Raw genomic sequence first — 57,671 nt, 5'->3', positions numbered from 1 at the left:
GGGGGCAAAGTGGAAACCCGCGCGCTGCCTGTTGTTGCGCCGGGAGATTATCTGGTGCTGCACGATACGGGGGCATATGGTGCGTCGATGTCGTCCAACTACAACAGCCGTCCGTTGCTGCCAGAAGTGCTATTCGATAACGGTGTGGCGCGGCTGATTCGCCGTCGCCAGACCATTGAAGAGCTGCTCGCGCTCGAACTATTTTGAGGTGTAAAACGGCCCTGTCGTGACCGAATCGCGCAACATGAGCGTACCGGTAAACGGCGGGATCGTCTCGATCGGCTGGTGGTTTGCCAGCCGAACCGCCTGATCGATAGCCGTGACGATCATATTATCGATTGGCAGATAGACGGTGGAGAGGGCGGGTTCCAGCCATTTGGCGCTCGGCGCGTCGTCAAAACCAAACAGCGAAATGTCCTGCGGAATATGCAGCCCGGCCTGATGCAGTGCTTTAGACGAGCCGAGCGCCATATCATCGTTACAGGCAAACAGAGCGGTAAAGGGGACTTTCTCGCTGAGCAGCTCGTTGCACAGCTCATATCCCCGCGTCATGCCCGCATCCCCATACTTCACCCGACGATCGTCCCAGGCAATGCCGTGTTTTTCCAGCGCCTGACGATAGCCCATCAGACGTGCTTTACCCGTTGGGGTATGAATGGGCACTGTAATGCAGGCGATCTCCCGATGGCCCTGGCTAATCAGATAATCGACCGCTTTAAACGCCGCTTCCTGTTGCTCGAAAAACACGCATCGATCGCGCGCCAGACTGACGTCGCGGTTAATCACCACCAGCGGCATTTTCACGCTGTTGATAAGCTTCATGATCGCTTTTTCGCTCATATAGCGCGTGTACAGCACAATGGCGTCGCACTGGCGGTCTGCCAGCATTTGCACCGCCTGCTCTTCACGCTCAGGCGCGTCGTGGCCGTCGGTGACGATCAGCTGCTTGCCGTGCGTTTCCGTCTGGCGCGACGCCTGCTGCAGCAGACGACCAAAGTAAAAACCGTCAAAGGTAGAGACCACCAGACCAATGCTGTTGCTGGTCTGGTTCGCCAGCGACTGCGCGAGGAAATTTGGGCGATAGCCCAGCTCTTCCATCGCGTTAAATACCTGCTGACGCGTACTCTCTTTGACCTGACCTGTGCCATTCAGCACGCGCGAGACCGTGGCTTTCGACACACCCGCGCGTAGTGAGACATCCAGCATTGTTGCCATTAGACATTCCTGCATTCACGTAATCGTCCGCAGTTTATCACAGACCCTCAGGCGCATAAGCGAGACGGCGAGGGGAAAATCCCTATCGCGATCACGGTTCAGCATAAAACGGGGTAACTGGCATACCAAAGTGGTGAAAAATCATGATTTGGAATACCTCTGGCCGCATTGAGAGTTGAATCACAGAACCCTGAGCGACCTGAAGCTATTTTTGGTATGCCAATAGTATCCGGCTGTACACCTTATTCTCTATCCAGGCGGCTTCATGTGGCAGGACGGCGGCACCCGTACCCATCCCGATGCACTTACGTTAGGCAGCGGTTCGGGTGAGTGAGTGCAGCCATAACCCTGCAACGTGAAAGGCGACGGGTATAAAAGCCCTTTTACTGAGGTATTACCTTATGGCAGTGCAGGAAAAACTGATCGACGCTCTGGGCAGTTTCGCCACTAAATTCAACAGCTATCGCTATATCATGGCGATAAAATCCTCGTTCATTACCTTAATGCCAGTCATCATTGTGGGCGCCTTCTCGGTGCTGATTTCCAACATGGTGCTGGACCCTAAAAACGGCCTCGCGAGCTTCCAGTCCCTCTCGTTTCTGGCGGCGCTTAAGCCGATCACCAGCGCGATAAACTACGCCACGCTGAATTTTCTCAACATTGGCGCGGTGTTTTTAATTGGTATTGAGCTTGGGCGTATCAACGGTATCAAATCACTGTTTCCGGGCCTGCTGGCAGTGATCTGCTTTATCTGTGTCACGCCGACCACCGTCGAAATGCTGGTCGACGGGCAGATGCACGTGGTGAAAGACGTGCTGCTACGCCAGTTCTCGGATACCCGCAGCCTGTTCCTCGGCATGTTTATTGCCATTCTCTCCGTCGAGGTTTACTGCTGGCTGGAAAACCGTCCAGGGCTGAAAATCAAAATGCCTGATACGGTCCCGCCGAACGTTTCAGCGTCGTTCTCGGCGCTGATCCCGGCGATTATCACCACCACCGCCATTGCGACCTTCGGTTTTATCTTCCATCAACTGACCGGCATGTACCTGTATGACGCGGTCTATCAGGTGGTGCAGCAACCGCTTGAGCGCGTGGTGCAGAGCCTGCCGGGTATTCTGTTGCTGATGTTCGTCGCGCAGCTTTTCTGGGTGATCGGCATCCACGGTAATCAGATGATCAAACCGATCCGCGAGCCGCTGCTGCTGGGGGCGATCACCGTCAACATGAGCGCCTTCGAGCAGGGCAAAGAGATCCCCAACATCATCACTATGCCGTTCTGGGATGTGTACATGAGCATCGGCGGATCGGGTTTGACCATCGGCCTGCTGATCGCGGTGATGATTGGCACGAAGCGCAAAGAGATGCGTGAGATCGCCAAGCTCTCTATCGGGCCGGGGATTTTTAACATCAACGAACCGGTGATCTTCGGTATGCCAATCATGCTCAACCCCATCCTCGCGATCCCGTTCATCATCACTCCGCTGGTGACCGGCTCGATTGGCTATTTCGCCACCGTCACCGGTTTCGCCGGAAAAGCCGTGGTGATGGTGCCGTGGACTACGCCTCCTCTGATCAACGCCTGGCTGTCGACGGCGGGATCGATGGGAGCGGTGATCACCCAGCTAATCTGTATCGTCACCGCCGTGCTGATCTATCTGCCGTTCGTGAAAATTGCCTCACGCCGCGCGGAGCAGGCGGCCCTGCAGGCGCAAAGCCAGCAAGCGACAAATAACGTATGAGGATCTCATGAGCACAAAACACATCTCGATCCCGCAGGATTTTATTCTGGGTGCCGCCGCGTCGGCCTGGCAAACGGAAGGCTGGAGCGGCAAAAAAGAGGGGCAGGATTCGTGGATCGATCTCTGGTACAAAAACGATCGTCACGTCTGGCATAACGGCTACGGCCCGGCGGTGGCGACCGATTTTATCAACCGCTTCCGCGAAGACGTGGCATTGATGAAGCAGGCCGGACTGACGCACTATCGCACCTCTATTAACTGGTCGCGGTTTTTGACCGATTACGAAAACGTGACCGTCGATGAAGAGTACGCGGCGTATTACGACGCTCTGTTCGACGAAATGCACCTTCAGGGCATCGAGCCGATGATCTGCCTGGAGCACTACGAGCTACCGGGCGCGCTGCTGGAAACGTACGGCGGCTGGGCCTCAAAGCAGGTGGTGGAACTCTTTGTGCGTTACGCCGAAAAAGTGTTTGCACGTTATCACGGGAAAGTGACGCGCTGGTTCACCTTCAACGAGCCGATTGTGGTGCAGACGCGCGTTTATCTCGACGCGCTGCGCTGGCCCTACGAGCAGAACACAGGCACCTGGATGCAGTGGAACCATCACAAAGTGCTGGCGACGGCGAAAGTGGTGAAGCTGTTCCATGAGAAAGGCTACCGGGGAACCGTGGGCTGTATCCTGAATCCGGAAGTGACCTATCCGCGCTCGAAAGCGCCCCATGACGTGCGCGCGGCAGAGATCTACGATCTGTTCTATAACCGCGTCTTTCTCGACCCGCTGGTACATGGGCGCTATCCACAGGCGCTGTTTACCTTACTTGAGCAGCACCATGTGCAGTGGGAGTACAGCGCGGATGAGCTGGCAATCATTGCCGAAAACACCGTCGATGAGCTGGGGATCAACCTTTATTATCCGCACCGGGTCAAAGCCCCGTCACGGGCCTGGCATCCGGAAACGCCCTTCCATCCGGCCTACTACTACGAACCGTTCGAGCTGCCGGGGCGCAAAATGAACGCCTCGCGCGGCTGGGAAATTTATCCACGAATCATCTACGACATGGCGATGCGTATCAAAAACGACTATCGCAACATCCCGTGGTTTGTGGCGGAAAGCGGAATGGGGGTGGAAAACGAAGGGCAGTTCCGGGGCAGCGACGGGGTTATTGCCGACGATTATCGTATCGCGTTTATCAGCGAGCACCTCTATTACACGCTGCTGGCGCGCGAAGAGGGGGCAAACTGCCACGGCTACATGCTGTGGGCGTTCACCGATAACGTCTCGCCGATGAACGCGTTCAAAAACCGCTATGGCCTGATTGAAATCGATCTGGCCGATAACCGCGCCCGCCGGGCGAAAAAGTCGGCGGCGTGGTTCCGAAAGCTGCGCGATGAACGCACGCTGACGCTGACTGTCGATGATGAATGGAAATAGGCTAATCACGACGCAGGTTCTGGTAAAATAGCCGCCAACTGGCCGGGAGGATGCCCGGCCCGAGCGTCAACTCAACTGTCAGTACAGGTGAAATCGTGGAGAAGGCCGTCGTTCCGCCAGAAAAAAAACAGTACCAGGAGATTGGCGATGATCTGCGCACGCAAATCATCGACGGTCACTATCCTGTGGGGTCCCGTCTGCCGCCTGAGCGCAATATCGCCGAGACGTACGGCGTCAGCCGCACCATCGTGCGCGAAGCCTTACTCATGCTGGAGTTGCAGGGTACCGTCGATATCCGTCAGGGTTCCGGCGTTTACGTGATGCGCATCCCCGAAGAGCACGAAAACGAGGAAGAGCGCTTTTTAAATAGCGACGTCGGCCCGTTTGAGATTTTGCAGGCGCGCCAGCTGCTCGAAAGCAATATTGCCGCCTTTGCCGCGAAAATGGCGACCCGCGCGGATATTGATAATCTGCGTCGCATCATCGAGCAGGAGCAGCGCGCGATTGCCGCCGACGATCACAGCCAGGATAACAACAAGATGTTCCACCTGGTGCTGGCAGGCGCAACGCAAAACCAGATGCTGCTGGCGACTGTCGAGAGCGTCTGGCACCACATGGACAGCAGCCCGCTGTGGCAGCAGTTCAACGTTCACATCGCCAGCCGCGCATATCGCCTGAAGTGGCTTGGCGATCGCCAGACCATTCTCGCGGCCCTGCGTCGTCGCGACGTGATGGGGGCGTGGCAGGCCATGTTCCAGCACCTGGAAAACGTCAAAAAAAGCCTGCTGGAGCTGTCGGATGAAGACGCGCCGGATTTTGACGGCTATCTTTTTGAATCTGTCCCGCTTTTCCAGGGGAAACTGGTGTGAAGATCATTCCCCTTTATGCCGCTGCGCACCATGCCCAGCGCGTAACCGACTGGTTATGGCAGGCGTTTGGTGACGGTTTACCGCGTGAATTCTTTGCCAGCATCATCGAACACAGCCAGACGCCGGGCGCACTGCCGCTCACGTTTGTGGCGGTCGAGGGCGAAACACTGCTGGGCACCGTCGGATTGTGGCGCTGTGATTTGATGACGCGCCAGGATCTCTTTCCATGGCTGGCGGCGCTGTACGTTGACGACGCCGCGCGCGGGAAAGGGCTGGCAGGGCAGTTGCAGGAGCATGTGATGGGCTATGCCGCAAAGGCCGGGTATTCCGAGCTGCATCTCTGGTCAGCCTGCCGGGACTTTTATGAGCGCTACGGCTGGCAGTACATCGGCGATGCGCTGGAATACCCGAATAAAAACGTCCATCTCTATCGCTATTCGCTGACCGGATCTGCGGGGGCAACCACGGAGTGACGGCGAACCAGCGTCGGGCTGAACAGGTGAGTGATATCTGGCGGCGGGCGTTTTTCGGCCAGCGCCAGCGCCAGTTCAGCGGCCTGCGTTGCCATGGTCACAATCGGATAGCGCACGGTAGTTAAGCGCGGGCGCACGTAGCGCGCGACCAGCACATCATCGAAACCAATCAGCGAAATTTCTGCCGGTACGTCGATACCGTTATCGTTCAGCACCCCCATCGCTCCCGCGGCCATCGAGTCGTTATAGCTGGCCACGGCGGTGAAATTCCGCCCACGACCTAACAGTTCTGTCATCGCCTGCTCACCGCCGCTCTCGTCCGGTTCGCCATAGGTGACCAGACGATCGTTGCACGGCAATCCGCTTTCGCGCAGGGCATCGTAATAGCCTCGCAGACGATCTTCGGCATCGGAAATCTGGTGGTTTGAACAGAGATAACCAATGCGCGTATGACCCTGCTGGATCAGATGGCGTGTGGCAAGCCAGGCGCCGTAGCGATCGTCCAGCGCCACGCAGCGTTTCTCATAGCCGGGGATAATGCGGTTAATCAGAACCATGCCGGGGATCTGTTTCATCAGATGCAGCAGTTCGGCGTCGGGGAGGACTTTGGCGTGAACCACCAGGGCGGCGCAGCGATGGCGTATCAGCTGCTCAATGGCCTGGCGCTCTTTTTGTTCGTTATGGTAGCCGTTGCCGATCAGCAGGAAATTGCCGGTCTGGTACGCCACCTGTTCAACCGCTTTGACCATCGCGCCGAAAAAGGGATCCGACACGTCGCCGACCACCAGACCCACGGTTTCCGTCGACTGCTGCGCAAGGGCGCGCGCGTTGGCGTTGGGATGATAGTTCAGGGTTTCCATGGCGCTTTGCACGGCCTGACGGGACGCATCGCTGGCTTTCGGTGAATTGTTGATGACGCGAGAGACGGTCGCCACAGAAACACCCGACAGACGAGCCACATCCTTAATTGTCGCCATTAAATACCTTCTTTAGTGGGGTAAGCGTTTACACACTCAATAGTGTTGCGGAAAACCGAGGCGCATTCAAGGGCTGGCCCGCAATGCACCTCGCAAACGTGACGCAGAACATGGGAAAACAGTGTAATCGTTACACGGGGAAGCGTGTCAGAATAATGTCAAAGCGAACCTTTGCTTACACTTTGCGGCAGGCTGTTGCGATTGTCTGCTGGTGGAGAATGTGAACAGATTGCTAAAGTCGAGATCCCAGAGGTATTGATAGGTGAAATCGACTCCGGTTGATTAACACGAATTACACCAACCTGCGTCCATACGCAGGTTTTTTTTGTCTGTAACTTCAACATGTAACAGCAATCGATATTTTTCACACCTGGTTGCACTTAGGCTCATTCCCTTGCGTTTTCGCGCTGGCGAAGCGCATTGCCAGCAGCCACAATCAAGATCCCAGAGGTATTGATTGGTGAGAATTCTTGGTACGGTTTCGTACTCATCTCTTGCACCAGCCTGCGCGGATGCGCAGGTTTTTTTTCGCCTGAAATACGCTACCTCTCCTCCCGCCTGCACTTCTCGTGTAATCTGCCACAATTTAGCGTAACCCTAAAATTTAACAGGCAAAGGGAGTTGAAATGCTATTTGGGTTCTTCCGTACCTTGTTTCGTATCCTCTTTCGCGTCCGCCTGACGGGGGACACTCAGTCATTGCGCGGCGAGCGCGTGCTCATCACCCCAAACCACGTCTCCTTTATCGATGGTGTTTTGCTGGCACTTTTCCTGCCTGGCCGTCCGGTCTTCGCGGTCTACAGCTCCATCAGCCAGAAGTGGTTTATGCGCTGGCTGGCGCCGCTGATTGATTTTGTTCCCCTCGATCCGACCAAACCGATGATGATTAAACATTTGGTGCGCCTGATCGAGCAGGGCCGTCCAGTGGTGATCTTCCCGGAAGGGCGTCTTACCGTGACCGGCTCGCTGATGAAAATCTACGACGGCGCGGGGTTTGTCGCGGCGAAATCCAAAGCCACCGTGGTGCCGCTACGCATCGAAGGGGCAGAGCTGACCTATTTCAGTCGTCTGAAAGGGCTGGTGAAGCAGCGCCTGTTCCCGCCAATCACCCTCCACATTTTGCCTCCGACCACGCTGCCGATGCCTGAAGCACCGCGCGCACGGGATCGCCGCAAGATCGCAGGCGAAATGCTCCATCAAATTATGATGGAAGCGCGCATGGCCGTGCGCCCGCGCGAAACCTTATATGAATCGCTTCTCTCCGCGCAGGACCGTTTTGGCGCGAAGAAAAACTGCGTTGAAGATATCAATTTCAAGCCCGATACCTATCGCAAGCTGCTGACCAAGACCCTGTTTGTGGGCCGTATTCTGGAAAAATACAGCCAGCACGGGGAAAAAATTGGTCTTATGCTGCCTAACGCCGGGATCAGCGCGGCGGTGATTTTCGGTGCGGTGTCACGCGGACGCATTCCGGCGATGATGAACTACACGGCGGGTGTGAAAGGGCTGACCAGCGCGATAACGGCTGCGGAGATTAAAACTGTTTTCACTTCGCGCCAGTTCCTCGACAAAGGCAAACTCTGGCATCTCCCGGAGCAGCTCAAGCAGGTGCGCTGGGTGTTCCTCGAAGATTTAAAAGCTGACGTTACCCTTGCCGATAAGCTGTGGATCTTTGCTCATCTGCTGGCGCCACGTCTGGCGCAGGTTAAACAGCAGCCGGAAGATGCAGCCATTATTCTGTTTACCTCCGGTTCTGAAGGCAATCCGAAGGGGGTTGTCCACTCCCATAAAAGTATTCTGGCGAACGTCGAGCAGATCAAAACCATTGCCGACTTCACCGCGAACGATCGTTTTATGTCGGCGCTGCCGCTTTTCCACTCCTTTGGCCTGACGGTCGGTCTGTTTACCCCGCTGTTCACGGGCGCCGAGGTGTTCCTTTATCCTAGCCCGTTGCATTACCGAGTTGTACCGGAACTGGTGTATGACCGTAACTGTACGGTGCTGTTTGGCACCTCAACGTTTCTTGGCAACTATGCGCGTTTCGCCAATCCGTATGATTTCTTCCGTGTGCGCTACGTGGTGGCGGGAGCAGAGAAACTGCAGGACAGCACCCGTCAAATCTGGCAGGACAAGTTTGGTCTGCGCATTCTTGAGGGTTACGGCGTGACAGAGTGTGCCCCGGTGGTCTCGATCAACGTGCCGATGGCGGCGAAGCCTGGCACGGTCGGGCGCATTCTGCCGGGCATGGACGCACGTCTGTTAGCGGTGCCGGGCATTGAAGATGGCGGTCGCCTGCAGCTGAAAGGGCCAAACGTGATGAATGGCTATCTGCGCGTGGAAAACCCAGGCGTGCTTGAAGCGCCGACGGCGGAAAACGCGCAGGGCGAGGTCGAAACCGGCTGGTATGACACGGGCGATATTGTGCGCTTTGATGAGCAGGGCTTCGTGCAAATCAAAGGCCGCGCCAAACGCTTTGCCAAAATTGCCGGGGAGATGGTTTCGCTTGAGATGGTAGAACAGCTGGCGACAGCGGTTTCTGCCGACAAAATGCATGCCACGGCGATTAAGAGCGACGCCAGCAAAGGTGAAGCGCTGGTGCTCTTTACCACCGACAGCGAACTGAAACGCGAGCACCTTCTGCACTACGCCCGCGAGCATGGCGTGCCTGAGCTGGCCGTGCCGCGCGATATTCGTTATCTGAAACAGTTACCGGTGCTCGGCAGCGGTAAACCCGATTTTGTCGCGCTGAAAGGCATGGTTGATGAGGCGGAACAGCATAATGCGTGAGTCAGTACACACTAACACCTCCCTGTGGTCAAAGGGCATGATGGCGGTGACCAGCGCTCAGTTCCTTTCGGCCTTTGGCGACAATGCGCTGCTATTTGCCACGCTGGCGCTGCTGAAAGCCGAGTTTTATCCGGACTGGAGCCAGCCCATCCTGCAGATGGTGTTTGTGGGTGCTTACATCATTTTTGCGCCGTTTGTCGGGCAGGTGGCTGACAGTTTCCCTAAAGGGCGCGTGATGATGTTCGCCAACAGTCTCAAACTGCTGGGCGCGGCGAGTATCTGCTTCGGCTTTAACCCCTTTATCGGCTACACGCTGGTGGGGATTGGCGCGGCGGCGTATTCACCGGCGAAATACGGGATTCTGGGGGAGCTGACCACCGGCGACAAACTGGTTAAAGCCAACGGGCTGATGGAGTCCTCGACAATTGCCGCCATTCTGCTCGGCTCCGTCGCCGGCGGCGTGCTGGCGGACTGGCATGTGCTGGCCGCGCTGGGTGTGTGTGCGCTGGTGTATGCGGGCGCAGTCGTGGCGAACCTGTTTATCCCGACGCTGCCCGTGGCGCGTCCGGGGCAATCCTGGCGCTTTACGCCGATGACGGCCAGTTTCTTCAATGCCTGCCGCGTGCTGTGGCGTAACGGCGAAACGCGCTTCTCCCTCCTGGGCACCAGCATGTTCTGGGGCGCGGGCGTGACGCTGCGCTTCCTGCTGGTATTGTGGGTGCCGACGGCGCTCGGGATCACCGATAACGCCACGCCCACCTATCTCAACGCGATGGTAGCCGTGGGGATTGTGGTCGGGGCCGGTGTGGCAGCGAAGCTGGTCACCCTGGAAACCGTATCGCGCTGTATGCCTGCGGGGATTTTGATTGGTGTCGGCGTGCTGTTTTTCTCCCTGCAACATGCGCTGCTGCCGGCTTACGTGCTGCTGATCCTGATTGGTATGCTCGGTGGTTTCTTTGTTGTACCGCTGAACGCACTCCTGCAGGAGCGTGGTAAACAGACCGTCGGGGCGGGTAACGCGATTGCGGTGCAAAATCTCGGTGAAAACACCGCGATGCTGCTGATGCTGGGGCTGTATTCGCTGGCGGTTAAAGTGGGATTACCGGTCGTGGGCATCGGCATCGGGTTCGGTGGGTTGTTTGCGCTGGCAATTGCGGGGCTGTGGCTCTGGCAGCGTCGTCGGTAACGGATTGCCGGGCGGCGACTTCGCCTTACCCGGCATACCAGATCAAAACGCGTTACGGTGCCGGATAGGTGTAAACCTGATGCACCGCCTCAATCTCCGCCAGCACCTCTTCGCTCAACTCCAGATGGAAACTGTCGATGTTCGTTTTCAACTGTTCCATTGTAGTGGCACCCAGCAGGGTGCTTGCCACGAACGGCTGACGACGCACAAAGGCTAATGCCATTTGTGCAGGGTCCAGACCGTGACGTTTCGCGATATCAACATACGCCGCAACGGCTTTCTGCGTTTGCTCACCGCTGTAGCGGGTAAAACGGCTGAACAGGGTATTACGTGCCCCGGCAGGTTTTGCGCCGTTGAGGTATTTACCGGTCAACGTCCCGAAGCCGAGGCAGGAATAAGCCAGCAGCTCAACGCCTTCATACTGCGTCACTTCCGCCAGACCCACTTCATAACTGCGGTTAACCAGGCTGTAAGGGTTCTGAATGGTCACAATGCGCGGCAAATCGTGCTTATCGGCCAGATGCAGATAGCGCATCACGCCGAACGCCGTTTCGTTCGAGACGCCAATGTAGCGGATCTTACCGGCGCGCTGACACTCGGTCAGAGCTTCCAGGGTTTCGAGCAGGGTCACCACCGGCGCGCTGTCGCTCCAGGTATAGCCCAGCTTGCCGAAGCAGTTGGTCGGGCGCTGAGGCCAGTGAACCTGGTATAAATCGAGATAGTCGGTCTGCAAGCGCTTCAGGCTGGCATCCAGCGCGGCGCGGATATTTTTGCGATCCAGAATCTGATTCGGACGAATGCCCGCGTCGTTATTGCGCGACGGGCCGCTGACTTTCGACGCCAGCACCAGCTTTTCGCGATTGCCGTTTTTCGCCAGCCAGTTGCCAACGTAGGTTTCGGTCAATCCCTGGGTTTCCGGGCGCGGAGGCACCGGGTACATTTCGGCCACATCAATCAGGTTGATCCCCTGGCTGACGGCGTAATCGAGTTGCGCATGGGCATCGGCTTCGCTGTTTTGTTCACCGAATGTCATCGTGCCCAACCCCAGTTGGCTGATCTCCAGAGTGCTGTGGGGGATACGGTGATAATGCATAGCCGGCTTCCTATACTGTGTAAATTGACGGCGTCAGGAATCTCCCCGACGAAGGACTATAAACATGGCAGAGGGGGAGCAAAAGGGGAAGAAAAAAATCAAAAAGGCCAGTAAGCAACTGACCTTTAACTGTTTATCTTTCGATGATTTGCGAAACTTCGTCGCGATTGATCTGCATCTTATTGCCCTGCTGATCGTTGTAGCTTACAAGGCCGGTATCGTCGTCGACTTCGGGTTTGCCGTCAGTCAGTATCATTCGACCGTCTTTTGTCGCCATAACGTAATCACTACTACAACCTGAAACCGCAAACGCTAAACCCACCGCTGAGATTATCACTGCCCATTTTTTCATCGTTATCATCCTCACCTGGCTCGTATCACATCATAGTGTAGTAATAACCTGAGAAAGCGTCAGGAGGAAGCAGTAAAATCTTAAACATCAGGTGAATGTGTTTGATTCAGTTCAAACTTCGGCTAAAAACCGCGTTTAAGCGAAAAAGTGACGAGCCAGCAGAGCACCGGTGAAGTTCTTCTTTAAATAGAAGCCGCGCGGCAGCGTCAGGATCGGTTCTCCCTGAGCGCCAATCGCCTCGGTCAGCGCCTTGCTGTTAGCGGCTTTCGGGCGTAACTGCATCACCTCGCCATGACGCGCGGTAATCCGCTCGACCTGACCCAGCACGATCATATCCATTAGTTCCTCCCAGTCCTGCGAAAGCTGCCGCTCTTCCTCTTCGTTTGGGCTCCACAGCAGTGGCGCACCCACGCGGCGATCCGCAAGGGGAATAGCTCTGTCGCCTTCGATGGGCACCCATAGCACGCGCTTGAGCTTATGGCGTACGTGGCTCATTTCCCAGGTCACACCCGTATTCCCGGTGAGCGGCGCAACGCAGACAAAGGTGGTTTCCAGTGGTTTTCCCTGGCGATCAATGGGGATGGTTTTAAGCTCCACCCCCAGTGCGGCAAAATCCTGCTCGGGTTTACTGCCCGCGCTTGCGCCAAGCCAGCGCTCCAGCAACACACCGATCCAGCCTTTATCCCGTTTCAGATCCGCAGGAATCGGCAAGCCCGCCATGGCCGCCAGCTCGCCGAGCGAGTAGCCCGCGACGCGTTGTGCCTGCTGCAATAACTGCGCTTCAGTAGCCGGAGGGGAGGTGAGTGGAAGGAGCGGAAGCATAACGTTAAACCTTTGATTAAAAAATGAACCGTAAAAGCAGACCTTGTGGATAGAGTTTAACTATTTCTTTAGCGATATGGCAGGTTGATGATTTATCAGCATTTTTAAGACAAATCCACTGCCGGATAAAAAGGGTAAAATCGGGTTGTTCAAAACTGGTCACTGACAATGAACAGGATCTTACACCATGTTATCCACAGAAAAGTGGGATAAGTGGGAATAACCCTCACTACTGTTTCAATTTACAGCCTTGACGTGCGACGAAAATCGAATTTTCACACAAATAGTGTCTAAGTTATTGGCACAATCTGTGGATAAAACCGACGCTGTTCGATCTTTCATCAGCACGCGGATCTCTCATGTGATGATCGTCACGTTATGGCGTCTTATTCACAGAAGTTACCCATTAAGACAATGAAATATAGCTATTTATTTCTCGATGAGATTGCGGGGTGATTTCCTTCCTGCAATGTTGTCCAGCGGTAATTCCATACTTCTTCACAACTATATCCACAGAAAAAGTGAATAAAATGGCCCTTTGCGTCCGTCATCTGTTTATAACTTGAGTGAAAATTGTGAGTTATTCAAATGTTATTCGTTCGCAGCCCTGTAAGAGAGTGGTTTACCGCCTCACAGGAGTATGAAACAATCGATCATATATAAGGTTTAGTTTGAGGTAGTCCGGTGATTGATGACGATGGCTACCGCCCGAATGTAGGTATCGTAATTTGTAATCGTCAGGGCCAGGTTATGTGGGCAAGACGGTATGGTCAGCACTCCTGGCAATTCCCGCAAGGCGGGATCAATCCAGGAGAGTCCCCAGAACAAGCGATGTATCGGGAGCTGTTCGAAGAAGTCGGCTTAAGCCGAAAAGATGTTCGCATCCTGGCTTCGACCCGCAACTGGTTGCGTTACAAGTTACCGAAACGTTTGGTGCGTTGGGACACAAAGCCGGTTTGTATCGGCCAGAAACAAAAGTGGTTTCTTCTGCAATTGGTGAGCAACGACTCGGAAATCAATATGCAAACCAGCAGTACGCCAGAGTTCGATGGCTGGCGTTGGGTGAGCTACTGGTATCCCGTTCGTCAGGTCGTGTCCTTTAAGCGCGACGTTTACCGCAGGGTGATGAAAGAGTTTGCAAGTGTGGTGATTGCGTTTCAGGAGGCCCCTCCTAAACCGCAAAGCCCACCTGCCTGGCGACGTAAAAGAGGTTAAGCAACGCACATCATGCTCACCCGCTTGCGAGAAATAGTCGAAAAGGTTGCCAGTGCTCCGCGCCTCAATGAGGCGCTGGACATTCTGGTGACCGACATCTGTCTTGCGATGGAAACCGAAGTCTGTTCGGTGTATCTGGCCGACCACGATCGACGCTGTTATTACCTGATGGCGACACGTGGGTTGAAAAAACCGCGTGGTCGCACCGTTGCGCTCGCCTTTGATGAAGGGATCGTTGGCCTCGTTGGACGGCTGGCGGAACCTATCAACCTCGCCGATGCGCAAAAACACCCCAGCTTTAAATATATCCCTTCCGTCAAGGAAGAGCGTTTTCGCGCGTTTTTAGGTGTCCCTATCATTCAGCGCCGCCAGCTTCTTGGGATACTGGTGGTGCAGCAGCGTGAGCTTCGCCAGTTTGACGAAAGCGAGGAGTCATTCCTCGTGACGCTGGCCACGCAAATGGCCGCAATCCTCTCCCAGTCTCAGTTAGCTGCGCTGTTTGGCCAGTATCGCCAGACGCGTATCCGTGCGCTGCCCGCATCGCCGGGCGTGGCCATCGCTGAAGGATGGATGGACGCCACGCTGCCGCTCATGGAGCAGGTGTACGAAGCCTCTACGCTGGACGCTGCCCTTGAACGCGAACGCCTGACAGGTGCGCTGGAAGAGGCCTCCAACGAATTCCGACGCTACAGTAAGCGTTTTGCCGCGGGGGCGCAGAAAGAGACGGCAGCGATTTTTGATCTTTATTCTCACCTGCTGTCCGATGCGCGCTTGCGCCGCGAACTCTTCGCCGAAGTGGACAAAGGATCGGTGGCGGAATGGGCGGTGAAAAAGGTCATCGAACGGTTCGCCGAGCAGTTTGCCTCCCTGACAGACGGTTATCTGAAAGAGCGTGCGGGCGATCTGCGGAGTCTGGGCCAGCGTCTGCTGTTCCATCTCGACGATACCATTCAGGGCGAAAACGCCTGGCCGAAACGCTTTGTGCTGGTCGCCGATGAACTGTCGGCTACCACTCTCGCCGAACTGCCGCATGACCGACTGGCAGGCGTCGTGGTGCGTGATGGCGCAGCCAACTCCCACGCGGCCATTATGGTGCGTGCGCTGGGTATTCCCACCGTTATGGGCGCGGATATTCAGCCTTCGGTGCTGCAACGCCGCACCCTGGTGGTCGACGGTTATCGCGGTGAGCTGCTGGTTGATCCTGAGCCGGTACTGCTGCAGGAATATCAGCGATTAATCAGTGAAGAAAACGAATTAAGCCGCCTGGCGGAAGATGACGTCGATCTGCCCGCGCAGTTGAAAAGCGGCGAGCGGGTTAAGGTGATGCTCAACGCGGGCCTTAGTCCGGCGCACGAAGAGAAGCTCGGCAGCCGCATCGACGGCATTGGCCTGTACCGCACTGAAATTCCGTTCATGTTGCAAAGCGGCTTCCCTTCCGAAGAGGAGCAGGTGGCGCAGTATCAGGGAATGTTGCAGATGTTTAACGACAAGCCCGTCACCCTGCGAACGCTGGATGTTGGCGCGGATAAACAGCTGCCGTACATGCCCATCAGTGAAGAAAACCCGTGCCTTGGCTGGCGTGGGATCCGCATTACGCTCGATCAGCCGGAGATTTTCCTGGTGCAGGTACGCGCCATGCTGCGTGCTAACGCCGCCACGGGGAATCTCAGCATTCTTCTGCCGATGGTGACCAGTCTGGATGAAGTCGACGAAGCGCGTCGCTTGATCGAACGTGCTGGGCGCGAAGTGGAAGAGATGATCGGTTATGCGATTCCCAAACCGCGCCTCGGCGTGATGCTTGAAGTCCCATCGATGGTCTTTATGCTGCCACAGCTGGCCAACCGCGTGGATTTCATCTCGGTCGGTACGAACGATCTGACCCAGTACATTTTGGCGGTGGATCGTAACAATACGCGCGTCGCGAGCATTTACGACAGCCTGCACCCGGCGATGCTGCGTGCGCTGGCGATGATTGCGCGTGACGCCGAATTGTACGGAATCGACCTGCGCCTGTGCGGTGAAATGGCAGGGGATTCCATGTGTGTGGCGATCCTGATCGGTCTTGGCTTCCGTCATCTGTCGATGAACGGTCGCTCGGTGGCGCGTGTGAAATATCTGCTGCGCCACATCGAAATCGAAGATGCTCAGGAGCTGGCAAAACGCAGCCTTGAGGCACAGCTGGCGACGGAAGTCCGTCACCAGGTCGCGGCCTTTATGGAGCGTCGCGGCATGGGCGGTTTGATCCGCGGTGGCCGCTAAACTTTCCCATTCCCTACACGAATGGAGCGACACTCTGCTCCATTCCCTATACACATCTTTTACATCTCAGGCGCATCCTCCGCGCCTGCCTTGTGCTATGATTCGCAACTTTGGAGCGTGGGTTAACCCTGCGCGCGCTTATTTTTCGCTGTCCACTTTCAGCGGAATAACAACATCTTGTGGTGACAGATGAACAGTGGTTATCTGCATTTTCCGGAATTTGATCCGGTCATTTTCTCAATCGGTCCCGTTGCGCTTCACTGGTACGGTCTTATGTACCTGGTCGGCTTCATCTTTGCCATGTGGCTTGCTGGTCGTCGCGCCAGTCGTCCGGGCAGCGGATGGACGAAAAACGAAGTTGAAAACCTGCTCTATGCCGGGTTCCTCGGGGTATTCCTCGGTGGGCGTATCGGCTATGTGCTGTTCTACAACTTCCCGATTTTCCTGAACGATCCGCTTTACCTGTTCCGCGTCTGGGACGGAGGCATGTCCTTCCACGGCGGTCTGATAGGTGTGATTCTGGTGATGGTCATCTTCGCCAAACGCACCAAACGCAACTTCTTCCAGGTGGCTGATTTTATTGCCCCACTGATCCCGTTTGGTCTGGGCGCGGGTCGTCTCGGTAACTTCATTAACGGGGAACTGTGGGGTCGTGTCGATCCGAGTGTCTCCTTTACGATGCTGTTCCCGAACTCACGTGCGGAAGACCTTGCGCTGCTGCCTTCCCACCCAGAGTGGCAGTCTATCTTCGACACCTACGGCTCACTGCCGCGCCACATGTCGCAGCTGTATGAGCTGGCGCTTGAGGGTGTGGTGCTGTTTATCATTCTGAATCTCTTTATCCGCAAACCGCGTCCAATGGGTGCCGTCTCCGGGCTGTTCCTGATTGGTTATGGTGCGTTCCGAATCATCGTTGAATTCTTCCGCCAGCCGGATCAGCAATTCACCGGGGAATGGGTACAGTACATCAGCATGGGGCAGATTCTCTCCATCCCGATGATTGTCGCGGGTATCATAATGATGATTTGGGCGTATCGCCGTCGTCCACAGCAACAGCTTTCCTGAGGAACCATGAAACAGTATCTTGAATTGATGAAAAAAGTGCTCGACGAGGGCACGCCAAAAAACGATCGCACCGGCACCGGAACGCTCTCTATTTTTGGCCACCAGATGCGCTTTAACCTGCAGGAAGGTTTTCCGCTGGTGACGACCAAGCGCTGCCATTTGCGCTCGATCATTCATGAACTGCTCTGGTTCCTGCAAGGCGATACCAACGTGGCCTATCTGCACGAAAACAACGTCTCGATTTGGGACGAATGGGCAGATGAGAACGGCGACCTCGGCCCGGTCTACGGCAAACAGTGGCGCGCGTGGCCAACGCCAGATGGTCGCCACATTGACCAGATTACGACCGTGCTAAACCAGCTGAAAAACGATCCCGATTCACGTCGCATTATCGTCTCAGCCTGGAACGTCGGCGAGCTGGACAAAATGGCGCTGGCGCCTTGTCACGCCTTCTTCCAGTTCTATGTCGCTGACGGCAAACTGTCCTGCCAGCTCTATCAGCGCTCTTGCGACGTGTTCCTCGGTCTGCCGTTCAACATCGCCAGCTATGCATTACTGGTTCATATGATGGCGCAGCAGTGCGACCTTGAAGTCGGTGATTTTGTCTGGACCGGTGGCGATACGCACCTGTACAGCAATCACATGGAACAAACGCACCTGCAGCTGACTCGCGAACCGCGCGCACTGCCGAAGCTGGTTATCAAGCGTAAGCCGGAATCCATCTTTGACTATCGCTTCGACGATTTCGAGATTGAAGGCTACGATCCCCACCCTGGTATCAAAGCCCCTGTCGCTATCTGATAGATCAAATCCTGACACAACCGGTGCTCTTTAGCGCCGGTTTTTTTTGCCCAGATTTCACCTTTACGAGCTGCTTTCCAGCGTTTTTGTAACGTAATGCAACGGATGATTTTCACAGGAAAGCGCCTCTTAATCTTCACTTTCTGCTGTCGTTTTTCTGGGCGCTTCCCGCCACACTGCGGGCATGAAAAAACAACGCGGCTTTACGCTTATCGAAACCATGGTGGCAATTTCCCTTGTCGTCATTCTCAGCGCCACAGGGCTGTCGGGCTGGCAGAGTTGGCAGCAACAGCAACGCCTGTGGCAAACCGCCCATCAGGTACGTGACTACCTGGTACAGCTTCGTAACGATGCGAACGGCTATAACCGGGATCATCTCATCGTGGTGAATAAGGACGGCGAAAAGGCGTGTCTTGCGACGACGAAAAGTGCGGACTGCCAGACTCAGAGCGGGTTGGTCCTCAATTTGCCATGGCCGGAAGTCGCGATTGCAGAACTGACGAAATCCCTGGCGTTTTATGGATTACGGGATACCGCCTGGCCTGGAAGAATACGCATCAAAAGCCCAGCGGGAGAATGGCTAATTATCGTGTCGAACACCGGGCGTATCAGGATGTGCAACAGCACAGGGAAGGGAACATGTTGAAAAACCAGTGCGGCTTCTCGCTGACCGAGGTACTCATCGCAATGGCAATTAGCAGTATTTTGCTGCTGAGTACCGCGCGTTTTATGCCGGCGTTACAGCGAGCCATTCTCAAGCAAGAGCAACAGCAGGAGCTAGAAGAAGAGGTCTGGCTCAGAGCCACTGCTATCGGCAAGCAGCTGCAAAGGGCCGGATACTGCAACGGCTCTTGTCAGGGGCCCGCGTTGACGATGGGTAGGGCAGGGCGCTGTGTCATTGTGCAATGGGATGCCAACAGCAATGGCCGCTGGGAGAATGCCCCCTCGACAGAGGCGGAGCAAACAGGGTTTCGCCTGGAAGCTGGCGCACTAGAAACCCAGCGGGGAGCCACAAGCTGCGAAGGAAAAGGCTGGGAGAAGTTGACCGAACCTGAACGTGTGTTGGTGACTCACTTCCTGGTGAGCAAAATTGAACACACTGGCTTTGCGCCTGAGCTAAGTATCGAGCTGGCTGTTTCCACAACACATCCACACGCCGAGCCAATACAGGTCACACATCGTGTCACAGGATTTAATCTATGAAACGTCAGCGGGGGATGTCATCGCTTGCGCTGGTCCTGTTGCTCCTTGTGATCGGCAACCTGACCCTGACCGGCCTTAATCTGCAGCTCGATGCTTTTACGCGGATGGTGAGCCGTGAGCGGCAGCTGATTTTACAGCAGGCCAACGTCCAGTCGGCGCTGGAGTGGGGCAAAAGTCAGCTCTGGCCGGTGGGGCCAGGTATTCAATGCAAAAAAGGGCTGCCAGGGCGAGTCTGTCTGCGCGTTACTGAAGACAACCGCGTCCTGCTTATTGCGGGGAGTGGTGAGCTGCTGCTGTGGCGCGGCGGGATAATCCAGGACGGGCGAGTGGTGTTCTCCCGCCATGGCTGGAGCGATTTTTGTCCACTGAAGGAGAGCGCACTGTGTCAGCTACCTTAGCCCGGCAAAAGGGATTTAGTATGGTGGAAGTTTTGTTAGCGATGATGCTACTGGTTATCGTCATTACTGCGCTGTCTGGCTATCATCGGGCGCTGGCAGCGCGATTTACGGTATTCAATCAGTATCGCCAGCTCTGGCACTCTGCCTGGAGCCAGACCCAGCTGTCACAGGGGACGTTACCGGATGGCTGGCGGATAAACAGGGGGCAGACAATGCAGGCTGGATGTGTCAGCATCTCGGTCACTATAATTTCGCCTTTGGGGCGGCAGGGTCAGATGACACGCCTGCATTGCCCGCTTAGTCAGTAGTCGGGAGCGTCTATGTTACGGGTCTACCACTCAAATCGTCTGGATGTGCTGGAAGCATTGATGGAATTTATCGTCGAGCGCGAGCATCCTGCCGATCCCTTTGAGCCAGAAATGGTGCTGGTGCAAAGCACCGGTATGGCTCAGTGGCTGCAAATGTCCCTGGCGCAAAAATTCGGTATTGCGGCAAATATTGAGTTCCCGCTCCCGGCGAGTTTCATCTGGGAGATGTTTGTTCGCGTCCTGCCGGACATCCCCAAAAAAAGCGAATTCAATAAGCAAAGCATGAGCTGGAAGCTAATGTCGCTGCTGCCGGATATGCTGGCGAGCGATGCGTTCGCCATGCTGCGCCACTACCTGAGCGATGATACCGACAAACGTAAACTGTTCCAGCTGGCCTCGCGGACGGCGGATCTGTATGACCAGTATCTGGTCTATCGCCCGGAATGGCTGACGTCCTGGGAAAAGGGTGAGCTGATTGACGGCCTGCCTGAGGCGCAAATCTGGCAGGCCCCGCTGTGGAAAGCGCTGGTGGAACACACCGAAAAACTGGGCCAGCCGCAGTGGCACCGTGCCAACCTTTACGAGCGGTTTATCTCAACCCTCGAAAAGGCCTCTGAACCGCCTGCCGGGTTACCGTCGCGCGTCTTTATATGCGGGATTTCCGCTCTGCCACCTGTTTATCTGAGCGCGCTAAAAGCCCTGGGCAAGCATGTCGATATCCACATTCTGTTCACCAACCCGTGTCGCCATTACTGGGGGGATATTCAGGACCCTAAATGGCTCGCCCGTCTTGTCGCTCGCCAACGGCGGCGGATCTTTGAAGAGCGCGCGATCCCGCTCTTCAAAGACAGCGACAATGCTGCGCAGCTCTTTGATGACGAAGGCATTCAAAACTTGCCGAATCCGCTGCTGGCATCCTGGGGAAAACTGGGGCGTGACTACATTCACATGCTGTCCGATATCACCTCGTCCGGCGAAGGCGATGTGGATGCCTTTGCGGAGATCACTCCTGATAGTCTGCTGCATAACGTGCAACTGGATATTCTCGATCTGGAGAACCGCGCCATCGCGGGGATCACAGCAGAAGAGTTTGCCCGCAGCGATAAGAAGCGAAAACTGGATCCAGAGGATCGCAGCGTTACCGTACATGTGTGTCATAGCCCGCAGCGCGAAGTTGAAGTGCTTCATGACAAGCTGCTGGCGATGTTGCAGGACGATCCTGAACTGACGCCGCGCGATATTGTGGTCATGGTGGCGGATATCGACAGCTACAGCCCGTTTATTCAGGCGGTGTTTGGTAGCGCCACCGGCGAGCGATATCTGCCTTATGCCGTTTCCGACCGCCGGGCGCGCCAGTCGCATCCGGCTTTGCAAGCGTTTATCAGCCTGCTTGCTCTGCCCGATAGCCGCTTTATTTCGGAAGACGTACTGGCGCTGCTGGATGTTCCGGTGCTGGCTGCTCGCTTCGACATCGACGAAGAGGGGCTGCGCTATCTGCGCCAGTGGGTCAATGAATCGGGCGTTCGCTGGGGGATTGACGATGATAACGTCCAGGAGTTCGAGCTCCCGCCGACGGGGCAACACACCTGGCAGTTCGGCCTGACGCGTATGCTACTGGGCTATGCAATGGAGAGCCATCAGGGGGAGTGGAATGAAGTCCTGCCTTACGATGAATCTTCAGGGCTGATTGCCGAACTGGTCGGCCATCTGGCTTCACTGTTGATGCAGCTTAATCGCTGGCGGCGCGAGCTGATGCAGTCCCGCACGCTTGAGGAATGGCAGCCACTGTGCCGGGAAATGTTGAATGATTTCTTCCTGCCCGACACGGACACCGAAGCGGCGATGGCGCTTATCGAACAACAGTGGCAGGCCATTATCGACGAAGGTATTTCATCTCATTATGGCGAGGCTATTCCGCTCTCCTTGCTTCGCGATGAACTGACGCAGCGCCTGGATCAGGAACGTATTAGCCAGCGCTTCCTTGCCGGTCCCGTCAATATTTGTACCCTGATGCCAATGCGTTCGATTCCGTTTAAGGTCGTTTGCCTGCTCGGAATGAACGATGGTATCTATCCGCGTGCTTTGGCGCCGCTGGGCTTTGATCTGATGAGCCAGCAGCCGAAGCGTGGTGACCGTAGCCGACGTGACGATGACCGTTACCTCTTCCTCGAGGCGTTGATTTCGGCCCAGCAAAAGCTCTATATCAGCTATATAGGGCATTCCATTCAGGATAACAGCGAGCGCTTCCCGTCAGTGCTGGTGCAGGAACTGGTCGATTACATTGGGCAAAGCCACTATCTGCCGGGTGATGAGGCGCGTAACTGCGACGAAAGCGAACAGCGGGTAAAAGCTCACATCACCTGTCTCCACACCCGCATGCCGTTCGATCCGGCTAACTACGTCGATAACGAACAGCAAAGCTATGCCCGCGAATGGCTGCCCGCTGCGAGGAAAGAGGGGCAAGCCCATACGGATTTCATTCAGCAACTTGAGCCTCGTTTGCTTGAGACGCTCACCTTTGAGCAGTTGCAACGGTTTTGGGCGCACCCGGTACGCGCGTTTTTCCAGCAGCGGTTGCAGGTGAATTTCCGCTCCGAAGAGAGCGAGATCCCCGATGCAGAACCTTTCACCCTCAATGGATTAAGCCGCTATCAGCTGAATCAACAGCTGCTTAATGCGCTGGTTGAAGAGGAAAATGCACAGACGCTGTTTCGTCGCTATCGGGCCGCAGGCCAGCTCCCGTATGGTGCATTTGGAGAAATCGCCTGGGATATGCAGTGTCAGGAGATGCAGGCTCTGGCCGATCGCGTCATTGAATTCCGTCAGCCGGGAAAAAGCCTTGAAATCGATCTGACCTGCAACGGTATTCAGCTCACGGGCTGGCTACAGCAGGTGCAGCAGGACGGGCTATTGCGCTGGCGTCCTGCCATGCTCAGTGTGTCACAAGGTTTGCAACTCTGGCTCGAACATCTTGTCTACTGTGCGGGCGGTAACGAAGGTGAAAGCCGTTTATTCGTCCGTAAGGACGGCGAATGGCGCTTCCCTCCAATGGCGTCCGATCAGGCTCTGGCCTGTCTCGAACCCTATATCGAGGGCTATCGCCAGGGGATGAACAAGCCGCTGCTGTTGCTGCCAGAAAGTGGGGGGGCGTGGATAAAAGCCTGTTACGACGCGCAGAATGATGCCATGTTAACGGATGACGCCTCGCTGCAAAAAGCGCGCAGCAAGTTTTTACAGGCGTATGAAGGAAATATGATGGTGCGCGGAGAGGGTGATGATGTCTGGTATCAGCGGTTATGGAGAACCCTTGAGCCGGAGTACTTCGACGCCATTACGCAAGAGGCTCAACGCTATCTGTTACCTTTGTTTAAATTTAATCAGTCCTGATGATTGTATAAAAATTGCGCAGGAGAAAGCGTTCATTTATTATGCCCCTCTTGTCACGGACTGATGTACCTACATAAAGAGATGCTGGCGTGCCCAGCACGCAAATTGTTAATGATGTAGCCGTGATGAAGAGGTAGTGAATGCCAGGCAGCACCTTGTTAAAAGCGTTTGTTTTGTTTGTCGCCCTCTGGGCACCCCTCACTCAGGCAGATACCGGTTGGCAGCCCGTTCAGGAAAAAATCCATAAGAGCGAAAAAGACACCCGCCAGTATCAGGCTATTCGTCTTGATAACGGGATGACTGTGCTGCTGGTCTCCGATCCGCAGGCGATTAAATCGCTCTCTGCGCTGGTCGTCCCCGTCGGCTCGCTGGAAGACCCCGATTCGCATCCTGGTCTTGCCCATTACCTTGAACACATGACGCTGATGGGGTCCAAAAAATATCCGCAGCCGGATAGCCTCTCTGAATTCCTCAAAATGCATGGTGGCAGTCACAATGCCAGCACGGCACCTTATCGCACTGCGTTCTATCTTGAAGTCGAAAATGATGCGCTGGAAGGGGCGGTTGACCGTCTCGCCGATGCCATCGCGTCGCCTTTACTGGATAAAAAGTATGCCGATCGCGAGCGTAACGCCGTCAATGCCGAACTGACCATGGCGCGCACGCGAGACGGTATGCGCATGGCGCAGGTCAGTGCCGAAACAATTAACCCGGCGCACCCAGGCTCGCGTTTTTCAGGGGGTAACCTGGAAACCCTGAGCGATAAACCTGGCAGCCCGGTTCTCGATGCCTTACACGCCTTTCGTGATAAATACTATTCCGCCAATCTGATGAAAGCGGTGGTCTACAGCAACAAACCGCTGCCGGAGCTGGCGCGTCTTGCGGCACAAACCTATGGTCGTGTGCCGAATAAAAATATCGAAAAGCCGGAGATCACCACGCCAGTGGTCACGGATGAGCAAAAAGGGATCATCATTCACTACGTGCCTGCGATGCCGCGTAAAGTGCTGCGTGTCGAGTTCCGTATTGATAACAATACCGCGCAGTTTCGCAGTAAGACGGATGAGCTCCTCACCTATCTGATCGGTAATCGCAGCCCGGGCACGCTCTCTGACTGGCTGCAGAAGCAGGGGCTGGTAGAGGGGATCCGTGCTGATTCCGATCCTGTCGTTAATGGTAACAGTGGTGTTCTCGCGATCTCGGCAACCCTGACCGACAAAGGCCTTGCGCACCGCGATCAAGTGGTAGCGGCGATCTTCAGCTATCTGTCGTTGCTGCGCGATAACGGTGTGGATAAAAGTTACTTTGACGAACTGGCCCACGTGCTGGATCTCGATTTCCGCTACCCGTCGATCACCCGCGATATGGACTATGTTGAATGGCTGGCTGACACCATGATTCGTGTTCCGGTGGAAAATACGCTGGATGCGGTGAACATTGCCGATCGCTATGACGCTGATGCCATCAAAGCGCGCCTGGCGATGATGACTCCGCAGAACGCCCGCATCTGGTATATCAGCCCGAAAGAGCCGCATAACAAAACCGCGTACTTTGTCGATGCGCCGTATCAGGTGAATAAAATCAGCGCGCAAACCTTCGCTGACTGGCAGAAAGAGTCCGGCCAGATTGCGTTAAAATTGCCTGAACTTAATCCGTACATTCCTGACGATTTCACGCTTATCAAGCCTGCAAAGGAATACCCGCATCCGGAACTGATCGTTAACGAACCGACGTTACGTGTGGTTTACACCCCAAGCCGCTATTTTGCCAGTGAGCCGAAAGCCGATGTCAGCGTGGTGCTGCGCAATCCGCAGGCCATGGACAGCGCTAAAAACCAGGTGATGTTTGCGCTGAATGACTATCTGGCGGGGATCGCCCTGGATCAGCTCAGCAATCAGGCGGCTGTCGGTGGGATCAGTTTCTCCACCAACGCCAACAACGGGCTAATGGTCAATGCTAACGGTTACACCCAGCGTTTACCGCAGCTTTTCCAGGCGCTGCTGGAGGGGTATTTCAGCTACACGGCGACCGAAGAGCAGCTGGAGCAGGCCAAATCCTGGTATGCGCAAATGATGGATTCGGCGGAAAAAGGCAAAGCTTTTGATCAGGCGATTATGCCTGTGCAGATGCTGTCACAAATTCCGTACTTCCAGCGTGAAACGCGCCGCGCGTTGCTGCCGTCAATCACCCTGAAAGAGGTGATGGATTACCGGACGGCCCTGAAAACCCATTCGCGCCCCGAGTTTCTGGTTGTCGGCAACATGAGTGAAGATCAGGCCAAAACCCTCGCGCAGAATGTTCGCAAACAGCTGGGTGCCAACGGCAACGAGTGGTGCCGTAACCAGAATGTGCTGGTGGAAAAACAGCAGAATGTGATCTTTGAAAAGGCGGGGAGCAGCACGGACTCTGCGCTGGCCGCAGTATTTGTGCCGACCGGCTACGATGAGTATGCCAGCTCCGCCTACAGCGCGGTGCTGGGGCAGATCATCCAGCCATGGTTCTACAATCAGTTGCGTACCGAAGAGCAGCTTGGCTATGCGGTGTTTGCGTTCTCGATGAACGTGGGTCGCCAGTGGGGACTGGGCTTCTTGTTGCAGAGCAGCGATAAACAGCCCGCTTATCTGTGGCAGCGTTACCAAGCCTTCTTCCCGCAGGCTGAAGAGAAACTGCGCAAAATGACGCCGGAAGAGTTTGCTCAAATTCAGCAGGCCGTGATCGCGCAGGTGCAGCAGGCTCCGCAAACCTTGGGCGAAGAGGCGTCGCAGCTGAGCAAAGATTTCGATCAGGGTAATATGACCTTTGATTCACGTGATAAAGTAGTGGCCGAGATAAAACTGCTGACGCCCCAAAAGGTTGCTGACTTCTTCCACCAGGCGGTGGTGAAGCCGCAAGGCATGGCATGCTTGTCTCAGGTTTCCGGCAGCCAGAACGGGAAAGTGGATTATGTGAATCCGCAGGGCTGGAAAGTCTGGGAGAGCGTCAGCGCACTGCAGAAATCGATGCCCTGGAGTAAGAAAGAATGACCGATACCGCTGAGTCCCTTGATCCCTTACGTTTGCCGCTACAGGGCGAACGATTGATTGAAGCCTCAGCGGGAACGGGAAAAACCTTCACCATTGCCGCCCTCTACCTGCGCCTTCTGTTAGGACTGGGCGGCAATGCTGCGTTTGGGCGCCCGCTCAGCGTGGAACAACTGCTGGTGGTGACCTTCACCGAAGCGGCGACCGCCGAGCTGCGCGGACGTATTCGTGCGAACATACACGAACTGCGTATCGCCTGCCTGCGCCAGACCACAGACAACCCACTTTACGCTCGTCTTCTTGAAGAGATCGCTGATAAGCAGCAGGCCGCTCAATGGCTGCTTCTGGCCGAGCGTCAAATGGACGAAGCCGCCGTCTTTACCATTCACGGTTTTTGCCAGCGCATGCTGAGCCTGAATGCGTTTGAATCGGGCATGCTCTTTGAACAGCAACTCATTGAGGATGAATCCGAACTGCGTCATCGGGCGTGCGCGGACTTCTGGCGCCGCCATTGCTATCCGCTCCCGCGTGATATCGCCGAAGCGGTGCATGTCTTATGGAAAGGGCCGGAAGAACTTTTACGCGCTATCGAACGCTACCTGCAAGGCGAAGCACCGGCGATAAAATCCCCGCCGCCTGCGGATGAAACGCTGGCTGCGCGACACGAGAAAATTATTTCGCTGATAGCCGCCCTGAAGCAAAAATGGTGCGAGTCGGTTGCCGATATCGACGCCATTCTTGAAAATTCCGGCATTGATCGCCGCAAATTTAACCGTGGTAATCAGGCGAAATGGATCGAAAAAATCAGCGCCTGGGCGCAGGAAGAGACGCGCAGCTATCAGCTGCCCGATGCGCTGGAGAAGTTTTCTCAGAGCTTCCTGGTGGAGCGCACCAAAGCTGACGGTATCGTCCCTGAACATCCGTTGTTTGTCGCGATAGAAACGCTGCTGGCGCAGCCGCTGACCCTTAACGATCTGATGATCACCCGTGCGATGGCCGAGATCCGCGAAACCGTTGCGCGTGAAAAACGTCGTCGTGGCGAGCTGGGTTTCGACGATATGCTAAGCCGTCTGGATGCGGCACTCGGCAGTGAAAATGGCGACGCGCTGGCAGCGGCGATCCGCGCCCGCTTCCCGGTAGCAATGATCGATGAATTCCAGGATACCGACCCGCAACAATACCGTATTTTCCGCCGTATCTGGCGCAAACAGCCCGAAACGGCGCTGTTGCTGATTGGCGATCCTAAACAGGCCATCTACGCCTTTCGCGGCGCGGATATCTTCACCTACATGAAAGCCCGCGGAGAGGTCGAAGCGCACTATACGCTGGACACCAACTGGCGTTCCGCGCCGGGAATGGTGGCGAGTGTAAATACGCTTTTTGAGCGTATGGATGCGGCTTTCATGTTCAAAGAAATTCCGTTCTCGCCCGTTAAGTCGGCTGAGAAAAACAGCGCACTACGCTTTGAGTACCGTGGCAACGTTCAGCCTGCGATGAACTTTTGGCTGATGGACGGCGAAGGCTGTGGCGTCAGTGATTATCAGAACGTCATGGCGCAGCAGTGTGCGGCGCAGATCCGCGACTGGCTCAGCGCCGGTGCGCAGGGCGAAGCGCTACTGTGGAAAGGTCACACCGCTAAAGCGGTCAGCGCCTCGGACATTACCGTGCTGGTGCGCAGTCGCCAGGAGGCGTCGCTGGTGCGCGATGCCCTCACGCTGCTCGCGATCCCTTCTGTTTATCTCTCTAACCGCGACAGCGTGTTTGAAACGCTCGAAGCGCAGGAGATGCTATGGCTGTTGCAGGCCGTGCTGACGCCTGAGCGGGAGAGTACGTTGCGCAATGCGCTGGCAAGCTCAATGCTCGGTCTTAACGCGCGCGATATTGATGCGCTGAATAACGACGAAAGCGCATGGGATGCGGTGGTTGAAGAGTTTGCGCATTATCGTGAGCGCTGGCAAAAACGCGGCGTCATGGCGATGCTGCGCGAACTGATGGCTCAGCGTCATGTCGCTGAAAATATGCTGGCGACCGCAGGCGGTGAACGCCGCCTGACCGACATTTTGCACATCAGCGAGCTTTTACAGGAAGCGGGATCGCAGCTTGAGAGCGAACATGCGCTGGTGCGTTGGCTGTCGCAGCATATCGCCGATCCTAACAGCAATGCGGCCAGTCAGCAGATGCGTCTCGAAAGCGACAAACATCTGGTGAAAATCGTGACGATCCACAAATCAAAAGGGCTGGAATATCCGCTGGTTTGTCTGCCGTTTATCGCCAACTATCGTGCACAAGATCAGGCGTTCTATCACGATCGCGTGTCGTTTGAGCCGGTGCTCGATCTCAGCAAAGCCGATTCTAGTATTGAGCTTGCCGAGGCGGAGCGTCTGGCGGAAGATTTACGCCTGCTGTATGTCGCCCTGACGCGCTCCGTCTGGCATTGCAGCCTGGGCGTTGCGCCGCTGTTCCGCCGTCGCGGCGAGAAGGCGGGGGAGAGCGATTTCCATCAAAGTGCGCTCGGGAGGCTGATTCAAAAAGGTGAGCCCAAAGATGCCGCCGGGCTGCGCCAGTGTCTCGACGCGTTATGTGATGAAAATATTGCCCTGCAGATCCCCGGCCAGCCCGATCTTTCCCGCTGGCAGATGCCAGAGCCATCGGTGCCCGATTTAGGCGCGCGGCAGATTACGCGTGCGCTGGTGGACGACTGGCGAGTCACCAGCTATTCCGGCCTACAGCAGCATGGACAAAACATTGCGCAGGATCTGATGCCCAAACTCGACGTAGATGCGTCGGGCGTAGGTGAGGTGGTGGCAGAACCCGAGTTGACACCGCATCAGTTCCCGCGCGGTGCGTCGCCAGGCACGTTTTTACATAGCCTGTTTGAAACGCTCGATTTTACGCAGCCGGTGTCGCCGGAGTGGGTGCTGGAGATGCTGCAAAAAGGCGGGTACGACGCTCAGTGGCAGCCGGTACTTACCGCGTGGATCACGGCGATTTTAGAGGCGCCGCTTAATGATTCGGGGATCTCCCTAAGCCAGCTTACGGCAAAAGAAAAACAGGTTGAGATGGAGTTCTATCTCCCGATTGCCGGGCCGCTGACAGCGAACGCACTGGATGCGATTATTCGCGAGCACGATCCGTTGTCGAAGAACAGCCCGGCGCTCAATTTCCGCCAGGTGAGCGGGATGCTGAAAGGCTTTATCGATTTGGTGTTCCGCCATGAGGGGCGCTACTACCTGCTGGATTACAAATCCAACTGGCTGGGCGAAAACAGCGAGGCCTATACCCGCCAGGCAATGGCCGCCGCAATGCAGTCGCACCGCTATGATTTGCAGTATCAACTCTACACCCTGGCGCTGCACCGCTACCTGCGCCACCGCATCGCGGATTACAACTATGAAGACCATTTCGGCGGTGTGATTTATCTGTTTTTACGTGGCGTTGACGCCCGGGATCCGCAGTCGGGGATCTTTACCACGCGCCCGGATCCGTTGTTGATTGATAAAATGGACAGACTGTTTGCCGCGAGCACGGAAGAGGTGGCCCAATGACAATGAAAGAGCGGTTACTTGATGCGGTAGAGCAGCGTGCGCTGCGCCCTCTCGACGCGCAGTTTGCCATGATGGTGGCGGATAACGATGCTGCGGTCATGCTGGCCGCCGCGATCCTCAGCAAAGATGCCGGTGAAGGCCATGTGTGCTTGCCCCTGTCACGCCTGGTACCGGATGAGAAAATGCCCGCTCCGCTGCAGGCCTGTTTCGCCCTCCTCGGCGAAACGACGGACTGGCAAGACGTGCTACTGCGCTCTGACGCCGTCAGTCACGGTGATATCCCGACGCCCTTAATTCTTTGTCACGACCGACTCTATCTCAATCGCATGTGGCGTAACGAGCTGGCGATTGCGCATTTCTTTAATGATTTTAATCAGCCTCTGCCCTATGACGATACTGCACTGATTCAAACCCTGAATGACCTGTTCGGTGATTCAGAAACAGTGAACTGGCAAAAAGTGGCGGCGGCGGTAGCCCTGACGCGGCGCATTTCGGTGATTTCTGGCGGGCCAGGGACGGGGAAAACCACCACCGTGGCAAAACTGCTGGCGGCGCTGATTCAGATGGCGGGCGAGCAGAAATGCCGTATCCGGCTGGCTGCTCCCACGGGCAAAGCGGCGGCAAGATTGACGGAATCACTGGGCAGCACGCTGCAAAAACTGCCGCTGAATGATGCCCAGCGCAAGTTGTTCCCGAATGAGGCCAGCACGCTGCACCGCCTGCTTGGCGCCCAGCCGGGCAGCCAGCGTCTGCGCTATCATGCAGGGAATCCGCTGCACCTGGATGTGCTGGTGGTCGACGAAGCGTCGATGATCGATCTGACGATGATGTCGCGCCTGATCGACGCGCTACCGCCGCACGCCCGCGTAATTTTCCTGGGCGATCGCGATCAGCTGGCCTCGGTTGAGGCGGGGGCCGTGCTGGGGGATATCTGCAATTATGCCAGCGCAGGCTATACCCTCACGCGCGCGCAGGAGCTGTCGCACCTGACCGGCTGCCCGATTGAAGGGCACACAGAAGAACGGGCGGGCGCCTTGCGCGACAGCCTGTGCCTGTTGCAAAAAAGCTACCGTTTTGGCAGCGATTCCGGTATCGGCCAGCTCGCCGCCGCCGTTAACCGCGGCGATCGTGCGGCCATCAGGACGGTATTTAACGGCACATTTGACGACATTGAGAAAAAGCCACTCCAGACGGGCGAAGAGTATATCGCCATGCTCGAGGATGCATTGCAGGGTTATCAGCGTTTCCTTATGAGCGTGCAGCAGCAAGATGCACCGGAAGCTGTGATTGCGGCCTTCGGTGATTATCAGCTTTTGTGCGCGCTGCGCGAAGGGCCGTTTGGCGTCACCGGGCTGAATGAACGGCTGGAGCTGGCGTTAGCGCAGAAGCGGAAAATCTTCCGCCAGCCGCACTCCCGCTGGTATGAGGGGCGCCCGGTGATGATCTCCCGTAACGACAGCGCTCTTGGGCTGTTTAACGGTGATATCGGCATTGCACTCGATCGCGGCCAGGGGCTGCGCGTCTGGTTCCAGATGCCCGATGGCAGCGTGAAATCGGTGCAGCCAAGCCGTCTGCCAGAACACGAAACGGCGTGGGCGATGACGGTGCACAAATCGCAGGGTTCGGAATTTGATCACGCGGTGCTGATTCTGCCCGCGCAAATGTCGCCGGTAGTGACGCGCGAGCTGGTGTATACCGCCATCACCCGCGCGCGGAAAAGGCTGTCGCTGTATGCCGACGAGCGTGTGCTGGCGCAGGCAGTGACGACGCGTACCGAGCGGCGAAGCGGGTTAAGCGCGGTGTTTGAATCTGCCTGAGTGTTTGGCTCCCTCTCTGTTTAGGAGAGGGAAGCGTAGGGCCTGTGGGGTTAACTCAAGTCCGCCATCAGCACTTTCGAACGTCGCTGATAGTTGTACATCTCTTTTTTACTCTCCGGCAGCAAATCAATATCGACCGGTGTAAAGCCGCGTTCCTGGAACCAGTGAATGCTGCGGGTGGTCAGGACAAATAATTTATTCAGGCCGATCTGACGTGCCTGGGCGGCGACCCGCTCAAGCAACACTTCGCCGCGCGATGAACTGCGGTAGTCTGGATGCACTGCCACGCAGGCCATTTCACCGATTTTCTCTTCCGGGAAGGGGTAGAGCGCCGCGCAGGCGATAGTCAGATTGTCGCGCTGGATGATGGTGAACTTGTCGATCTCCATCTCCAGTTGCTCGCGGGAGCGACGGACCAGAATCCCTTGCTGCTCCAGCGGCCGAATAAGCTCCAGAATCCCGCCAATATCGTTGATCGTGGCGCGACGAATCTGTTCCGCACTCTCCATTACAATCTGCGTACCAATACCGTCGCGCGAGAACAGCTCCTGCAGAAGCGCCCCGTCTTCCTGATAGCTAATCAGGTGGCTGCGACGCACGCCGCTGCGACAGGCTTTGACCGCCCCGCGCAGGAAACGCACGGTGCCGGAGTGGTAATCACCTTCTGCTTCCAGCGCTTCGACGCGCGCCTGGGCTTCGTTCGGGAAAAGCTCCGAAACGATATCCCCTTGTTCGTTAAACACGCCCTGCGAGGAGCAGAAACCGATCATCTTCTCGGCTTTGAGTTTGATCGCCAGCTGCGTTGCCACCTCTTCGGAGGTGAGGTTAAAACTTTCGCCCGTCACGGAGACGGCAACCGGTCCCATCAGCACAATCGCGCCGTTATCGAGCTGGCGATGAATTGCCTCTTCGTCGATACGACGGATACGCCCGCTGTGGCAATAATCCACGCCATCATCCACGCCCAACGGCTGGGAAATAATAAAATTGCCGCTGACCACGTTGATATGCGCGCCCTGAAGCGGTGTATTGTTGAGGCTCATCGACAGACGCGCAGTGATATCGAGCTGCAAAAGCCCGGCTGCTTGCTTAACCAGCTCCAGGGTTTTGGCGTCAGTCACGCGGGTGTGCTTGTGATAAATCGGCTCGTGGTGGTGGGCCGCCAGATTGGCGTCGATCTGCGGACGCGCGCCGTAGACGACCACCAGGCGAATACCGAGGCTGTGCAGCAGACCGATGTCATTGACAATACTGGAAAAGTTCTCATGTTCGATGGCTTCGCCACCCAGCATGATGACAAACGTTTTTCCCCGATGGGTATTGATGTAGGGAACAGAATGGCGGAATCCCTGGACCAGTTCGGTTCTACGTTCCTTTACCACGGCACAACCCCTCAGTGAATGTTTATTCGTATTTTCTGTATTTTTATTCGATTATTGCCGCGCGCGCAACCCTAAATTCAGTGCAAACCAGAGAAAAAATTAAGTGATGCGTGCGTTACTGCATGATTGTTTACCCTTTTATAGATGACAGGTTATGCATCATTCGCTAAAGTTTTCGGTCAATTTGGACGTTTTGTCGGTAAATTCGTTTTCTTGCTCGGGAGAAGCATGTCGGGATCCAAATCAACAATAAGCCGCCGCCGCTTGTTACAAGGGGCCGGGGCGATGTGGTTGCTGAGCGTCAGCCAGGTTGCATTCGCCGCCGTCAGTCAGGTGGTGGCGGTGCGTGTCTGGCCGTCTTCGACCTATACGCGCGTGACGGTAGAGTCTAATCAGGTACTGAAATACAAACAGTTTGCGTTAAGCAATCCTGAGCGTGTGGTGGTGGATATCGAGGGCGTGAATCTGAACTCGGTGCTGAAAGGCATGGGAGCGCAGATCCGTGGCGATGATCCTTACATTAAATCTGCCCGCGTCGGCCAGTTTGATCCGCAAACCGTGCGCATGGTGTTTGAGCTGAAGCAGAACGTTAAACCGCAGCTGTTTGCCCTGGCACCGGTGGCCGGTTTTAAAGAGCGTCTGGTGATGGATCTCTATCCGGCTAATGCGACGGACATTCAGGATCCACTCCTCGCCTTGCTGGAAGATTACAACAAAGGCGATCTTGAGAGGCAGGTTCCTCCTGCGCAGAGTGGCCCGCAGCCGGGTAAAGCGGGGCGCGATCGCCCGATTGTGATCATGCTCGATCCAGGCCACGGCGGAGAAGACTCCGGAGCGGTCGGGAAATATCGAACGCGTGAAAAAGACGTGGTGTTGCAGATTGGTCGCCGTCTGAAGGCGTTGATCGATAAAGAGGGCAACATGCGGGCGTACATGACGCGTAATGAAGACGTGTTCATTCCGCTGAAAGTGCGCGTGGCGAAAGCGCAGAAACAGCGCGCTGACCTGTTTGTCTCCATTCACGCCGATGCCTTTACCAGCAGGCAGCCGAGCGGTTCGTCGGTCTTTGCCCTGTCGACCAAAGGGGCGACCAGTACCGCGGCGCGGCTGCTGGCGGATTCCCAGAACGCCTCCGACCTGATTGGTGGGGTGAGCAAGAGTGGCGATCGCTATGTCGATCACACGATGTTCGACATGGTGCAGTCGCTCACCATCACCGACAGCCTGAAATTTGGTAAAGCGGTGCTGAGTAAACTCGGGAATGTGAACAAGCTGCATAAAAATAGCGTTGAGCAGGCGGGCTTTGCGGTGCTGAAGGCGCCGGATATCCCGTCGATTCTGGTCGAAACGGCGTTTATCAGTAACGTCGAAGAGGAGCGTAAGCTCAAGACCGCGAAATTCCAGCAGGAAGTGGCAGAGTCGATTCTGGCGGGGATAAAGGCGTATTTCTCGGATGGCGCGACGCTGGCCAGAAGAGGGTAGATGGTATGAGCCGGGTTCACGCCCGGCAAATCCACAAACGGCAGATACAAAAAAACACCCTTGAGGGTGTCTAATGTTTTTCGAAGAATTGGTTGCGGGGGCCAGATTTGAACTGACGACCTTCGGGTTATGAGCCCGACGAGCTACCGGGCTGCTCCACCCCGCGTCCGTCTTTCTTCTATTTTACGTACTACTGCTTAAAACTTGATTGGTTGCGGGGGCCGGATTTGAACCGACGACCTTCGGGTTATGAGCCCGACGAGCTACCAGGCTGCTCCACCCCGCGTCCGTCTTTCTACTGAGCAAAAACATCGTAGAAATTTACTGCATCAAATTTTAATTGGTTGCGGGGGCCAGATTTGAACTGACGACCTTCGGGTTATGAGCCCGACGAGCTACCAGGCTGCTCCACCCCGCGTCCGTGGATGCGCACTATACTCGGATAGGTTTTTGATGCAACCCTTTTTCTCATAAATACCAAAATTAGTATGTAAAATGAACGACATCGCCCTGTTCGGACGATTAATGCGCAAATCCTGCCTCAGGATGCGCTATCAGATTTCAATAGCCTGAGGGGTTTGTTATCTTCTTTATAGAGACTCAGGGCAACTTTAAGACGAGATATAATGAAAGGACGATGGGCGAAGTATCTGATGACGGGCGCAATGGTAGCGATTCTTGCGGCCTGCTCCTCTAAACCGACCGATCGCGGTCAGCAATATAAAGACGGGAAATTCACCCAGCCTTTCTCTTTAGTTAACCAGCCGGATGCCGTGGGTGCGCCGATCAACGCGGGTGACTTCGCTGAGCAGGTCAGCCAGATCCGCACCGCGTCACCGCGTCTGTATGGCTCGCAGAACAGCGTCTACAACGCCGTTCAGGACTGGCTGCGTGCAGGCGGCGATACGCGCACTATGCGCCAGTACGGCATTGATGCCTGGCAGATGGAAGGGGCCGATAACTACGGTAACGTCCAATTCACCGGTTACTACACGCCGGTGGTTCAGGCGCGACACACCCGTCAGGGCGAGTTCCAGTATCCTATTTACCGCATGCCGCCAAAGCGTGGCCGCCTGCCGTCTCGCGCAGAGATCTATTCCGGTGCGCTGAACGAAACGTATGTGCTGGCCTACAGTAACTCGCTGATGGATAACTTCATCATGGATGTGCAGGGCAGCGGGTATATAGATTTTGGTGATGGTTCACCTCTTAACTTCTTTAGCTATTCCGGTAAAAATGGCCACGCCTACCGCAGTATCGGCAAAGTGCTGATCGATCGCGGGGAAGTTAAGAAAGAAGATATGTCGATGCAGGCTATTCGCGAGTGGGGCGAAAAGCACAGCGAAGCGGAAGTGCGTGAGCTGCTGGAGCAGAACCCGTCCTTCGTCTTCTTTAAACCGCAAAATTACGCACCGGTGAAAGGGGCCAGCGCGGTTCCGCTGATTGGACGTGCATCCGTGGCTTCCGATCGTTCTATTATTCCGCCGGGCACCACGCTGCTGGCAGAAGTGCCGACCCTGGACAACAACGGCAAATTCAGCGGTCAGTATGAATTACGCCTGATGGTGGCGCTGGATGTCGGTGGGGCCATTAAAGGCCAGCACTTCGATATTTATCAGGGCATTGGTGCGGATGCGGGCCATCGTGCGGGCTGGTATAACCATTATGGACGCGTATGGGTTCTCAAACCCGCAGCAAGTGCTGGCAACGTTTTCAGTGGCTGAATGTGGTAATCTAGCGCGTAATATTTACCGCCTTCTCCTGTGATGGAGAAGGGCAGGGTGAGGATAAAACCTCACCCTTTTTACATCCTGAGGTCTTATGTCTGCGTTAATCAGCGATGCCTGGCGTCAACGTTTTGGCGGTACGGCGCGTTTATATGGTGAAAAAGCCCTGCAACTGTTTGCGGATGCGCACGTCTGCGTGGTCGGTATTGGCGGAGTCGGCTCCTGGGCGGCCGAGGCGCTGGCGCGTACCGGTATTGGCGCGATTACTCTTATTGATATGGATGATGTTTGCGTCACGAATACCAACCGTCAGATCCATGCCCTGCGCGATAACGTTGGCCTGGCGAAAGCGGAAGTGATGGCAGATCGCATCCGCCTGATTAACCCGGAATGTCGCGTCACGGTGATTGATGATTTCGTCACCGCCGATAATGTGGCGCAATACCTGGGCACCGGCTTTAGCTACGTGATTGACGCAATCGACAGCGTGCGTCCGAAGGCGGCCCTGATTGCCTATTGCCGTCGCTACAAGATCCCATTAGTGACCACGGGCGGAGCGGGCGGTCAAATCGATCCGACGCAGATCCAGGTGACGGATCTGGCGAAAACCATTCAGGATCCGCTGGCGGCTAAACTGCGTGAAAGGCTGAAAAACGATTTTAACGTGGTGAAAAACAGTAAAGGTAAGCTGGGCGTAGACTGCGTGTTCTCAACTGAAGCGCTGGTCTATCCGCAGGCAGATGGCTCCGTCTGCGCCATGAAAAGCACCGCAGAAGGGCCGAAACGAATGGACTGCGCCTCAGGCTTTGGCGCGGCAACAATGGTCACCGCAACCTTTGGTTTTGTCGCTGTCTCTCACGCCCTGAAGAAAATGATGGCCAAAGCCAACCGTCAGGCCTGAACCTGACGGGCGGCGTTCAGCACCGCTTCGCTGAGTGCGGACAGGCCCTGGCTGCGTGAGGCGCTCAGTTGTCCGCGCAGCCCCAGCTCGTCAAACAGCGCCAACGGATCGCCATCCAGCAATTGCCGGGCGCTTTTGCCTTCCACGGCGGTGAGCAGCACTGCCAGTAAACCGCGCACGATCCGCCCTTCGCTGTCGCCAAAGAAATGCAGCGTCTCCCCGGATGTCGTCACACCCAGCCAGACGCGATTTTCGCAGCCTGGAATTTCTTTCGCCTGCGCTTTTAACGCATCAGAAAGTGTGGGGAGTTGCTTGCCCAGTAAAATCAGCTGACGGTATTTATCTTCCCACTGGGTGAGCGGGAGGAACGTTTGTCTCAGCGTCTCTTCTGTGATCACGCTGCCGAATGGGTGTCCGGCTAAGGATGAGCTCGTCATTAATCCACCAGGAGTTCAAGGGCGCGATCGACGGCCGCCACCAGGGCATCAACGTCGCTTTGCGTGTTGTAGGGGGCAAACGAGGCGCGCAGCGTACCACTGACGCCGAGTGCCGCAAGCAGCGGCTGTGCACAGTGCTGTCCGGCGCGCAGGGCGATACCGTATCCGGCCAGTAGGGTGACCATATCGCTGTGGTGAACACCGGCAAAATCAAACGCCAGCAGGCTGGAATCCTGAACGCGGAACGAGCGGAATCCGGGACGTTTTTTTAACTCTTCTTCTGCAAGTGTGGCCAGTCCACGGCTCCAGCTTTCGGCTTGCTCGACGTCCGTCTCAGCAAGCCACTCCAGTGCGGCGCTCAGCCCTATCACGCCCGCCACGTTTGGCGTACCGGCTTCGAGGCGGTAAGGGAGCTCCTGGGTTTTGAAACCGTCAAAGGTCACTTCGGTGATCATCTTTCCGCCGCCCAGCCACGGGGTCATTTGTGTCAGCAGTTCCGGTTTGCCATACAGCGCGCCGATCCCGGTTGGGCCATAAAGCTTGTGACCGGAAAAAGCGTAAAAGTCGATATCCAGTTTGCGGACATCCGCCGGGAAATGCACAACGCCCTGCGCGCCGTCGACCATCACAACTATGCCGTGGCGGTGTGCCATTTCAACGGCACGGGCCAGATCCGGACAACCGCCGGTAACGTTCGACATTTGTCCGAGGGCCAGAATTCGGCTGCGCGGGGTGATGAGTTCGGGTAAACGCCCGACGTCGGGCAGTAAATCCGTGCCCAACGGCAGTTTTACGATCCGGGCGCCCGTTTGTTCCGCGACCATCAGCCACGGCACTAAATTGGCATGGTGCTCGGCCTCGCTCACGATAATCTCGTCGCCCGGTTGCAGGATCGGACGAGCGTAGCACTGGGCGACCATATTGATCGCCTCGGTGGTGCCACGCGTCCAGACGATATTTTTACCGCTTTCGGCGTTGAGCAGACGCGCGACCTGATCGCGGGCGGCCTCGTAGCGCGCGGTCAAACGCTGCGCCTCGGCAAACTGGCTGCGATGCACATTCCCTGCGCTCAGGCTGTAGAACTGATTTGTCGCGTCGATCACAGCCTGCGGCTTAAGCGCTGTGGCGGCACTGTCGAGATAAACACCGGCATCGGCCAGCGCCGGAAACTGTGCGCGAAAATGCGCAGGACTGAAAGCGTTCATGGAATTCCTCATATCAATATGGAGATCGTCGCGCAATTTCGGCGGCAGGGCAAGGTTGTTGATCGCTATCGGAATTGTCTGTTTGTCCTGGCAGGTCTTGAGAAGCAGGTTATGCTGAATAGTGTTAGGTGAATGTTTTAGCCTGTTTTAAAACTAGGATTGAATAGCATTAATTGCTAAAGGAGAAAATTATGAACAAGACTGCCGCAATCATTTCTGCCTGTGTATTTACTTTTGCCCTGAGCGCCTGTTCTGGTAACAACTACGTGATGCATACCAATGATGGCCGAACTATCGTCTCTGACGGGAAGCCAAAAACCGATAATGAGACCGGGATGATCTCGTATAAAGATGCGAACGGGAACAAGCAGCAGATCAACCGTACTGACGTGAAAGAGATGGTTGAACTGGATAAGTAACAGATTTTAGACCAAAAAAAAGCACCGCAAATAGGCGGTGCTACATTAATCACTATGGACAGACAGGGTAAATGTACAGGAAGTGAAAAAAGGGTAGCTTCGCTACCGTGATCTGAATTGCAGACCAATTGCAAACACAACAACACAACATCACAACCGTAAGCCAAAAGCCCTTCAGAACACGCATTCCAAAAAAAGCTTTTCGTTCCGGCTCAGGAAGTGCCGCCACTATAGGTATTTGCTGGTAGTTCCTCAACGGACAAATTATAATGGCTCAGATAAAAAAAACTAATAGGTTAAACGTTGTTTCCTATGTGTTAAATACCTTTAACATCTAAGCCTAATACCCATGTCGAAGCGATTACCACCCCTAAATGCATTACGCGTTTTTGATGCTGCAGCACGCCATCTGAGCTTCACGCGCGCGGCCGATGAGCTTTTTGTGACGCAGGCCGCAGTAAGTCATCAAATCAAGTCTCTGGAGGATTTCCTGGGGCTTAAGCTGTTTCGCCGTCGCAACCGCTCCCTGCTTCTGACGGAAGAAGGGCAGAGCTATTTTCAGGATATCAAAGACATTTTTTCCCAGCTCACTGAGGCGACGCGCAAACTGCAGGCGCGAAGCGCTAAAGGTGCGCTGACGGTCAGTTTACTGCCCAGTTTTGCCATTCACTGGCTGGTGCCACGACTCTCTAGCTTTAACTCAGCTTATCCGGGAATCGACGTCAGGATCCAGGCGGTGGACCGTCAGGAAGACAAACTGGCGGACGATGTCGACGTCGCTATTTTTTATGGTCGCGGCAACTGGCCGGGCTTGCGTGTTGAAAAATTATACGCAGAATATCTCCTGCCGGTGTGCTCGCCGCTGCTGCTGACGGGCGACAAAGCGTTGAAAACGCCTGCCGATCTGGCGCAACATACACTTTTACATGATGCTTCTCGCCGCGACTGGCAAACTTATACCCGCCAGTTGGGTCTTAATCATATTAATGTGCAGCATGGCCCTATCTTTAGCCACAGTGCGATGGTGTTACAGGCTGCCATTCACGGACAGGGCGTGGCGTTGGCAAACAACGTGATGGCGCAGTCCGAAATTGAGGCAGGCCGCCTGGTCTGTCCGTTTAATGATGTTCTGGTCAGCAAGAATGCGTTTTATCTGGTTTGTCATGACAGTCAGGCAGAACTGGGTAAAATAGCCGCCTTCCGGCAGTGGATACTGGCGAAGGCGGCACATGAACAAGAAAAATTCCGCTTTCGTTATGAGTAATCATCTCTTTTGTGTGCCGGGCACGCATAACTTTAGGACAGAAACATGACCAGCCGTTTCATGCTGATTTTTGCCGCGGTGAGTGGCTTTATTTTTGTCGCACTGGGCGCGTTCGGCGCGCATGTGTTGAGCAAGACCTTAGGGGTCGTCGAAATGGGCTGGATTCAAACCGGCCTTGAGTATCAGGCATTTCACACGCTGGCTATTTTTGGGCTGGCGGTGGCAATGCAGCGTCGCATTAGCATTTGGTTCTACTGGAGCAGCGTATTCCTCGCACTGGGGACCGTTCTGTTCAGCGGCAGTTTGTACTGCCTCGCACTTTCACATTTGCGCCTTTGGGCGTTTGTTACACCCGTCGGCGGCGTCAGTTTCCTCGCCGGGTGGGTATTGATGTTTATCGGAGCTATCCGTCTGAAACGCAGGGGCGTTGTTCATGAGTAAGGTTGTTTTATATTGTCGCCCGGGGTTTGAGAAAGAGTGCGCCGCGGAAATTACTGACAAAGCGTCACGTCTGGAAGTCTTCGGCTTTGCCCGCGTCAAAGAGCACTCGGGCTATGTGGTGTTCGAATGCTATCAGCCTGACGATGCGGATAAGATCGTTAGCAAGTTACCGTTCAGCTCGTTGATTTTTGCCCGTCAGATGTTTGCCGCGGGCGAACTGCTGACCGATTTGCCGCCAGAAGATCGTATTTCCCCTATCTCTGGCATGCTGCAGGGTGTGGTGGAGAAGGGTGGCGATCTGCGTGTTGAAGTGGCTGACACCAACGAAAGCAAAGAGCTGATGAAGTTTTGCCGCAAGTTCACCGTTCCGCTGCGCGCTGCGCTGCGTGAGGTGGGCGTGCTCACAAACTACGAGACGCCAAAACGTCCGGTGGTGCATGTCTTCTTTATTGCGCCGGGCTGTTGTTACACCGGTTACTCTTACACGACGAACAACTCGCCGTTTTATATGGGTATCCCGCGTCTTAAATTCCCGTCCGATGCGCCAAGCCGTTCTACGCTCAAACTGGAAGAGGCCTTCCACGTCTTTATTCCTGCCGATGAGTGGGATGAGCGTTTGGCGAACGGGATGTATGCCGTGGATCTGGGAGCTTGCCCTGGCGGCTGGACCTATCAGCTGGTCAAACGCAACATGTGGGTTTCGTCTGTCGATAACGGCCCTATGGCGCAAAGCCTGATGGATACCGGGCAGGTGACCTGGCTGCGTGAAGATGGTTTCCGCTATCGCCCGACCCGTAACAACATCACCTGGATGGTGTGCGATATGGTGGAGAAACCGGCGAAAGTGGCCGCGCTGATGGCCACCTGGCTGGTGAACGGCTGGTGTCGAGAGACGATCTTCAACCTTAAGCTGCCGATGAAAAAGCGCTATGAAGAGGTCTCCCAGAATCTGGCGTATATCCAGGAACAGCTGAATGCCCAGGGGATCAATGCTGAAATCCAGGCGCGTCAGCTTTATCACGACCGTGAAGAAGTGACGGTACACGTCCGCCGCTGGTGGGCTGCCGTGGGTGGACGTCGCGACGAGCGATAACGCCTGTCTATGTGCCCGGTAGCGCTATGCTTACCGGGCACACTCAAGGCCCCCGGCAACTTTCTGCCCTGAACCTACCGCTCCAGCCTCAACTGCTGCAAATTCCCGTCTAACTGCAAATCCGTCTGTAACCGCGCCACATCCCGGCAGATAAACGCCATCTCTTTATGCGCTTCCAGCTTCTTGCGCCACTTCTCGGGAACATTCTCCAGATGGGCGTAAATCCCCTCCAGATCCTGAAAATCCGTTAACAGCTGCGCAGCACTTTTGGGGCCAATCCCGACCACGCCCGGCACTTTCGAGCTGCTGATCCCGGCAAGCCCCCAGTAGTCAGGCAGCTGCTGCGGCGAGACGCCAAATTCACTGGCGATAAAAGGGGCGTCGAGCCAGCGCTTTTGAAAGTAATCGCGAATACGAATGGCCGGTGAGAGTAGCTGGCAGTAGCCCTTGTCGGTGGAGACGATGGTGGCCTGATGCCCGGCGCCCGCAACTTTTATCGCCAGCGTCGCAGCCAGGTCATCGGCTTCGTTGCCATGCGCGCCCCAGCACGGTACACCGCGCATTTCAAAGGCGGCACGAATGGCGGGCATTTCGGCGTGGAGATCGTCGGGCATCGGTGCGCGTCCGGCTTTGTAATCCGGTAAACGCTGGTGCCGCCAGCCTGTGTTACGCGCTTCGTCGTCGAAAACGGCCACTGCGTGAGTGGGCTGGCTGTGGCGAATAAGCTGCTCCAGCGCATGCAGGCAAGTGTCCTTGCAGGGTGTGCCTTGCACCGCATGAATACGGCGAATCAGGTTGAGCGCGTCGACAATAAGCAAATGAACAGCCACAGATAATCTCCCTTCTGTTAATGAATAAAGGGTAACACTGTCAGCAGGATGAAACTACGAGAGGGGTGGGAATTGGGAAGGCGCCTCGCAAAAGCGAGGCGCACAGGTTTAATCGCAGGTCACAATTTTCATGGCCAGCCCGCCGCGAGAGGTTTCGCGGTATTTGGCATTCATATCTTTGCCGGTCTCGTACATGGTTTCGATAACCTTATCGAGGCAAACGCGCGGCTCACTGGTACGGCGCAGGGCCATCCGCGCGGCGTTCACCGCTTTAACGGAGGCAATCGCGTTACGCTCGATGCACGGTACCTGCACCTGACCAGCAACCGGGTCACAGGTCAGTCCGAGGTTGTGCTCCATGCCGATTTCCGCCGCGATACAGACCTGCGTTGGGCTACCGCCCAGCAGTTCCGTCAGACCCGCTGCCGCCATGGAACAAGCCACGCCGACTTCACCCTGGCAGCCCACTTCAGCGCCAGAGATCGAGGCATTCATCTTATACAGTGAGCCAATCGCGCTGGTGACGAGCAGATAGCGCGCCAGCGAGTTAGCGTTCACTTCACGGATAAACTTATCGTAGTACGCCAGCACCGCCGGAACGATACCGCACGCGCCGTTAGTCGGTGCGGTAACCACACGCCCGCCAGCGGCGTTTTCTTCGTTAACCGCCAGCGCGAACATGTTGATCCAGTCAACGACCGCCATCGGGTCGGTGGTGGTTTTATCAGTGCTCACTAACATACGACGCAATGCCGCAGCACGACGCGGCACGCGCAGTTTGCCCGGCAGCACGCCTTCGGTGGTGATGCCGCGCTCGATACCGCCGCGCATCACATCCCAGACGTTTTGGAAGTGCTGTTCCAGCTCTTCTTTGCTGTGTAACGCCAGCTCATTTTTCATCATCAGACCAGAAAGTGACAAGCCGCTTTCCTGACAATGACGCTGTAAATCCGCCGCATTTTTGTACGGGTAAGGTACCTCAACGGAAGAGTTGCTGGCCTGACCAAAGTGGTCTTCGTCGACGATAAAACCGCCGCCGATGGAGTAATAGGTTTGGCTGTAAATCGCCTTTTCGCCTGCCAGCGCGGTAATACGCATACCGTTCTCATGCTGGGAGAGGTTGTCGGCATGGAAGTTCATGCACTTATCAACCGGGAACTCGACTTCATGGTCACCGTTTGCCAGCAGCAGGCGGCCATGAGTATTCACGTCCTGAATGAATCCAGGAATTGCGTCAATATCAACGGTGTCCGGCAGATTCCCCGCCAGGCCCATAATAATGGCGATGTCAGTATGGTGGCCTTTACCCGTCAGAGACAGGGAGCCGTAAACATCGACAACCACGCGTGTGACGTCGTGCAGAATGCCGCGTGAAATCAAGTCATCCGTGAATTGTTTACCGGCTTTCATTGGCCCGACAGTATGAGAGCTGGAAGGTCCAATACCGATTTTGAAGATATCGAATACGCTAATCATGATGCGTCCCTTGCTATCAGTCAGAGGAGGAGTGCGCCGTCCGAAGACGGCGCACGAGGTATTAGCTGAACAGAGAGAAGAAAATCGCGGAGATGGCAATCAGACCCATAATCACAACGAAGACGTTGCTGATGTGGCCGCTGTATTTACGCATTGCCGGGACTTTCTGAATCGCGTACATCGGCATCAGGAACAGAATCATCGCGATGATTGGACCGCCCAGGGTTTCGATCATGCCGAGGATGCTCGGGTTCATGGTCGCCACAGCCCAGGTCGTCAACAGCATGAACAGTGCAGTGATTTTGTTCAGTTTGTTAACTTCAATGCTTTTGCCTTTACCGCGCAGGGATTTGATCACCATACCGTTAAAGCCTTCACGTGCGCCAAGGTAGTGGCCGAGGAAGGATTTAGTGATAGCGATAATCGCGATAATTGGCGCCATCCAGGCAATCAGCGGTGCGTTAAAGTGGTTAGCCAGGTAAGACAGAATCGAGATATTCTGTGCTTTCGCTGCTGCCAGATCCGCCGGGGAGAGGCTCAGTACGCAGCTGAATACGAAGAACATTACGGTAATAACCATCATGATGTGAGCGCGAGCCAGGATGCTGGAGCACTTCTTCTCTGCGCCCTGACCGTACTCTTCACGTTTCGCCACAGCGAAAGAGGAGATGATTGGGGAGTGGTTGAAGGAGAAGACCATCACCGGAATCGCCAGCCACAGAGTCATCAACAGGCCGTTACCGGTTGCCGATGCGCTGCTCAGGGAGAGGGTTTCCAGCGCTGCACCGTTCCACTGTGGAACCAGGTAGAAAGCCAGCACCATCAGGGCAATCACGAACGGGAACACCAGAACGCTCATCGCTTTAACGATCATCTGCTCGCCGAAACGAACGATGGTCATCATACCCACGATCAGGATCAGAGACAGAATAGCGCGCGGTGGTGGCGTCATGTGCAGCTGGTGCGTCATGAAGCTTTCAACGGTGTTGGTAATCGCCACGCTGTAAACCAGCAGAATCGGGTAAATCGCGAAGAAGTAAAGCAGGGTAATCAGTTTACCTGCGCCAACGCCGAAGTGCTCTTCAACAACTTCAGTGATGTCTTCGCCTGGGTTTTTACCGGACAGCACAAAACGGGTCAGGCCGCGGTGTGCAAAGTAAGTCATCGGGAAGGCAATGATAGCCATGATGATCAGCGGAATCAGACCGCCAACGCCTGCGTTGATCGGCAGGAACAGGACACCTGCGCCGATTGCTGTACCGTACAGGCCCAGCATCCACATGGTGTCCGTTTTGCGCCATCCACTTCGGGATTCTGTCGAAGCAATGGTGCTGGTTTGAGTGGTTTCCATCTATTTCTCCTGGAGGAAGCAATTAGTCAGGCTTTTTAGTCAATTCCGATGAAAAAGGGCCCGACGGTAATATGAAATTCGTTCAATGACGGTTTTTTTATAATTTTTGCCCGTAACTATTGGCGGGCGGAAAGATACATTTAAGTAATGAATGTATCAGTGATCCTGATCCCAAATGCAATAATCCACTTTTGAAGTGGGCATATTTAGACCAAAAAACTGTTAATAAAACGTCAAAGCGGATTTACGGGCGCGAAGGCTACCATTAACGACATACGGCGTGAAAGATCGGACAGCGAGATACGTGGCTTCCGCTGTAAAGATGGCGATTTTTAGTTTTTTCTTGCAGGTAATTTGGATTAAGGCTGATAAATCACGGTTTGAAAATCAAGGTAATCGTTTGCGTCCGTGTCGGAAATGTAAATAAGATAAGTAATGCCTATGTTTTATCAGAAGAAATGAAAAAGCCGGGCAGTGCCCGGCTTAAATTGAGTGAAAGCAACTGATGGTCAGGCGCAAATCTCGTAACAGGGGATATAGGCCGAGCCGGGCAGCTTCATACGGTGCTGGGCGACAAAGCCCTGCAGCAGATCGTCCATGCGGCGCATCATCTGGCTGTCGCCGTGGATTTTGTACGGACCGAACTCTTCGATGGCGCGAATGCCTACCTCTTTCACGTTACCGGCCACGATGCCGGAGAACGCACGACGCAGATCCGCGGCCAGCACTTCAACGGGCTGATCCGGATACAGTTTCAGGTTTGCCATATTCTCGTGGGATGGTTCGAACGGCTTCTGAAGGTCTGGCGCGATACGAATCGACCAGTTAAAGCTGTACGCATCGCCCGTATCACGGCGGTTCTCTTTGACCAGCGGCATGGCCTTTTTCATCTGACGCGCCACTTCTGCCGCATCGTCAATGATAATGCGGTAGTGGCTGCGCGCCGCTTCGCCCAGGGTGTGCACGATAAACTCGTCCAGCACGCGGAAGTAATCGGCACTCTCTTTTGGCCCGGTCAGGATAAGCGGCAAGACCTGATTTTTATTCGCCGGGTTCATCAGAATACCCAGCAGATAAAGCAGCTCTTCCGCCGTTCCGACGCCGCCCGGGAAGATAATGATCCCGTGTGCGATACGCACGAAGGCTTCGAGACGTTTCTCGATATCCGGCATGATGATCAGCTCATTCACCAGCGGGTTCGGTGGCTCGGCCGCGATAATGGAAGGTTCCGTCATACCAATGAAACGGCCTTCTTTATAGCGCTGCTGCGCGTGGCCGACCGCTGCGCCTTTCATTGGCGCTTCCATCGCGCCAGGACCACAACCGGTGCAGATATTCAGTTCGCGCAGGCCGAGCTGGGTGCCTACGCGGCGTGCGTAGAGATATTCAGTTTCGTTAATGGAGTGGCCGCCCCAGCAGACAACCATGTTAGGTGCCTCGCCAACGTGCAGAGCGCGAGCATTACGCAGGATGGAAAAGACCAGGTTAGTCATGTGTGCCGAGCTTTCCAGATTAAGGTGCTGGAAGCGCCCGGCATTGTGAATTTGTCCGTTAACAAACAGGATGTCGCGCAACACGGCGAACAGGTTGGCCTGCAGAGAGCGAATGATCCGCCCATCAACAAAGGCCTCTTCCGGCGGATTTATCACTTCAAGCTTCACGCCACGCTCGCGGCGCAACACGTTGATATCAAAGCTTTCAAAGCGAGACAGCAACTCTTTACTGTTATCTGTCAGACTTCCGGAGTTCAGAACGGCAAGTGAACAGTTGCGAAACAGTTGATACAGGTCACTGCTGGCCGTGCGTTTAAGCATGTCCACTTCCAGCTGCGACAACATATCCATTGAGCCAAGCGGGCTAATATGTGTAATCAAGTGAGCTCCTTACGGGATAAAGATCTTCTTTCCCTGCTGATTACAATAGCCCTGGCTTATGACGTTTCACAACCTTAGACGCGGAATACAGCCCGCATATTTCACAAATTTACTGACGAACCAGGCGTCCGGTGGCCGGAACAAAGTCGGTATTGGTGCGCCACGGGTTAATGTCCAGCCCGCCGCGACGGGTGTAACGGGCGTATACGCTCAGTTTCTCCGGCTGGCAGAAGCGCTGGATATCATTGAAGATGCGCTCGACGCACTGCTCGTGAAACTCGTTGTGATGGCGGAACGACACCAGATAACGCAGCAGTTTTTCCCGGTCAATTTTCGGGCCGCGATACTGAATTTGCACTGAGCCCCAGTCAGGCTGGTGGGTGATCAGACAGTTGGATTTCAGCAGGTGGCTGACCAGCGTCTCTTCAACGACTTTTTCGCCCGCCGCGTCTTGCAGATAATCGGTGCTGAATTCGTAGCTCTCAATTTCGATTTCCTGATCGTCAATGCAGGTGCCGTGGAAATGCGCCACTGGCTGACCTTCCAGCTCACTCAGACGATACAGCGCCACGGTCACGTCACCCTGCGCGCAGGCACTCAGATCGCGCGCCAGCGTACGCTGCACCTTCTCCCAGGAGTCAAAACGTGTCTGGTTAAAGCTGTTGAGATAGAGCTTAAAGCTTTTGGACTCCACCAGATTCACGCTGGCGTAATCCAGCTCAACGTGGCCCACGGCGACCTGCGGCAAACCGCGCGCGTTGAGCCAGGAGAGTTCGTAAAGCGTCCAGATATCACCGCCGACAAACGGCAGTGCATCCGCGGACAGGCCAAGCGGATCGCGGTTCAGGCTGCGTGGAACGCCCTGCAGCAGAGTGGCGTCGTAGGTATCGCGGTAATCAGTGGTTTTGCCCAGCGTTAAGCCTGATAACGCCTGATGATTTTCGTAAGACATGTTTCATTGTCACTTTGCAGGTAAACTATAGGCACAAGTTTATCCTGTCTTACGTGAAGAGAGAAATCGGTGGATATTGAGACTGCAAATGCCCTGACAGCGTTCACTGCGCGCTACTGCGATGCATGGCATCAACAGCATGACACATGGCCGCAAAGTGAAGAGTTATACGGCGTGCCGTCCCCGTGCATTATTACGACGCTCGACGATAAAATCATCTGGCAGCCACAGCCCTTCACAGAACAGCAGAATGTAAATGCGGTTGAGCGCGCCATGGACATTGTGGTACAACCAGCCGTTCATGCGTTTTACACCACACAGTTTGCCGGGGATATGCGCGCACGTTTCGGCAATCAAACGATGATGCTGCTACAGACCTGGAGCGAAGAGGATTTCCAGCGAGTTCAGGAGAACTTGATTGGACATCTGGTGACGCAAAAACGCCTGAAGCTTGCACCGACGCTGTTTATCGCGACGCTCGACAGCGAACTGGATGTGATCGCTGTTGCTAACCTGAACGGCGAAGTGATCAAAGAGACGCTCGGCACCCGCAAACGCGATGTTCTCGCCCCCTCACTTGCGGCATTCCTTAATCAGCTCGACCCCGTTTTGTAATCCGTTATGCTACAGACTTTGTGAGAGATCTCTTACAAGGCTTGTGAGAGATCGCCGTCATATAACCGCATGACGTAATCAGTTATTCATTTAATAACGATTTATTTCATATGGTTAGATTGTAAATGCCGCGTTGTCATCGCAACAGTGATAACGGTAAGCCTGATTAGGTGGGTTGTAAGACGAAGCGTAATAGGGGATTCTATATCCCGTCGACAGGATGACGACACGAGAAACGAACATCAGGATGATGACGTTACTCACACAGGACACGTCAGGATGGCGCGGCAGGAAGGCTTCAGGACTGAAGCAAAAGGATCACGCAGGATGCGTAAGGGACACCTCCAGGACGGAGAATGAGAACCGGACATGATGCCCGGTGGGTCAGGAAGGCCAGGACGTTTCATGATGAAACATTCACATCAGGATGATGTGAGCAGGATGCGCGGTTACGGACGATCAGGCCTCACGGCCACTGGAAAAGTTGTCACGGACGAGCAGGGAGCACAAATTGTAGCTGGAATGCTGCGAAACGAACCGGGAGCACTGTTTATACAGTGCTCCCTTTTTTTATTTCTGCGCCCCGGAATGCTATGCTGCGCGCCGTTCAGTTTTTCAGTTGAGGTTTTTATGACGCATAACGACAGCGTTCGTGCGCAGTTGCACGCTATCGAAGCTCTGATGCGCCTCCATCAGCTGTGGCAGGAAACGGCGCCGCAGCAAGAGGCTTTCGCCAGCACCCAGCCATTCTGTCTGGACACCCTTGAGCCGTTTGAATGGCTGCAGTGGGTGCTTATCCCGCGCCTGCACGCGCTGCTGGATGGTGGCCATCCGCTGCCCCACGATTTTGCCATCTGCCCGTATTATGAAATGGCGCTTGATGCGCAGCACCCGGCGCGCGATGTCGTGCTGATCGAACTGCAACGCCTGGACACGCTGTTTTCCGGCGGCCAGGCATGACCATTGAGATCCTCTACCAGGACGAGTGGCTGGTCGCGGTCAACAAACCGTCTGGCTGGCTGGTTCACCGTAGCTGGCTGGATCGCGATGAGAAAGTGGTGGTGATGCAAACCGTGCGTGACCAGATTGGTCAGCACGTGTTTACCGTCCACCGTCTTGATAGGCCTACCTCAGGCGTCCTGTTGATGGGGCTTTCCAGCGAAGCCGGACGCCTTTTATCTCAGCAGTTCGAACAGCATCAGATTCAAAAACGTTATCACGCCATCGTGCGCGGCTGGCTGATGGACGAAGCGACGCTTGATTATCCGCTGGTCGAAGAGCTGGATAAAATCGCCGATAAATTTGCCCGTGACGATAAAGAGCCGCAGCCTGCGGTGACAGATTATCGCGGTCTGGCGACGGTCGAAATGCCCGTTGCCACGGGTAAATTCCCGACCACGCGCTACGGGCTGGTGGAGCTTGAGCCTCATACCGGGCGCAAGCACCAGCTGCGTCGCCATCTCTCCCATCTGCGTCATCCGATCATTGGCGACAGCAAGCACGGCGATTTGCGCCAGAACCGCAGCGCCGCGGAGCATTTTGGCTGCAACCGCCTGATGCTGCACGCCAGCCAACTCAGCCTGACCCACCCCTTTACCGGCGAGCCGCTGGTGATCCGTGCGGGGCTGGATGACGTCTGGATGCAGGCGCTGTCACAGTTTGGCTGGATGGGACAACTCCCCGAAAATGAAAGGGTTGAGTTTGTGGCGAGCAACGTTCAGGATGAACAGCAATAGCGATAATGAAGGGAGTGAAGCATGGCTGAAGTAGGCATTTTTGTCGGCACAATGTACGGTAACTCGCTGCTGGTGGCCGAGGAGGCCGAGGCGATTCTGTTAAGTCAGGGTCATAAAGCGACGGTCTATGAAGATCCGACTCTTTCCGACTGGGAAAAATATAAAGATCAGTACGTGCTGGTGGTGACGTCAACAACCGGGCAGGGCGATCTGCCAGACAGCATTGTGCCGCTCTTCCAGGCAATCAAAGACACGTTGGGCTATCAGCCCGATACGCGCTATGGCATTATCGCCCTCGGTGACAGCAGCTACACCCATTTCTGCGGGGGCGGTAAGCAGTTTGACGCTCTGCTGCAGGAGCAAAGCGCGCAGCGCGTGGGTGAGATGCTGCTGATCGACGCCGGTGAACACCCGGAGCCAGAAAGCGAATCTAATCCATGGGTTGAGCAGTGGGGCGCGTTGCTCAAATAACCCTTCGCCGGGGGGCTGTTACGCCTTACCCGGCCTCAAACCTCGGCCTACAATGTAGGCCTGCGCAAGCGCAGCGCCGCCAGGTAATCTGGCTCACATTCTTCCCCATTTTCGTGAACCATCTTCCACTCCCCTGGGCTTTTGCCACAAACAACCTCCAACTCGTGCGCCAATGTTGTGTTGATGCACGGTGAGGCTGCTGCCTCCTCTTACATATACTTTTCCCGTCAGTTACCAAAAAAAGCAGTTAGAAACCATAAAACGGCTCTGATCCGTACCAGAAATGCCGTACCAAAACTGCAAAACACTAACCTCTCATTCTGATTACCCTACAGGTTATGTCGTACAGAATGAACCTGGCGCAAGCCAAGATTCAGGAGTGCAACAATGAGTACATTAAGCCAAGCGGCGAGTAGCGCTGAGAAGCGCACCAATGCTCGCTACTGGATAGTGGTGATGCTGTTTATCGTCACGTCCTTCAACTATGGCGACCGCGCCACGCTGTCGATTGCCGGCTCTGAAATGGCAAAAGACATCGGGCTTGATCCGGTCGGCATGGGATATGTCTTCTCCGCATTTTCTTGGGCCTATGTGATTGGCCAAATCCCCGGCGGCTGGCTGCTTGACCGCTTCGGTTCCAAACGCGTTTACTTCTGGTCCATCTTTATCTGGTCGATGTTTACCCTGCTGCAGGGTTTCGTCGATATTTTCAGCGGCTTCGGCATTATCGTTGCCCTCTTTACCTTACGTTTCCTGGTCGGGCTGGCAGAAGCGCCCTCCTTCCCTGGCAACAGCCGCATCGTCGCGGCCTGGTTCCCGGCGCAGGAGAGGGGCACGGCGGTGGCGATTTTTAACTCCGCCCAGTATTTCGCGACGGTCATTTTCGCGCCGATTATGGGCTGGCTGACCCACGAAGTGGGCTGGTCACACGTCTTCTTCTTTATGGGCGGACTGGGGATCATCATCAGCTTTGTCTGGCTAAAAGTGATCCACGAACCGAATCAACATCCGGGCGTGAACAAGAAAGAGCTGGAGTACATCGCTGAAGGTGGTGCGCTGATCAACATGGATCAGAAAAACGACAAGGCCAAAGTGCCGTTCAGCCAGAAGTGGGGCCAGATCAAACAGCTGATTGGCTCACGGATGATGATTGGCATCTACCTTGGGCAATACTGCATTAACGCCTTAACCTACTTTTTCATCACCTGGTTCCCGGTCTATCTGGTGCAGGCGCGCGGAATGTCGATTCTGAAAGCGGGCTTTGTGGCCTCGGTTCCGGCGGTGTGCGGCTTTATCGGTGGCGTGCTGGGCGGGGTGATCTCCGACTGGCTGATGCGCCGCACCGGTTCGCTGAATATCGCGCGTAAAACCCCGATCGTACTGGGCATGCTGCTCTCCATGACGATGGTGTTCTGCAACTATGTGAGTGCCGAATGGATGATTATTGGCTTTATGGCGATGGCCTTCTTTGGCAAAGGGATTGGTGCGCTGGGCTGGGCGGTGATGGCAGATACCGCGCCGAAAGAGATCAGCGGCCTGAGTGGCGGTCTGTTCAATATGTTCGGTAACATTTCCGGCATCGTTACCCCTATCGCCATCGGCTACATCGTTGGGACCACCGGCTCCTTCAATGGCGCACTGATTTACGTGGGTGTCCACGCGCTGGTGGCGGTTCTCAGCTATCTGGTGCTGGTGGGCGACATCAAACGCGTTGAGCTGAAACCGGTCGCGGGGCGTGCATGATGAATACACAGTCAAGTCCAGTCATTACCGACATGCAGGTCATTCCGGTGGCCGGTTACGACAGCATGCTGCTCAACATCGGGGGTGCCCATAACGCGTACTTTACGCGCAATATTGTGGTGCTCACGGATAACGCCGGGAATACTGGCGTCGGTGAAGCGCCTGGCGGTGAGGTGATTCTCCAGACTCTGCTGGACGCCGTTCCGATGGTTGTCGGCCAGCAGATCGCGCGTCTGAACAAGGTGGTGCAGCAGGTACACAAAGGCAATCAGGCCGCCGATTTTGATACCTTCGGCAAAGGGGCCTGGACGTTCGAGCTGCGGGTGAATGCAGTGGCTGCGCTCGAAGCGGCGCTACTCGATCTGCTCGGTAAAGCGCTGAACGTGCCGGTGTGCGAACTGCTGGGGCCGGGCAAACAGCGTGATGCCGTCACTGTGCTCGGGTATCTGTTCTACGTGGGCGATCGCAAGAAAACCGATCTGCCCTATCTCTCCAGCACGCCGGGCAATCATGACTGGTATCACCTGCGTCATCAGGAAGCGCTCACCAGCGAGGCGGTGGTTCGCTTAGCCGAGGCGGCACAGGATCGCTACGGCTTTAAGGATTTCAAACTCAAGGGCGGCGTCCTGCCTGGCGAGCAGGAGATCGACAGCGCCCGAGCCCTGAAAAAGCGTTTCCCGGATGCGCGAATCACCGTTGACCCTAACGGTGCCTGGCGACTGGACGAGGCGATTTCGCTCTGCAAAGGGCTTAACGACGTGCTCACTTACGCGGAAGATCCGTGCGGGGCCGAGCAGGGTTTCTCCGGTCGCGAAGTGATGGCGGAATTTCGCCGCGCGACAGGGCTGCCGGTGGCAACCAATATGATCGCCACGAACTGGCGCGAAATGGGCCACGCGGTGATGCTCAATTCCGTGGACATTCCGCTGGCAGACCCGCACTTTTGGACGCTCTCCGGCGCGGTGCGTGTCGCGCAGCTGTGCGACGACTGGGGCCTGACCTGGGGCTGTCACTCGAATAACCATTTCGATATCTCACTGGCGATGTTTACGCATGTGGGGGCCGCGGCTCCCGGCACACCAACGGCTATCGATACGCACTGGATCTGGCAGGAGGGCGACGCGCGCCTGACCAAAAATCCGCTGGAGATAAAAGACGGCAAGATTGCCGTCCCGGATGCGCCGGGGCTGGGCGTGGAGCTGGACTGGGATCAGATCCACAAGGCCCACGCGCTGTACAAGACGCTGCCATGTGGCGCGCGCAACGACGCAGGCCCAATGCAGTATCTCGTTCCCGGCTGGACATTTGACCGCAAACGCCCGGCGTTTGGTCGTCACTAATTAAAAGGATTGCACCATGACCACTTTCTCTACTCCTGTCGTCACTGCCATGCAGATTGTTCCCGTCGCGGGCCACGACAGCATGCTGATGAACCTGAGCGGCGCCCATGCTCCGTTCTTTACCCGCAACATTGTGATTATCAAAGATAACTCCGGCCACACGGGCGTGGGTGAAATTCCTGGCGGCGAGAAAATCCGCAAAACCCTGGAAGAGGCGATCCCGCTGGTGGTGGGCAAAACCCTGGGCGAGTACAAAAATGTTTTAAACGCCGTGCGCGCTACTTTTGCTGATCGTGATGCGGGCGGACGTGGGCTGCAAACCTTCGATCTGCGTACTACCATTCACGTGGTGACGGGGATCGAAGCCGCGATGCTGGATCTGCTGGGGCAGCATTTAGGGGTTAACGTGGCGTCGCTGCTGGGGGAAGGTCAGCAGCGCAGTGAAGTCGAGATGCTCGGCTATCTGTTCTTCGTCGGCGATCGCAAACTCACGCCTTTGGCGTACCAGAGCCAGCCGGACGAAAAATGCGACTGGTATCGCCTTCGTCACGATGAAGCCATGACGCCAGATGCGGTGGTACGCCTTGCGGAAGCCGCTTACGAGAAATACGGCTTTAACGATTTCAAACTGAAAGGCGGTGTGCTGGCGGGCGAAGAAGAGGCCGAGTCGATTGTCGCGCTGGCGAAACGCTTCCCACAGGCGCGCGTAACGCTGGATCCGAACGGGGCCTGGTCGCTTAATGAAGCGATCGGCATCGGCAAACAGCTGAAAGGCGTACTGGCGTATGCAGAAGATCCGTGCGGTGCGGAGCAGGGCTTCTCCGGACGTGAGGTGATGGCCGAGTTCCGTCGCGCCACCGGGCTGCCAACGGCGACCAATATGATCGCCACCGACTGGCGTCAGATGGGCCATACGCTGTCGCTGCAGTCGGTTGATATTCCACTGGCGGACCCGCACTTCTGGACAATGCAAGGCTCCGTGCGCGTGGCGCAGATGTGCCATGAGTTCGGGCTGACCTGGGGCTCGCACTCCAACAACCACTTTGATATTTCACTGGCGATGTTCACCCATGTGGCCGCCGCCGCGCCAGGCAACATTACGGCGATTGATACTCACTGGATCTGGCAGGAGGGCAATCAGCGCCTGACCAAACAGCCGTTCGAAATCAAAGGCGGAATGGTGCAAGTGCCGACCACGCCGGGTCTGGGCGTAGAGCTGGATATGGATCAACTGATGAAAGCGCACGAACTGTATCAGAAGCATGGCCTGGGCGCGCGCGACGACGCGATGGCGATGCAGTATCTCATCCCGGACTGGACGTTTAACAACAAGCGACCGTGCATGGTGCGCTAAGTGTGAATGCCGGTTCCTGCGGGAGTCGGCATTTTTGTTTTCAGCGCGGGTGTATGCTCAATCCAGTCAACAGGCATAAGGATGGCTTATGAAAATAGTAATCGCACCGGACTCGTACAAGGAGAGTTTGAGTGCTCTTGAAGTGGCGACGGCAATCGAGCAGGGATTTCGCGAGATTTTCCCCGACGCGCACTACGTCAAACTGCCCGTTGCCGACGGCGGCGAAGGGACGGTGGAGGCGATGGTCGCAGCCACACAGGGCGGTATTATCAAGGTGCGGGTCACGGGCCCCTTAGGCGAAAACGCGGAAGGGTTCTACGGCTTATCCGGCGACGAGCAGAGCGCATTCATTGAAATGGCGGCGGCGAGCGGCCTGGAGATGGTGGCGCCTTCCTTACGCAATCCGTTAAAAACCACTTCATGGGGGACAGGCGAACTGATTCGCCACGCCCTTGATGCAGGCGTTAAACACATCATCATCGGCATCGGCGGCAGCGCCACCAACGACGGCGGAGCCGGAATGGTGCAGGCACTCGGTGCGAAGCTGCTGGATGCCGAAGATAATCCTATTGGCATGGGCGGCGGCGAGCTGGAGAAACTTGCGCGGATTGATATCAGCGAGCTGGATACCCGCCTGGCTAACTGTCGCATTGAAGTGGCCTGCGACGTAACCAATCCCCTGACGGGCAAAGAAGGGGCATCGGCGGTGTTTGGCCCGCAAAAAGGGGCGACGCCGGAGATGATCGCCCGGCTCGATGATTCTCTGGCCCATTACGCGAAAATAATCTCCCGCGACCTGGATATCGACGTCCTCAATCTGGAAGGTGGCGGGGCAGCTGGCGGAATGGGCGCAGCGCTGTATGCGTTTTGCGGCGCAGAATTGCGTCAGGGCATTGAGATTGTCACCGATGCGCTGCATCTGGATAACCACGTCGCCGATGCAGACCTGGTGATCACCGGCGAAGGACGCATCGACAGCCAGACGATCCATGGCAAAGTTCCCGTCGGCGTGGCGAAAGTCGCCAAACGTTACAACAAGCCGGTTATCGGAATTGCGGGCAGCCTGACGGCGGATGTCGGCGTGGTACATGAGCACGGTATCGACGCGGTATTCAGCGTGATTTACACCGTCTGTACGCTGGAAGAGGCGCTGAAAAATGCAGAAGAGAATGTGCGGATGGCAGCGCGGAATATTGCTGCAGTGTTGAAAATTGGCATGAGCGCGTAGTTTTTCCTGGCCCTCTCTCACACGGAGAGGGCCGGGCAGATGGGCTAAATAAGAAAACTACCCCCCTAATACTTTCCTCGCTTCCCGCGTCACATTATCCATCTCATCCAGCAACTCGAGAAACTCCGGCTCCAGCTCAGATTCCGTTGTGCCCGAGCGCAGCTGCTGTTCCAGCAAATGACAAAGGCTTTTCAGACGCGGAACCCCGCTGTAGCTGCAGCTACCGTGCAGTTTATGGATCGCTTCGAGGAGATCGTCCGGGTGTTCCCCGACCAGCTGTTCTTCCACTTTGTTACGGATTTCCGGCAGGAACGCGACCAGCATTTGCAGCATTTCGCGTGCCAGATCGGGTTTCCCGGCCGCCTGACGCAGCGCCAGCTGCCAG

The 57,671-nt window shown here is 55.7% G+C and carries 48 protein-coding genes, 3 tRNA genes and 1 pseudogene (2 of these 52 only partly in view); 34 read left to right on the top strand and 18 right to left on the bottom strand.

Annotated features, from left to right (window positions below):
• Positions 1–207, top strand: the 3' end of a protein-coding gene (lysA, locus tag C0560_RS16765) for a diaminopimelate decarboxylase (protein WP_123428614.1). It extends 1,056 nt beyond the left edge of the window; only the last 207 of its 1,263 coding nucleotides appear in the window; the start codon falls outside the window, past its left edge; the stop codon is at positions 205–207.
• On the opposite strand, the gene C0560_RS16760 is transcribed toward lysA, so the two are convergent.
• Positions 199–1,215, bottom strand: a complete 1,017-nt coding sequence (locus C0560_RS16760; RefSeq protein ID WP_107702910.1) for a LacI family DNA-binding transcriptional regulator — start codon at positions 1,213–1,215, stop codon at positions 199–201. The two genes, lysA and C0560_RS16760, sit on opposite strands and share 9 nt — an antisense overlap.
• A gap of 401 nt (positions 1,216–1,616) precedes the next feature.
• Between C0560_RS16760 and C0560_RS16755 the strand changes: the two genes are divergently transcribed.
• The 4 genes from C0560_RS16755 to C0560_RS16740 all read left to right on the top strand — a co-directional run bounded on the left by C0560_RS16755 (position 1,617) and on the right by C0560_RS16740 (position 5,731).
• Positions 1,617–2,954 (top strand): PTS sugar transporter subunit IIC, encoded by a 1,338-nt coding sequence (locus C0560_RS16755; protein WP_129035083.1) that lies wholly within the window; start codon positions 1,617–1,619, stop codon positions 2,952–2,954.
• A 7-nt stretch (positions 2,955–2,961) separates the two neighbouring features.
• Positions 2,962–4,389: a glycoside hydrolase family 1 protein gene (locus C0560_RS16750; protein ID WP_248859103.1), complete on the top strand. Its 1,428-nt coding sequence runs from the start codon at positions 2,962–2,964 to the stop codon at positions 4,387–4,389.
• A gap of 95 nt (positions 4,390–4,484) precedes the next feature.
• Positions 4,485–5,258 (top strand): GntR family transcriptional regulator, encoded by a 774-nt coding sequence (locus tag C0560_RS16745; protein WP_100779075.1) that lies wholly within the window; start codon positions 4,485–4,487, stop codon positions 5,256–5,258.
• Entirely contained in the window at positions 5,255–5,731 is a 477-nt protein-coding gene (locus C0560_RS16740; protein WP_248859101.1) for a GNAT family N-acetyltransferase, read from the top strand. The genes C0560_RS16745 and C0560_RS16740 overlap by 4 nt, the downstream gene beginning before the upstream one ends.
• Here C0560_RS16740 and galR read toward each other — a convergent pair.
• Positions 5,692–6,708: an HTH-type transcriptional regulator GalR gene (galR, locus tag C0560_RS16735; RefSeq protein WP_123428620.1), complete on the bottom strand. Its 1,017-nt coding sequence runs from the start codon at positions 6,706–6,708 to the stop codon at positions 5,692–5,694. The genes C0560_RS16740 and galR overlap by 40 nt on opposite strands.
• Positions 6,709–7,334: 626 nt before the next feature.
• Here galR and aas point away from each other — a divergent pair.
• Positions 7,335–9,494: a bifunctional acyl-ACP--phospholipid O-acyltransferase/long-chain-fatty-acid--ACP ligase gene (gene aas, locus C0560_RS16730; RefSeq protein ID WP_248859099.1), complete on the top strand. Its 2,160-nt coding sequence runs from the start codon at positions 7,335–7,337 to the stop codon at positions 9,492–9,494.
• Positions 9,487–10,680 carry a lysophospholipid transporter LplT gene (gene lplT / locus C0560_RS16725; protein WP_100779079.1) on the top strand — a complete coding sequence of 398 codons (1,194 nt, stop codon included), beginning with the start codon at positions 9,487–9,489 and terminating at the stop codon, positions 10,678–10,680. Before aas ends, lplT begins: the two co-directional genes overlap by 8 nt.
• Before the next feature lie 52 nt (positions 10,681–10,732).
• On the opposite strand, the gene C0560_RS16720 is transcribed toward lplT, so the two are convergent.
• The 4 genes and pseudogenes from C0560_RS16720 to C0560_RS16705 all read right to left on the bottom strand — a co-directional run.
• The gene (locus C0560_RS16720; protein ID WP_102104674.1) at positions 10,733–11,773 is read right to left on the bottom strand and encodes an NADP(H)-dependent aldo-keto reductase; all 1,041 of its coding nucleotides are present in this window, start codon (positions 11,771–11,773) and stop codon (positions 10,733–10,735) included.
• A 133-nt stretch (positions 11,774–11,906) separates the two neighbouring features.
• Complete coding sequence (locus C0560_RS16715) at positions 11,907–12,125, bottom strand: YgdI/YgdR family lipoprotein (protein WP_100779081.1); 219 nt, start codon at positions 12,123–12,125, stop codon at positions 11,907–11,909.
• A 135-nt stretch (positions 12,126–12,260) separates the two neighbouring features.
• Positions 12,261–12,947 (bottom strand): DNA mismatch repair endonuclease MutH, encoded by a 687-nt coding sequence (gene mutH, locus C0560_RS16710; protein WP_100779082.1) that lies wholly within the window; start codon positions 12,945–12,947, stop codon positions 12,261–12,263.
• A 152-nt stretch (positions 12,948–13,099) separates the two neighbouring features.
• A pseudogene (locus C0560_RS16705) lies at positions 13,100–13,177 on the bottom strand (hypothetical protein); the annotation flags it as partial.
• A gap of 454 nt (positions 13,178–13,631) precedes the next feature.
• Here C0560_RS16705 and rppH point away from each other — a divergent pair.
• From rppH to recD, 12 genes are all read left to right on the top strand, one after another.
• The gene (rppH, locus tag C0560_RS16700; RefSeq protein ID WP_100779083.1) at positions 13,632–14,162 is read left to right on the top strand and encodes an RNA pyrophosphohydrolase; all 531 of its coding nucleotides are present in this window, start codon (positions 13,632–13,634) and stop codon (positions 14,160–14,162) included.
• Positions 14,163–14,174: 12 nt separating this feature from the next.
• Positions 14,175–16,421 carry a phosphoenolpyruvate--protein phosphotransferase gene (ptsP, locus tag C0560_RS16695; protein ID WP_100779084.1) on the top strand — a complete coding sequence of 749 codons (2,247 nt, stop codon included), beginning with the start codon at positions 14,175–14,177 and terminating at the stop codon, positions 16,419–16,421.
• Between the two features lie 189 nt (positions 16,422–16,610).
• Positions 16,611–17,486, top strand: coding sequence for a prolipoprotein diacylglyceryl transferase (lgt, locus tag C0560_RS16690; RefSeq protein WP_107702914.1), 876 nt, complete (start codon positions 16,611–16,613; stop codon positions 17,484–17,486).
• A gap of 6 nt (positions 17,487–17,492) precedes the next feature.
• Positions 17,493–18,287, top strand: a complete 795-nt coding sequence (gene thyA, locus C0560_RS16685) for a thymidylate synthase (protein ID WP_100779086.1) — start codon at positions 17,493–17,495, stop codon at positions 18,285–18,287.
• A 184-nt stretch (positions 18,288–18,471) separates the two neighbouring features.
• The gene (locus C0560_RS16680; RefSeq protein ID WP_181826794.1) at positions 18,472–18,933 is read left to right on the top strand and encodes a prepilin peptidase-dependent protein; all 462 of its coding nucleotides are present in this window, start codon (positions 18,472–18,474) and stop codon (positions 18,931–18,933) included.
• Positions 18,927–19,490 carry a prepilin peptidase-dependent protein gene (locus tag C0560_RS16675; protein WP_248859097.1) on the top strand — a complete coding sequence of 188 codons (564 nt, stop codon included), beginning with the start codon at positions 18,927–18,929 and terminating at the stop codon, positions 19,488–19,490. Before C0560_RS16680 ends, C0560_RS16675 begins: the two co-directional genes overlap by 7 nt.
• Positions 19,487–19,888 (top strand): DUF2509 family protein, encoded by a 402-nt coding sequence (locus C0560_RS16670; protein WP_248859096.1) that lies wholly within the window; start codon positions 19,487–19,489, stop codon positions 19,886–19,888. Before C0560_RS16675 ends, C0560_RS16670 begins: the two co-directional genes overlap by 4 nt.
• Positions 19,873–20,196 carry a prepilin-type N-terminal cleavage/methylation domain-containing protein gene (locus tag C0560_RS16665; protein WP_248859095.1) on the top strand — a complete coding sequence of 108 codons (324 nt, stop codon included), beginning with the start codon at positions 19,873–19,875 and terminating at the stop codon, positions 20,194–20,196. The genes C0560_RS16670 and C0560_RS16665 overlap by 16 nt, the downstream gene beginning before the upstream one ends.
• Before the next feature lie 12 nt (positions 20,197–20,208).
• Positions 20,209–23,583, top strand: a complete 3,375-nt coding sequence (gene recC, locus C0560_RS16660) for an exodeoxyribonuclease V subunit gamma (RefSeq protein WP_248859094.1) — start codon at positions 20,209–20,211, stop codon at positions 23,581–23,583.
• A 140-nt stretch (positions 23,584–23,723) separates the two neighbouring features.
• Positions 23,724–26,606, top strand: a complete 2,883-nt coding sequence (gene ptrA, locus C0560_RS16655) for a pitrilysin (protein ID WP_248859093.1) — start codon at positions 23,724–23,726, stop codon at positions 26,604–26,606.
• Entirely contained in the window at positions 26,603–30,148 is a 3,546-nt protein-coding gene (recB, locus tag C0560_RS16650; protein WP_248859092.1) for an exodeoxyribonuclease V subunit beta, read from the top strand. The genes ptrA and recB overlap by 4 nt, the downstream gene beginning before the upstream one ends.
• Positions 30,145–31,965, top strand: a complete 1,821-nt coding sequence (gene recD, locus C0560_RS16645; protein ID WP_248859091.1) for an exodeoxyribonuclease V subunit alpha — start codon at positions 30,145–30,147, stop codon at positions 31,963–31,965. Before recB ends, recD begins: the two co-directional genes overlap by 4 nt.
• A gap of 50 nt (positions 31,966–32,015) precedes the next feature.
• On the opposite strand, the gene argA is transcribed toward recD, so the two are convergent.
• Positions 32,016–33,347, bottom strand: coding sequence for an amino-acid N-acetyltransferase (gene argA, locus C0560_RS16640; RefSeq protein WP_100779095.1), 1,332 nt, complete (start codon positions 33,345–33,347; stop codon positions 32,016–32,018).
• Between the two features lie 228 nt (positions 33,348–33,575).
• Here argA and amiC point away from each other — a divergent pair, with 228 nt between their 5' ends.
• Positions 33,576–34,829: an N-acetylmuramoyl-L-alanine amidase AmiC gene (gene amiC, locus C0560_RS16635; protein ID WP_100779096.1), complete on the top strand. Its 1,254-nt coding sequence runs from the start codon at positions 33,576–33,578 to the stop codon at positions 34,827–34,829.
• A gap of 89 nt (positions 34,830–34,918) precedes the next feature.
• Here amiC and C0560_RS16630 read toward each other — a convergent pair.
• The 3 genes from C0560_RS16630 to C0560_RS16620 form a co-directional block, all read right to left on the bottom strand.
• A tRNA-Met gene (locus C0560_RS16630) sits at positions 34,919–34,995 on the bottom strand.
• Between the two features lie 43 nt (positions 34,996–35,038).
• Positions 35,039–35,115: transfer RNA gene (locus C0560_RS16625), tRNA-Met, on the bottom strand.
• Between the two features lie 55 nt (positions 35,116–35,170).
• Positions 35,171–35,247, bottom strand: a tRNA-Met gene (locus C0560_RS16620).
• 208 nt (positions 35,248–35,455) lie between these two features.
• On the opposite strand from C0560_RS16620, the gene mltA reads away from it, so the two are divergent.
• Complete coding sequence (mltA, locus tag C0560_RS16615; protein ID WP_100779097.1) at positions 35,456–36,553, top strand: murein transglycosylase A; 1,098 nt, start codon at positions 35,456–35,458, stop codon at positions 36,551–36,553.
• A gap of 97 nt (positions 36,554–36,650) precedes the next feature.
• Positions 36,651–37,457 carry a tRNA cyclic N6-threonylcarbamoyladenosine(37) synthase TcdA gene (tcdA, locus tag C0560_RS16610; protein ID WP_123428642.1) on the top strand — a complete coding sequence of 269 codons (807 nt, stop codon included), beginning with the start codon at positions 36,651–36,653 and terminating at the stop codon, positions 37,455–37,457.
• On the opposite strand, the gene csdE is transcribed toward tcdA, so the two are convergent.
• Both csdE and csdA read right to left on the bottom strand, forming a co-directional pair.
• Entirely contained in the window at positions 37,448–37,894 is a 447-nt protein-coding gene (gene csdE, locus C0560_RS16605; RefSeq protein ID WP_123428644.1) for a cysteine desulfurase sulfur acceptor subunit CsdE, read from the bottom strand. The two genes, tcdA and csdE, sit on opposite strands and share 10 nt — an antisense overlap.
• Positions 37,894–39,099 carry a cysteine desulfurase CsdA gene (gene csdA / locus C0560_RS16600; protein WP_248859090.1) on the bottom strand — a complete coding sequence of 402 codons (1,206 nt, stop codon included), beginning with the start codon at positions 39,097–39,099 and terminating at the stop codon, positions 37,894–37,896. The genes csdE and csdA overlap by 1 nt, the downstream gene beginning before the upstream one ends.
• Before the next feature lie 191 nt (positions 39,100–39,290).
• On the opposite strand from csdA, the gene C0560_RS16595 reads away from it, so the two are divergent.
• The 4 genes from C0560_RS16595 (at position 39,291) to rlmM (ending at position 42,316) form a co-directional block, all read left to right on the top strand.
• Positions 39,291–39,518 carry a YgdI/YgdR family lipoprotein gene (locus C0560_RS16595; RefSeq protein ID WP_100779101.1) on the top strand — a complete coding sequence of 76 codons (228 nt, stop codon included), beginning with the start codon at positions 39,291–39,293 and terminating at the stop codon, positions 39,516–39,518.
• Between the two features lie 349 nt (positions 39,519–39,867).
• Positions 39,868–40,782, top strand: a complete 915-nt coding sequence (gcvA, locus tag C0560_RS16590; RefSeq protein WP_095283191.1) for a glycine cleavage system transcriptional regulator GcvA — start codon at positions 39,868–39,870, stop codon at positions 40,780–40,782.
• Positions 40,783–40,827: 45 nt separating this feature from the next.
• Positions 40,828–41,223, top strand: a complete 396-nt coding sequence (locus tag C0560_RS16585; RefSeq protein ID WP_100779102.1) for a DUF423 domain-containing protein — start codon at positions 40,828–40,830, stop codon at positions 41,221–41,223.
• Complete coding sequence (gene rlmM, locus C0560_RS16580; protein WP_100779103.1) at positions 41,216–42,316, top strand: 23S rRNA (cytidine(2498)-2'-O)-methyltransferase RlmM; 1,101 nt, start codon at positions 41,216–41,218, stop codon at positions 42,314–42,316. The genes C0560_RS16585 and rlmM overlap by 8 nt, the downstream gene beginning before the upstream one ends.
• A 74-nt stretch (positions 42,317–42,390) precedes the next feature.
• Here rlmM and xni read toward each other — a convergent pair whose 3' ends face one another.
• The 5 genes from xni to queF all read right to left on the bottom strand — a co-directional run bounded on the left by xni (position 42,391) and on the right by queF (position 48,799).
• Positions 42,391–43,146, bottom strand: coding sequence for a flap endonuclease Xni (xni, locus tag C0560_RS16575; RefSeq protein ID WP_248859088.1), 756 nt, complete (start codon positions 43,144–43,146; stop codon positions 42,391–42,393).
• A gap of 108 nt (positions 43,147–43,254) precedes the next feature.
• Entirely contained in the window at positions 43,255–44,622 is a 1,368-nt protein-coding gene (locus C0560_RS16570; protein ID WP_248859087.1) for an L-serine ammonia-lyase, read from the bottom strand.
• 61 nt (positions 44,623–44,683) lie between these two features.
• Positions 44,684–45,973, bottom strand: a complete 1,290-nt coding sequence (locus C0560_RS16565) for an HAAAP family serine/threonine permease (protein WP_100779106.1) — start codon at positions 45,971–45,973, stop codon at positions 44,684–44,686.
• Between the two features lie 509 nt (positions 45,974–46,482).
• The gene (ppnN, locus tag C0560_RS16560; RefSeq protein WP_102104660.1) at positions 46,483–47,847 is read right to left on the bottom strand and encodes a nucleotide 5'-monophosphate nucleosidase PpnN; all 1,365 of its coding nucleotides are present in this window, start codon (positions 47,845–47,847) and stop codon (positions 46,483–46,485) included.
• Positions 47,848–47,956: 109 nt separating this feature from the next.
• Positions 47,957–48,799 carry an NADPH-dependent 7-cyano-7-deazaguanine reductase QueF gene (gene queF, locus C0560_RS16555; protein ID WP_248859086.1) on the bottom strand — a complete coding sequence of 281 codons (843 nt, stop codon included), beginning with the start codon at positions 48,797–48,799 and terminating at the stop codon, positions 47,957–47,959.
• Positions 48,800–48,868: 69 nt separating this feature from the next.
• Here queF and syd point away from each other — a divergent pair, with 69 nt between their 5' ends.
• The 8 genes from syd to C0560_RS16515 all read left to right on the top strand — a co-directional run bounded on the left by syd (position 48,869) and on the right by C0560_RS16515 (position 57,286).
• A complete protein-coding gene (gene syd / locus C0560_RS16550) occupies positions 48,869–49,414 on the top strand; it encodes a SecY-interacting protein (protein ID WP_248859085.1) in 546 nt (181 codons plus the stop codon).
• Between the two features lie 630 nt (positions 49,415–50,044).
• Positions 50,045–50,374 carry a YqcC family protein gene (locus tag C0560_RS16545; RefSeq protein WP_102104849.1) on the top strand — a complete coding sequence of 110 codons (330 nt, stop codon included), beginning with the start codon at positions 50,045–50,047 and terminating at the stop codon, positions 50,372–50,374.
• On the top strand, positions 50,371–51,150 hold the full coding sequence (gene truC, locus C0560_RS16540) for a tRNA pseudouridine(65) synthase TruC (RefSeq protein WP_231275102.1): 780 nt from the start codon (positions 50,371–50,373) through the stop codon (positions 51,148–51,150). Before C0560_RS16545 ends, truC begins: the two co-directional genes overlap by 4 nt.
• Before the next feature lie 21 nt (positions 51,151–51,171).
• Positions 51,172–51,621: a flavodoxin gene (locus C0560_RS16535; RefSeq protein ID WP_100779111.1), complete on the top strand. Its 450-nt coding sequence runs from the start codon at positions 51,172–51,174 to the stop codon at positions 51,619–51,621.
• Between the two features lie 387 nt (positions 51,622–52,008).
• Positions 52,009–53,364, top strand: coding sequence for a galactarate/glucarate/glycerate transporter GudP (gene gudP / locus C0560_RS16530; protein WP_102104656.1), 1,356 nt, complete (start codon positions 52,009–52,011; stop codon positions 53,362–53,364).
• Complete coding sequence (locus tag C0560_RS16525; RefSeq protein ID WP_248860296.1) at positions 53,364–54,704, top strand: glucarate dehydratase family protein; 1,341 nt, start codon at positions 53,364–53,366, stop codon at positions 54,702–54,704. The genes gudP and C0560_RS16525 overlap by 1 nt, the downstream gene beginning before the upstream one ends.
• Positions 54,705–54,720: 16 nt before the next feature.
• Positions 54,721–56,058 carry a glucarate dehydratase gene (gene gudD, locus C0560_RS16520; protein ID WP_100779113.1) on the top strand — a complete coding sequence of 446 codons (1,338 nt, stop codon included), beginning with the start codon at positions 54,721–54,723 and terminating at the stop codon, positions 56,056–56,058.
• Between the two features lie 88 nt (positions 56,059–56,146).
• On the top strand, positions 56,147–57,286 hold the full coding sequence (locus C0560_RS16515; RefSeq protein ID WP_248859084.1) for a glycerate kinase: 1,140 nt from the start codon (positions 56,147–56,149) through the stop codon (positions 57,284–57,286).
• Positions 57,287–57,343: 57 nt separating this feature from the next.
• On the opposite strand, the gene barA is transcribed toward C0560_RS16515, so the two are convergent.
• A protein-coding gene (barA, locus tag C0560_RS16510) for a two-component sensor histidine kinase BarA (protein WP_248859083.1) crosses the window boundary here: on the bottom strand, positions 57,344–57,671 show its 3' portion. 2,432 nt of this gene lie beyond the right edge of the window; the window shows 328 of its 2,760 coding nt (coding positions 2,433–2,760); its start codon lies beyond the right edge, outside the window — the gene reads right to left on this strand; the stop codon is at positions 57,344–57,346.

This window comes from Lelliottia sp. AC1, from assembly GCF_023278595.1.
Lineage (GTDB): Bacteria > Pseudomonadota > Gammaproteobacteria > Enterobacterales > Enterobacteriaceae > Enterobacter > Enterobacter nimipressuralis.
Note: the sequence above shows the minus strand (reverse complement) of the source record. Positions and strands in the feature narration are given on the sequence as shown.

What these genes read in the sequence shown, in the direction of transcription:
- C0560_RS16760 (WP_107702910.1), bottom strand. Translation starts at nt 1,215, where the DNA reads ATGGCAACAATGCTGGATGTCTCACTACGCGCGGGTGTGTCGAAAGCC.
- C0560_RS16755 (WP_129035083.1), top strand. Translation starts at nt 1,617, where the DNA reads ATGGCAGTGCAGGAAAAACTGATCGACGCTCTGGGCAGTTTCGCCACT.
- C0560_RS16750 (WP_248859103.1), top strand. Translation starts at nt 2,962, where the DNA reads ATGAGCACAAAACACATCTCGATCCCGCAGGATTTTATTCTGGGTGCC.
- galR (WP_123428620.1), bottom strand. Translation starts at nt 6,708, where the DNA reads ATGGCGACAATTAAGGATGTGGCTCGTCTGTCGGGTGTTTCTGTGGCG.
- aas (WP_248859099.1), top strand. Translation starts at nt 7,335, where the DNA reads ATGCTATTTGGGTTCTTCCGTACCTTGTTTCGTATCCTCTTTCGCGTC.
- lplT (WP_100779079.1), top strand. Translation starts at nt 9,487, where the DNA reads ATGCGTGAGTCAGTACACACTAACACCTCCCTGTGGTCAAAGGGCATG.
- C0560_RS16720 (WP_102104674.1), bottom strand. Translation starts at nt 11,773, where the DNA reads ATGCATTATCACCGTATCCCCCACAGCACTCTGGAGATCAGCCAACTG.
- C0560_RS16715 (WP_100779081.1), bottom strand. Translation starts at nt 12,125, where the DNA reads ATGAAAAAATGGGCAGTGATAATCTCAGCGGTGGGTTTAGCGTTTGCG.
- mutH (WP_100779082.1), bottom strand. Translation starts at nt 12,947, where the DNA reads ATGCTTCCGCTCCTTCCACTCACCTCCCCTCCGGCTACTGAAGCGCAG.
- ptsP (WP_100779084.1), top strand. Translation starts at nt 14,175, where the DNA reads ATGCTCACCCGCTTGCGAGAAATAGTCGAAAAGGTTGCCAGTGCTCCG.
- lgt (WP_107702914.1), top strand. Translation starts at nt 16,611, where the DNA reads ATGAACAGTGGTTATCTGCATTTTCCGGAATTTGATCCGGTCATTTTC.
- thyA (WP_100779086.1), top strand. Translation starts at nt 17,493, where the DNA reads ATGAAACAGTATCTTGAATTGATGAAAAAAGTGCTCGACGAGGGCACG.
- C0560_RS16680 (WP_181826794.1), top strand. Translation starts at nt 18,472, where the DNA reads ATGAAAAAACAACGCGGCTTTACGCTTATCGAAACCATGGTGGCAATT.
- C0560_RS16675 (WP_248859097.1), top strand. Translation starts at nt 18,927, where the DNA reads ATGTTGAAAAACCAGTGCGGCTTCTCGCTGACCGAGGTACTCATCGCA.
- C0560_RS16670 (WP_248859096.1), top strand. Translation starts at nt 19,487, where the DNA reads ATGAAACGTCAGCGGGGGATGTCATCGCTTGCGCTGGTCCTGTTGCTC.
- recC (WP_248859094.1), top strand. Translation starts at nt 20,209, where the DNA reads ATGTTACGGGTCTACCACTCAAATCGTCTGGATGTGCTGGAAGCATTG.
- ptrA (WP_248859093.1), top strand. Translation starts at nt 23,724, where the DNA reads ATGCCAGGCAGCACCTTGTTAAAAGCGTTTGTTTTGTTTGTCGCCCTC.
- recB (WP_248859092.1), top strand. Translation starts at nt 26,603, where the DNA reads ATGACCGATACCGCTGAGTCCCTTGATCCCTTACGTTTGCCGCTACAG.
- recD (WP_248859091.1), top strand. Translation starts at nt 30,145, where the DNA reads ATGACAATGAAAGAGCGGTTACTTGATGCGGTAGAGCAGCGTGCGCTG.
- amiC (WP_100779096.1), top strand. Translation starts at nt 33,576, where the DNA reads ATGTCGGGATCCAAATCAACAATAAGCCGCCGCCGCTTGTTACAAGGG.
- mltA (WP_100779097.1), top strand. Translation starts at nt 35,456, where the DNA reads ATGAAAGGACGATGGGCGAAGTATCTGATGACGGGCGCAATGGTAGCG.
- tcdA (WP_123428642.1), top strand. Translation starts at nt 36,651, where the DNA reads ATGTCTGCGTTAATCAGCGATGCCTGGCGTCAACGTTTTGGCGGTACG.
- csdE (WP_123428644.1), bottom strand. Translation starts at nt 37,894, where the DNA reads ATGACGAGCTCATCCTTAGCCGGACACCCATTCGGCAGCGTGATCACA.
- csdA (WP_248859090.1), bottom strand. Translation starts at nt 39,099, where the DNA reads ATGAACGCTTTCAGTCCTGCGCATTTTCGCGCACAGTTTCCGGCGCTG.
- C0560_RS16595 (WP_100779101.1), top strand. Translation starts at nt 39,291, where the DNA reads ATGAACAAGACTGCCGCAATCATTTCTGCCTGTGTATTTACTTTTGCC.
- gcvA (WP_095283191.1), top strand. Translation starts at nt 39,868, where the DNA reads ATGTCGAAGCGATTACCACCCCTAAATGCATTACGCGTTTTTGATGCT.
- C0560_RS16585 (WP_100779102.1), top strand. Translation starts at nt 40,828, where the DNA reads ATGACCAGCCGTTTCATGCTGATTTTTGCCGCGGTGAGTGGCTTTATT.
- rlmM (WP_100779103.1), top strand. Translation starts at nt 41,216, where the DNA reads ATGAGTAAGGTTGTTTTATATTGTCGCCCGGGGTTTGAGAAAGAGTGC.
- C0560_RS16570 (WP_248859087.1), bottom strand. Translation starts at nt 44,622, where the DNA reads ATGATTAGCGTATTCGATATCTTCAAAATCGGTATTGGACCTTCCAGC.
- C0560_RS16565 (WP_100779106.1), bottom strand. Translation starts at nt 45,973, where the DNA reads ATGGAAACCACTCAAACCAGCACCATTGCTTCGACAGAATCCCGAAGT.
- queF (WP_248859086.1), bottom strand. Translation starts at nt 48,799, where the DNA reads ATGTCTTACGAAAATCATCAGGCGTTATCAGGCTTAACGCTGGGCAAA.
- C0560_RS16545 (WP_102104849.1), top strand. Translation starts at nt 50,045, where the DNA reads ATGACGCATAACGACAGCGTTCGTGCGCAGTTGCACGCTATCGAAGCT.
- truC (WP_231275102.1), top strand. Translation starts at nt 50,371, where the DNA reads ATGACCATTGAGATCCTCTACCAGGACGAGTGGCTGGTCGCGGTCAAC.
- C0560_RS16535 (WP_100779111.1), top strand. Translation starts at nt 51,172, where the DNA reads ATGGCTGAAGTAGGCATTTTTGTCGGCACAATGTACGGTAACTCGCTG.
- gudP (WP_102104656.1), top strand. Translation starts at nt 52,009, where the DNA reads ATGAGTACATTAAGCCAAGCGGCGAGTAGCGCTGAGAAGCGCACCAAT.
- C0560_RS16525 (WP_248860296.1), top strand. Translation starts at nt 53,364, where the DNA reads ATGAATACACAGTCAAGTCCAGTCATTACCGACATGCAGGTCATTCCG.
- gudD (WP_100779113.1), top strand. Translation starts at nt 54,721, where the DNA reads ATGACCACTTTCTCTACTCCTGTCGTCACTGCCATGCAGATTGTTCCC.
- C0560_RS16515 (WP_248859084.1), top strand. Translation starts at nt 56,147, where the DNA reads ATGAAAATAGTAATCGCACCGGACTCGTACAAGGAGAGTTTGAGTGCT.